A 57,671-nucleotide genomic window follows, 5' to 3' on the forward strand; every position below is an offset into this window, starting at 1 on the left:
CATAGGTTTCACCTTTGATCCCCCAGTTGGATAACACTTGGTTTTCGTCGGTCAGCAGATTGTTGAAAAATTTGATAATACGTACCGGGTCCTTGGCACTGACTGTAATTCCAATGCCTCGGTTATTAACAAATGACGACGGATCAAGATACTGATCCTTTATATTCCGGTCGTATACAACAGGCAGCCCTACATATTCCAGATCATCATTACCCGATCGCTTGGAAGCCTCCTGCAGGTTATTTAGAGCCTGCCCTGCTTGCCAGCGGTAATCGAAAAAGCCCAGCACCTTGCCCGAGGTCAGCTTCGCCAAATATTGATCGTAATTGTCCACAAAGGACGATTTATCGAACAGGCCCTCTGCGTTAAGCTGATTTAGCTCTTTCAGGTACCGTTTAGTGATGTCCTTATCTCCATAATCCGTCGCCTGGTGTGTTTTCATATCAATAATTGTGCCGCCATCGTTGGGATAGCCTGCCAGATGCATCGGCGCATTCGTAAGCGCATAAAACCTATCCTGCGTGGTTAGCGCCAAGTACCCGGTTAATCCCTCGTCTGCATGCTTTTTCGTATAGTTCCGAATCAGAGCCAAGTACTCATCTAACGTTTTTATTTTTGGATATCCCGCCTCCTTCAACACTCTGCGCTGTATCCAAAAAGCTCCCTGCTCTATGTTAGGAGCAGACAAATAATCGCCGACCACCGCGCTAAACGGCAGGAAATAGATATTCCCATCCTCCGCTTTCATCAGGTTGTAGTAGGGTCCGTATACACGCTTGATATTTGGTCCATATTTGTCGATCAAATCATTCAGGGGAATGAAAGCCCCGGCATCCAGCAGTTTATCAATCGTCCCATCCGGTACAATTACGTCCGGATAATCGTTGCTTGCAATAAACGTGCCAATCTTCGTATTCGAATCCCCTACCAAATGCTCCAGCTTCCAGTTCACGCCGGTCTGATCTTCCAAAACTTTTCCGATCCGCGTTTCATTGGTATTAATGTCTCTTCCCGCCGTGGCATTAAAATACGTGAACGTGACCTTCTCCTTGCTATCTCCCGACGCAGGCTCCTTATCCGAGCTCCCTGAGCAAGCAGTGATCATAGATGCCATCATAACCATTACCAGACTGATGATTCCGAACCTTTTGCTTGTCATGCCAGACCTTCCCCTTTCGGCCTCTTTTGTCAATTATGTGTGAATATCATGCGCACGCCCCTTGAACAACGAGAATCCCGCGCATCCTAAATTGTAAGCACTTTCATTTTATAAAATGCCGTTCATTTTGTTCACCTGTCAATCTAAAGGTGTTACTTAGGAAACTATAGGTGAAGGTCCTTCAAAGCAAATGGACGCCAATCCAGCATCGGCGTCCATGACAAAACAAATTAGTAATAACGTATTTTCCCTTCTTTGATATAAATCGTTTCATCACATGCATCTGCGACTTGCTGGTCATGTGTTACGACTACAATAGTTTTCCCCTGTATATTTAAATCCTTGAAAATACCCAAAATATTCTGTTCAGAGTGTTCGTCAAGGGAACCTGTCGGTTCGTCAGCCAGTATAATTTCTGGTTCTTGAACAAGAGCTCTTGCTATCGCCACCCGCTGCATTTCACCACCAGACAACATATCAACAGAATGAAAACCTAACTTTTCTAACTCTAATGCTTCTAAAACATCTTCCACCATATGACTTATCTTTGCTTTAGGGTATTTACTATATTTTAGGGGCAAAGCCACATTATCGAACACATTTTTGGTATCAATCAGAGCATAATTTTGTAAAATAAATCCTATTTTTTCTCTTCTGAAATCTGCTAATTGATTTAGAGTTTTAGTAGTCAGATCTTCTTGCTCATACATGTAAGTCCCACTGTCCGGTTTGTCTAATCCAGCAATTATATTTAGCAAAGTGGATTTTCCTGAACCGCTCCTACCCATAATTGCTGTCATAGAGCCCCTTTTAATACTCAAATCCACACCCTTTAATACTTCCAAAACCCTCTCCCCCACCTTAAAAGCTTTGTGAAGATTATTTATTGTAATCATTAAAACCAATCACTCCATTCGTTTTAAAAACATACTAACCTGCAACTTCCTCGTCTTGTAGTAAAGTAGAAGTGTAGACAACGCGAATATAATTAGCATACTCAGCAATATCGTGATGAAGTAACTACCCATTTTAAAGTTAATAAGATAAGTATACAGAAATAGACTAATTAAACCTGGAACTATCACCAAAAATGCTATCTCTGCAATAAAATAGAAAAGTATATTCATTATCGTTGCTCCAGAGATCAAGTGAATAGATAAGTTTTTCATATTTTTTTCTAATTTAGTTACCATTAAAATCGAAATGCTGAGAATACACACCACAAATATAGTTATAGTTATAACACTGAGTACCATGATATTCTCGTGTAGCGCTGAAAAAATAAAATTTAATGGTGGGCTGTTTGCTCCAAGAACTTGGGTATCATAAAAACCAGTCTTTTTTTGGGCTTCTTCTACCTTGCTCCTTACAAAGTACTCGGTTTCCGAACTCCAAATGTCCCCATTTATCATTTGGAGATAGTGTTTCTGTTGAAAGTTAAAGTCTTCCTTAGTATCTGGGACACTTGTAAACTGTTGTGCGGGCATAATAATATACCGATCAAGATATATTTCCGGGTTATTAGCATTAAAAACAAGTGAATCCTTTTTAACAAACCCTTTTACATAAAACTCAAAATCTTTTAACAAATATTTCCCTTTTAAAATATCTCCTACTTTATATAGTTGCTTATATTCTGCTCCTAGGAGTACAGGAATGCTTGTATGACCCACATGATTAAAATCATGTGCGGTCAAGTTCTCCCCCTCATCTGTTTCAATGGAAAACTGATCTAGTCCTTGTTTATTAATTTGTAAAGCTTTTATAGAAACATAAGGGCCTTTGTTATTGATAGTAAAGACATTCGGTTCAAATCCTTGTTCATAATCCTGTGAAAATTTTGCCTTGTCCGCTCCTTCAAAATGAATGAGGTCAACAGGCTGCGTAAAAATGTAGATATACTTCTCACCTATATGTTTCTCTACATAATTATAAAAATTTTTAATTTTGGTTAAGAACATCGGTTGATTCATAAGTTCTTTTAATTCATCACTATTCGTTAGAGTGTCTGATAACTGGAAACTGTCTTGTGCCCCTAAGGCTGCTGTTTTACTTGATTTCGTAACTAAATGATTAAAATTCAAAAATAAAACAGTAACTAAAAAAAACAAAATAGTAATTTGAAGGAGAATAAATATCGTTGTACTTTTGTTCTTTTGTACGCTTTCTAAAACTTCACTGTATACCATTCTCATTTAAACTTAAGTCCTTTCCTGATCTACCTATCCTTTTGACAGTAACGGATATGGAAAGATAAGAAGATAAGAGAATTAATACGTAGCCTATAAGCAGATATTGTACGTACAGTTCAATATTTTCTATTGAAGCCCCAGCGATCAAAAATAAGAAAAGGCTTATTGTACACATAAGCAAATAAGACAGGGAGACGGCTACATAATATCGTTTGGAAAATTTCACTATCGCTTTCTCTGACTTAATTCCCATAATCCATAACCAAGTTATTTCAGTTTTCTTTTTATCGTACCAATTCATAGTAAATATAACACTGGAGCAAACCAACAACAGAAATACAGTAATTATGATCGTATTACGATATATGTCTATGCCCACATATCTCTGTGCTCCAGCATCACCGCGGTCAAATACATTCACCTTAGCGCTTAAGTTTTCAAAAATTAAATATCCATTTTTGATAACAGAGGACACTGCGGGAGAATTTAGTACATAGATATTATTTAGGTGAGTTTGTTGACCAAGGGCATCCAAGTTTAGTAGCACCGTTGTATCCAGAGTTGATGGATAGGCCGCCCCCATAGAACCTATGACTTCAAATTTTTTTCCTTGGAACAGATAATACCGTCTCCCGTCAAGAGACGTAAGTGCTGATTCAGCAATATGTTGTCCAATTACAGCATACCTATGATCACTATAAAAATCGTCCTCATTAAAAAATCTCCCTGCAACAATTGGTGGCTTATATGTATCCTCTTTATAATAAAGAGCTCGCACATTCATTTCCCCAGTTTCAAGCTCCTTGAATATGGTAAATGGGTACGTAGTTCGGAGCTTACGCCAGTCCAATTCGTGAGCAGAATTTTGATCTACCATAAAGAATAAACTATTTTCTTGGTAAAGACCTCTGGACAAGGAGTCTAATTCTTTTTGTTGTACCATGTAATAACTCACAGAGATCATAATCATACTCAATAAAAAATACAGTACGAATATTGGTATTAGTCCATTTCCGGAAATTTCCTTCAGCTTACTTTTCATTTCAAATACCTCTCGTAATAAAAGGTGAAATTGTTAAGGAAATAACAATCTCACCTTCTTTAATTTTTAATTATTCTTGGCTACCGCCGTAAAAAGTTCTCGCTACAAGAATAGCTTCACCATAACCAGTGACAGCCCTGGTACGATCCCACCCCCATTGTCTGTCGCTATCAAGACGTACACTTCCTGCCCAAGTTAATTGTGCTCTGGAATAGTGGTATTCACCCTCCCACTTTGTTATAGCAACTGCTCTTTCTAAATCTGAATTTCCTGGCTTAGCTTCCGTATAACCTTGGTGATCTGGAACACTTTTCGCAGCACGTAAGGAAAGCTCTTGACGAGAATTATTATTAGAAAAATTACCCTTCCCTTCAATCCAACCTCCTTCAATGGTACTAGAAGCATAAGCAGAGGCGGAAATTGAACCAATAATAGCAACAACCGCTAAGGACTTAATTAACTTTTTAGTAAACTTCATACTCTTCCTCCAATAAAAAATTAGTTATATTTGAAAGCTGGCCAGCTATTCAAAACTTCGTTAGTGTTAAGATATCCTAGACTATTTCTTCTTATTATTGATTTTTAGTATATATTCATATTTACCATATAATAGAAGGGGAGTATATAGCGAAAAATGAAATTTTTTGTAGAAAAATGATTTATTTAGGTTTTTTACACTTTTGAAGGTTTTACACCCGATCCGCAGGAATCATTATACGAATCTCCGTACCTTCGCCGGGTGCACTGCGAATGGCGAGCTCAAAGCGTTTCCCGTAGTAAAGTTTTAGACGATAGATGACATTTTGCAGACCTATACGCTCACCCATTTCTTCCTGCCTTTGCATGTAACCATATAAGCGCTGCACCTGTTCCACAGACATGCCAACCCCATCATCCCGAACCGTTAGAATCAGTCGTCCTTCCTCATGCTCAAAAAGAATCTCAATGCGTCCCCCATGCTTTAGCGGCTCAATGCCGTGGATACTTGCATTTTCAACCAGCGTCAGTACGACCATTTTGGGTATCAGATTGTCCAAGTCTTCAGAGCGCGCCTGTACATCGTACTGTATTCGCTCACCAAAGCGATATTGTTGGATTTCCAGAAAACAACGGATCAACTCCAACTCGTCCCGCAAAGTAACTCGATCCTTGTTCCACACCAGCGAATTGCGGAAAATCCGTGCCATGTTATGAATAATGCGGGCTGTCTCATCCTCATGCTTCATCAGGCTTCGCATGCGAATCGTCTCCAGCGCATTGAACAGAAAATGGGGGTTGATCTGGCTGTGAAGTGCATTCAGCTGGGCATGTCTACGCTGAATCTCTAGATTTTTTCGCTGAATATCGGCCATATAAACATCGTTAATCAGTCGTTTGATTCTCAGCGTCATCCGATTAAATTCACCTGTTAGCTGTCCGATTTCATCACTCGACTCCATACCTGGAATGAGTTCAAAATGCTGATTTTTCACCTTTTTCACATGTTTCAAAATGCGATGAAGCCGCACGTTCAGCGAACGTGTAATCCAAATAATGATCAAGGTGGGCAGCAGCATATTCACACAGGTTAACAAGAGCGCAAAATTGCGAGGTTCCTGCATTTCATACAGCACTTCATCCCTTGATACTGCGGCCACAATGCTCCAGCCGTTCAGATTATTCGTAAGTACATAACTGGTCTTGAACTCCATGGTGTTCTCGGGCAGCTTGAGGGTACTATAGGCCACGCTTTTATGGTTTATATCCACCTTGGGATCATTTGTGTATTCAATTTCTCCCCGTTCGTTAAGCAGGAAGAGACTCCCCTGTAAATTCAGGTTATTGAAAATCTCCCGAATGGACGACATTCGCAGCTCTATTTTTAGTATTTTTTCACGACCACTTGGGGAATAAAAGTAGTTCATCCGTCGAATCAGGCTGAAGGGGTGTGTCTGCTCGTCGGTACTGTCGTCGGTACGGACAAATATAGGCTTGGACTGGCGTCCAGGCGGGATTTGGGTATACCAGGGGAAGCTTTTGACCCTCTCATCTATAAAGCTGATTCCCCCGGAATTCAGCAGCGTTGAATTATCAGTGTAGATCGTAATTCCACCTACGGATTGGTACACAGGGCTGTACGTATTGTTTAAGATACGACGTAAATAAGTGTCATAAACAGCAATATAGTCAGCAGGGTGGGGATATGTTTCTTCCAACACCTCATTGAGTCGATAATCGGTATAAAAGATAGACGAGATTTCCATCGCATCTTCAAATTCCCGGTGAAATTCAATTTTAATTTGTTCCAGTGCGCGCGTAATATCCTGAATACGCTGTTCCTTCACATTTTGCGAGGTAACATGGTAAAAGATCAGATTGGTCAGCACTATAGGTGTAAAAACACAGAGGAAATAAAGCAGCAGCATTTTATCTCGCAGCCGTATATGATCCAGGATAGTTCTCAGCCTCTTCATTCGCCGGACCTCTCTGGCTCGTACCCAACACTCAGGCTATTGCGGTATTCACTTGGCGTGACGTGCGCCAGCTTTTCAAACTGAGTCACAAAATAGTCTGAACTGCCGAAGCCCACGCGCTCCGCAATTTCATATATACGCAGATCCGTCTGCCGTAGCAGGCGTTTCGCCTCCTGAATGCGTAATTTCAGCAGGAATTCGTTAAAGTACACCCCGTATGTTTTTCTGAACAATTGACCGAGGTATACCGGATTCATGTAAAAGCGGGCCGCAATACTTTTCAGACTTATATTCTCGTCAGCATGCTGCTCAATGTAAGCACGGATATGCTGGATTCCTCCCTGCTGACATTCCTTGCGCAGCGTCCCAATATATTTTCCACTTTCCTCGGCAAAGGCTGTAAACAATCGCTGGAGTTCACCCAGCGACAGATTCATATCCTGCCAGTTGATCATCGGTTCCAGCGACTGAATTGAGCGCTCATTTCCCTGCATGTTTTGAATGACCCGCACGATACTAAGAACGCATTGATGCAGACTCATTTTCATAGCCTCAGGGGCATAATGCTCTTCCCGAAAGCTGCTAAATAAATAATCTACGGTCGCACGCAGCTCTTCCAATTGGAGTTCCTCGATCTGCTCTGTCAAGCTATCGAGTACGTCCTGACGAATGGTCCTATAGTGGAGGGGTGGCATTTCTCCCTGCAGATAGACAACAATACCACTATGGTCATGAATGTATTTATGGAGAACTGCCTCCTTTGCACTGGCATAGGACTGCTGGATATCCCGCAACTGATTCACAGGACTTCCCGCATAAACGAACACCCGACTTCCCAACCGGTCTTTTAGTGACTCCATCCCCTCTATCTCCTGTTGTAGCGCTTTCATAAAAACTTCCACCTTGGCTTCAAAACACTCTAAAAAGAAGTCCGGTACGATAAGACCAATCCGGTTACGATGCTCATGGACATAGAGAGGGTACTTGCTGCCCATTAAACGATGAAGCGCTTGCTCTATAAGTTCCCGGAACTGGAAAAGTGATAGCATGACGCCATCGTCACTGGAGTGCCAAGGATGCTGATCGTTCAGCTCGACGAGTACATAGTACATATACGTGGCTTCTCCAAGCCGCAACTGTTGCTCCCAATGTGTCACCACTGCATCATCCACTGGGTTCATCATCATCGTCTCTAGCAGCCCGCCTGTAAGGTGGTTCTGATATCGCTGCGCGTTCTGTTGTTCACGGTGCAATCTTTCACTCAGCTTGCGCAGTGTAGCCGAAAAGTCCTCATCATCAACCGGCTTAAGTATAAAATCATGAACTCCATAGCGGAGTGCCTGCTGCGCATAAGCAAAATCACTGTAGCCGCTCATGATAATAAAAGCAGGATGTTGGGTACTCCGTTCGAGTACAGATCGAATCAGCTCTAATCCATCCAGCACAGGCATACGAATATCGGTAATGATCAGGTCTGGGTGAAGACGACTGATTAGCTCCAGCGCATCCTCACCGTTATCAGCTTCACCCACGATTTCAAAGCCACAGATTTCCCAATCGACAAGTTGAATCAGCCCTTTGCGGGTGAAAATTTCATCATCCACTACAATGGCTCGATGCAGCTTCATAACCTGCTTCCTCCTTTCGATGAAACGTCATTTTATTGGGGTTAACTACTTTACGAGCCTTGCACGATATTCCAGCTGGAGAAAAATGGCCTTTAAAACGTATTGTGGCACTTCGGAAGCCATTTGTACAGACGGGATTTCATCATAAGGTCGCTCCAAAGCGTGAAAACTATTGCCCCCAGCTTCTTCCTCACTGAACACAACCGTGACCTACTGTGGCTTAGACATTCAGCGCTGTCACAGGTACAGTAATCCCGCTAGACAGCCGGTTTATAGCGTATTCCGGGGTGTGACTCTCCAATACAAAAGCCGCCTGGTCTAAATGACCAAGCGGCTTTTGTATGTTTGGACTGCAGTTCCTCTTCTTGCAATTTCTATACTTTATATATTTTGTGCATAGCTTTCACTTGGCGTTTTGGTCAACACCACATGCAGGCTGGAATTCGCTTCCGCACTACCACGATAGGAAAAGTGCTCATCTCCTGTAATATGGATCATATCCCCTTGGACAACTTCCGTTTCTTCACCATTTACAGTTACAGTACCGCTTCCTTCCAGAACAAGCAAATATACATTCGCTCCTGGATGATTATGTGTTGGTAGCTCAGCATTAGGGGTGAAGTTGAGAATAAAAATGACATTGTCGGCTTCCTTATGCACAATTCGTTTTGTAAATGCAGCTTCTTTATATTCCTGAAATTGAATGAGGTTTGATTTTTTCATGTAGATTCACTCTCCTGTTTGTAATTGGATTGGGCCTATATAGTCTTATTGTATTTGATTATTACGCTCGTCTTGTGATTGCGATCACAAACATAAATTTAAGTCATAAATACTTTGAAATATTCAAAAATTTGATTTCAATCATCTTTTTCATCATCACATCCAACTAAAATCGAATTGTGTCAGACAAACCAAAAAAGCAGGAGGTTATTCCTATGAAACCAGGATTTAAGCTGGCAAAGGATATTTATTGGGTAGGAAAAATTGATAATCGTGAGGTCCCCTTTCATCGTCTTCTACTATCAAAGGGTACAACATATAATGCATATCTGCTGAAAACAGGAAAACCAACTATTGTAGATACCGTAGATATGGCGTTCGGCAGAGAATTTGCAGAAGCTGTAGCGGAATTAATCGACCCGTTGGATATTCAATATATAATCGTCAATCACACGGAACCGGATCACTCCGGCGGGTTAGCGGCACTTGCTTCCAAGGCAGCAAACGCCACAATTGTCTGCACGGAGATTGCCGTTCCGGAAATTCAGCAGATGTACAAGCTCCAGCATCGGAATTTCCTCGTCATCAAGGATGGGGATCAACTCGATATTGGAGGCAAGACACTGCTGTTCAAGGAAACACCTTATCTCCATACAGAAGAAACTATGATTACGTATTGCATCGAAGACAAAATCTTGTTCCCTTGCGATATTTTCAGCACACACGTGGCTGTAGAACATCTATTTGCCGATGAGGCCGGCTTTGATATCACCGAGGATTTTATCGGATACTATCAGGCTATTATTCATCCTCATCGCAGATATGTGCGTACATTAATCGAAGCTGTATCTGACTTGGATATTGAGATGATTGCTCCTTCCCACGGCTTCGCGATCCGACATGATATTGCCAAATTTATTGATTTGTACGCATCGATGAGCACCGAAACCAAGGATGATAAAAAAGTAGCGATTGTTTATGCCACCTTAAAAAATAATACTAAAAAAATGGCAAACATCCTGAGAGATTGCTTTTTGGAGAACCAAATCAAGGTGGAGCTATGGGATGTAGATAAAGCGGATGAAACCGAGATATTAAATAGTATTACCTCAGCGGATGCTGTTTTCGTCGGCAGCTCTACCAAATATGCCGACATGACAGGCAAATTGGAAGATCTGCTGCAAAAAATGCAAAAAATGAATTTGGAAGGTAAGCTGGCTGCCGCCTTTGGTTCCTACGGCTGGAGCGGTGAAGCCATTGAAGTCGTACAGGATTACTTGAACGGTACTAATATGAAAGTCCAAAGCACTTCAGATGTAATCAAGTCAACGGGTATGACGCATGTGGAATTCCCAGTACGCATTCGCTTCTCTCCTACAGAAGTTGAAAAAGTGAAAAAAATTAAAAATGCCGCTGAATTTGTCTCAGATCTGCTGCTTAGTGTTATTTGAGCACAGGAAGCTTAGAGGGAATAGGAGAGATGCCGAATGGATAACCAACATTACGTTATCATCGGAGGGGGCGTGGCCGCTGTCAACGCGGCAAAAGCGATTAGAGATCATGATGAGCTAGCAGAAATTTCTATTTACGGGGAAGAGTCCTCCCTTCCATATAACAGAGTCAAGCTTTCGAAGGCACTATTCACTGACTTGCACAGCGACAAAATCCTGATTAAAAAGGAAAAGTGGTTTGCTAGTCAACGGATTCATGTGTATTCCGGCGTAAAGATCGCGGCGATACACGCAGAGGACTGCACCATCGAAACAGCCAACGGGCAAACCGTTGCTTATGACAAGCTGCTGCTGTGTACAGGAGCCCACAACCGTAAGCTTGTGCTGGACGGAGCTTCACTAAGGAACGTTCACAATATTCGGTTTCGACAAGATGCAGACAGACTTAAAACGGAATTGCGACAAGGTGACCGGATATGTATCATCGGCGGTGGTATTCAGGGTGTAGAAACCGCATGGTCCTTCCAGCAAGCCGGATATGCCGTTACCATTCTGGAAGCTTCGCAACGGCTCATGCCTCGCCAGCTAGATGAAAAGGCATCCGCTATTTTGACCCGCCGAGTTATCGAACAGGGTACCCAGGTGTGCCTTGGGCAAGGCGTAAAGCGTATTACAGGCACAGATCATGTAGAGGGCGTAGAACTGCAGGACGGCACTGTTATTCCCTGCGAACATGTCGTGTACTCTATCGGAATTGTACCTAATACGGAGCTTGCTCGCCAAATCGGCCTTGATATTGGACAAGGCATTCTGGTGAATGCGCAGATGGAGACCAGCTCCGCCCATATATATGCGGCAGGTGATGTAGCCGAGTTCCACAATAGAGTAGATGGATTATGGGAAAGTGCTATGGAGCAAGGGAAAATAGCAGGCACTAATATGGCGGGTACCTCCACAGCTTACCAGCGTCCTCTTCCTGTCACCCTGTCCAACAGCTATGAAAGCCCCTTGTTTTCCATCGGTCTGGTAGACGAACAAGTCTGTGACACCAGCCTGACCCGTGAAAATCAAGTTTCTTATACACGTATGTTCATACAAAACGGCTCTATCTGCGGTGTGATCGGCTTTGGGGATGCTCTCGCTTCACTTCCATATAAAACAGCCATTATCCAAGGACTCAGTCCGGATGCACCAGAGCTTACAAAAATTTTGGATGACAAGGAGAACTAAAGATGAAAAAATATGTATGTCAGCCCTGTGGATACGTTTATGATCCTGCTATGGGTGACCCTGATGAAGACGTCATGCCAGGTACAGCGTTCGAAGACCTTCCGGAAGACTGGGTTTGTCCAGTCTGCGGTGAGGATCAAAGCCATTTTGCCCCTATAGATGATGCAGAATAACAAGAACACGCTATACTTTCTAGTTTCCGGTTGATGAATGGAGTGAATGAATGTGAATGAGATGTCCTGCCCCTGCCAGTGTGAACAGGAGCCCTGTGCCCGCAAAGTGCCTATCTTTTCCTCTTTGTCCTGCGAAGATTTGTGTAAGGTTAGCTCTATGATCCGGCACCGAAAATATCAGAAAGGCGAGGCCTTGATTGTCGAGGAACAGGCTTCCGATACGCTGTACATTATTAAAAGCGGGCATGTTAAGCTGCTGAAGATGACACCTCAGGGCAAAGAACAAATTCTGCACATTCTGACAACTGGCGATTTTTTTGGTGAGTTAAATATATTTAATAACGACGAGTTGAGCAATTTTAGTGCGTACGCCTTAAAGGATACTGATATTTGTATGCTTACTAAAGATGATATGGATGAGTTGATCCGCAACAATCCCGATATCTCTTTGAGGCTGCTCAAAACGATTACCAAACGCTTGGCACATACCGAAAACCTGGCTCAAAGCCTGGCTACCAAAGACCCGGAAATCCGTATCGCCTACATGATTCTCGAACTCGGACATAAATACGGCAAGCCGGACGGCTCCTATATTAAAATAAATCTCCCCCTTTCACGCGAAGAGATGGCTAATTATGTGGGTGTCACTCGTGAAACGATCAGCCGAAAATTCGGAAAATTTGAACAGCTGGGGATTATTCATATCAAGGGTACACGTGAGATTACCATCCGCGATGTACAGAAACTGAACGAATATATGGATTGAGACACATGGATACCAGGTTGCTCTGGCATGAGGACAAGAAAACCGCTTCTTTAACTTATGGATTGTAGTTGATTTATCAACCACTTTCATGTTGTTAAAGGGCGGTTTCTTTTATTCTGTGCATTTGGCCATTAGCTATTCTGTAAAACAACAATAGAAACCGTAGGCCTGTTTTTGCGTAGTAATACAAAGTTTATAAGCCTGAAATCAAGCCAAGATTTCTGTGTCTTCATACTCTTTATAAAATAAGCAAAATGGGGAGGAATAGATATGGCGGATCATCAAACCAGCAAGGATATTTTTCGAGAATGTTGCTCTAGGATTGCTGCAGCCTGTGAGCCTTGCGGATTCAAATACTATAAATCCAGGCGAAGCATGGTCAAGCACGTGGACCCCTTTACGGCCGAGGTGCGTTTTTCGAGTAATGCTTTCAATGTGGCCGGCAGCCATTTGGAGTTTAATGTAAATTGCCAAATCATGAATACGCAAAGCGGAAAAGTATATTGGGCTATCAGCTTGAGCAGCTTCCGGAACAAAGGCAAGGTATGGAATCTGGCCAAGGAAACGTCTCGGGAGAAGGAATTGGCGGAAATTATCACATTGATTCGAGACAAGGTCGTTCCTTTGGTGGACAAGTATGGTGCTAATCTCGACGAGGTGCTTGAACAAGCCATCTTGACCGGATGGTTTTTGCCACAGTCGAATCCCATGGAATTCTATGTGCTGGACGTTTTGGATCTGGTGGTTGATTTCGGATCGCCGGTACAGGTAACCGAATGTGCGCACCGATACATCCGTCATTTATCGGAGGAAATGCAGAACACCTTCAGGAAAGATTATGAAGCCTATCAAAGGGATGAACAAGCTGCCAGCACGATAGCATTCCGCAAATTGATCCCTCTTATGGAGGAGAGAAGCATTTCCTTGCCGCAGTGAAATGAAAGGATATTAGCGCGCCGTATTGAGAACGTGCCTTCATCGCTGGAAGATGGGCGATCACCTGTGTGGTGACCGCCCATCACTCATTCTGCGGATAAAGGAGCTATATTGGTGGCCTTGGGAAGCGCAGCCTGAATTGTAGCCGGCCTGGAGCAATCCCACACTACTTTGACCAAATACCCAAACAACAACACATTGAGCAATGATGTCACGCACAAAATAATACCGTAATGATCCTGAGAATTAGAGCTATAGAAAATATCAAAGGTGTTCAGGAAAATCGTAAGACTGAATCCACCCGCAAGCCACAAAAATCTGCGATCTTTCAAATACAGGTACGCCAGTACAGCTAACGCCGCCGCAGGGAACAGATACCGTTCATGCATGCTGGAAGCGAAGGTAAATACACCTGCAATGAGCACCAGTGCAGCTGCTGCTGCAAATTGTGGTTTCCGACTGCGGATATACATCCACCATGTAAACAGAGTCACCAGCACAATGCAGATCATCCCCCATGTATGGTAACTGAACAGGAACAGCGTTGTAGTGTCCTGCGTATAATTGCCACCAATTAGTGCGAAGAAGTTATACGCGTTCACCGAAGCATATGGATATTCGCCAACTGTCCCCTTGTATAAATCAAGCAGCCATAACGGCTCCTGTCCCCATGAAAATGGCAATATAACCAGAATGGTTGTCACAACGGCACCACCAATTGACAACAGCCATGGCTGTATTTTGCGCTGTCTCAGCAGCTCAAAGAACAGAACCGGCCCATAAATAATCCCCTGTGGCTTCATCAATACCGCTATCGTAAACAGTACAGCGGACCAGCCGATCCGGTTTTCCACCAGCAGCACAATCATGCCCACAATCAGCATGGTAAAAAATGAATCTACCTGCCCCCAGAAGGTCGAATTGATAAATACAGCTGGGTTAAACACATAGAATATAGCCAATCCGAGGCTCACTCCATAGCCGACCCGTTTGCTTGCCAACCGGTACAGCATGTACGCTGTCACGATATCAGCTAAAATATTCGGAAGCCGCAGCAATACAGACATATAAGGACTGAAAGCATCCGTAGAGCCGATTTTACCGATTACATATAAAATATAAATATAGAACGGTGGATAATCACTGGAACCATTCGTGTAAAAGCCTGACAAGCTATCCGCTGCTGTCGTAGCCCAGTTTCGGAATAGCATTAAATCCATGTGGCCCGAGATCCATGGGGCGATCGCCATTCTTAAAGAGAATCCTACACCCAGCACAGTCCACAGCATCAGTCCCCGGTTACGTTCCCCGAGCTTCCATTCTTGAGCCCGAAAACGATACGCAATAAACACGAACGCACCGAAGAACAAAGCAGCGAAAATCGCCATCGGAGTAGCATAAGCAGATGAAGAATTTCCATTTCTTCCACCACCCATACCACCGCCAGGACCGCCCATGCCCATTCCAGATCCGTTACCAGACATGCCACCGGGGCCTCTGTGCTGTCCGTCTCTAGCAACACCACTGCCGTCCGAGGCAGACGTATCATTCCCGGCCGTTGTACCTTTGTCACCCGATGTCGACGAATTCTCACTAGAGGAGTTGGTCGTCTGGCCCGTCGTCCCCTGATTCTTGCTGTCAGAGCTGCTCGCCGCATCCGTAGATGTTGGGAGAGAATTCTGCTGATCTTGTCCTACACTTCCTGTTCCCAGGTTCCCTGCGGTCTGACCGTCAGAGGGACGTTGCGCCGGCCCTCCCATGCCTCCGCCTGCTCCCCCTCCGAACCCGCCGGATGGCCCCTGCCTAACAGCCGCAGACTGAGACGCGGAACTACCTGAATAACTCCATAACGAAACGATACTAACGGCAGCACACAATATGAGACTAAATAGAAGTATATATTTCAGACCGTTCGCTTTCCAAACGTTCAAATCCGATGCACCTCTCTCTGTTTCTATTTTCCTCATATTGTATCTGCCTTAGCTTAGGACTTTGTGAGTTCTGGCTGAATGTTGGCTGAATACGTAATCATCACACTGAACATTGCTGTTCCAACTCCATAATCGCTCTTTCTAGCTGAGATTGTGGATGCTTCAGCATGTTGCCATGACCGGCTGCTAATAGAGACGGATTGTAAGATGCCAGTTTTTTGGCGCTTTGCAGCGAAATTTCCTTGTTCCATGTAGCTAGTGCTGGAAAAGGAAACAGTGGCTTGAGCCTTCCCGCCACCGCAACACCACCCCGAGTCTGGAAGGCATCGCCTGCAATCAATGCATGGGTACGGGTATCCAAAAATCCCATCGAGCCCGGCGTATGTCCCGGTGCGCTGATCGCCAGCAGCGAACCCACGTTATCTCCATCCTCCAGTAAAACGTCAGGCTGGGTAAGGATATTCTTCGGCACGCTGCCCCGAATAGGAGTGTCTGGTTCGCCTGCCTCCAACGATACATCACCCTTCAGTAGCCGAGCATCCCGCCTTGAAATGAATACTTGCGCCTCAGGATACTTTGCCTTCAGCTTATCCAACGCACCCACATGATCTCCATGCGCATGGGTAAGTACAATTCGTATAATCGGCTGCCCAATCCGCGCCGCAGCCTGTTCAATACGCTGAGCACTGTATGGCAATCCGGCATCGATCAGGGTAAGCCCCTCTTTCTCCTCCACCAAATAACAGTTCACTGGGAACAGCCGGGGCATAAACGTTAATTGATACACATGCTGCACCTGAACGATACGCATTTTATCTCATCTCCTTGTCTTGATCATAAACTAATTATGTTAGTATTATAAATAATATAATTAGTTTTAAGCAAATTTTTTCGTAAATACCTGTCGGAACGTTATACAAAAAGCAAAAAGCAGACCCGGAATCCTGCCTCTGGGTCTGCCTTTATCCATATTTATGCATATGTCTTTCAATTCATCAGCTCTACCGGATGGCCTCAGCAATAGGCGTACTGCCGGACACCAAATCAATCGCTCGATGATACGTCTGCTTTTCCTCTAGTGCTGCTACCACCGTTGCCGCTACATCTTCACGTGAGATAGTATGGCTGGTGAGATCTTCACCGGTAGCAACCTTGCCAGTACCCGCATCATCTGTCAACCCGCCCGGACGAAGAATCGTGTAATCCAGATTGCTCGCTTCCAGCAAGCGATCTGCATAATGCTTTGCCACGTAATATGGCTTAATCGATTCAGGCCATTGCTCCCGGTTCTCCGCATATAGAGCGCTGACCATAATGAAGCGCCGGATACCCGCTTGCTCAGCGGCTTCCATCGCCTTGACTGCTCCATCAAGGTCGATGAGCAGCGTTTTATCCGCTCCTGTGTTGCCACCGGAGCCTGCCGTAAACACGACAGCGTCGCTGCCTTGTATAGCTGCGGCAATTTCACCTACCGTCCCTTCAAGGTCAGCTACTACCGTTTCTGCTCCCAAACGTTCAAGCGCTTCGGCCTGATCCGGTTTGCGGATCAGTGCCTTTACGCGATGCGACTCATGTTGCCCTAGTAGGCGAACGAGATGTCTGCCTACTTTTCCATTGGCACCAATCACCAGTACGTTCACTCATATCCCCTCCTGTATTCACGGTCTCTCGCTTACAGTATACTGAATATATTTTACCCTTTGAGTCCAGGACGCAATCATATGGGCTATATCAGATTGAACTCAGTTTTTATCTGAATGCTCTCCCTCTCGCTTTTGCTGTAACACGCGAAGACCTGCGCAAAAGGTGTCCATCATCACTTCAATACTCTGATCCACATCCACAGGTAAACCAAAGCCACCCTTTTGTTCAAGTGAGGCAAAACCATGAAGAAGACTGCGGAATCCCCTCGCTGCATGAATGCAATCTGCTTCGTTGAAGCCGTAGCCACTGGATAGCACGGTAATGACAAGTTCCGCTACTCGATCCGCTGCGTGTCTCAGCTCGGTATCATTTCGGTCGGTTGCATACAGCATCGCTTCATACAAACCAGGCCGCTCGCGCGCATACTGCATATACGCTCTCCCCATAGCAATCAGCGCCTCTTCGCCTGCTCGGCCTACGGCTGCGCTCATCAATGCTTCCTCTAGCTTTTCGAGGCTATGTAATGCCAGCGCTTGACGCAATCCGTTCAATCCGTCCACATGGTTGTACAAGGATGGGGGGCGAATATGTAGCTTTTGCGCCAATGTAGTGAGCGTGACCTCTCCCATCCCTCGTTCATTGGCAACATCCTCGGCAGCCTCCAGGATATCTTGTAGCTTTACTCCATTTCTAGGTGACATCATCCGGTCCCCTTTCGTTAAATTCCTATGTAAGGTTAATTTCGTATACATATACAGACTAAATTCTTATTTCATCTTAACTAATCCCATTAGTTTATACAAAGAAAGTACCGTTTGCAACAGCTCCATACACTAACTCTTTTTTAGAAGAAGAGCCGTTAGGATATTACTGCTATAATACAAAGAGATTATAGAGCAGATTCGATATCTTTTCCGATTCCCTGCAAAGGAGCTAGCTATATCTATGGAACCCAATCCACTTCCAGCTATTGAGTTTAATCGTGTCACTAAATATTTCACCGGGTCGGGACAACAACGTGCTGTCCTGAACGGAGTTACGGCAAAGGTCCCGCGCGGAAAAATCACGACACTGGTCGGTCCATCAGGATCTGGTAAAAGCACACTGCTTTCACTATGCAATCTTTTGCTAGCATCGGATGAAGGAGAAATCAACGTTCTCGGCAAGCCTATAACCGAGTGGGAAATCCCTGAACTGAGACGGAAAGTAGCATTGGTTTTTCAAGATGCCCCCATGCTTCAAGGGACGGTCCTCTACAATCTCCAAACTGTAGAGCGGCTGCATGGCACGGTACTGGAAGATCCGGTTGGCCTGTTAGAGCGCGTAGGACTTACCCGTGACCTGCTGGAGCAAAAGGCGCAGGAGCTGTCCGGCGGACAAAGACAGCGCTTGGCCCTGGCGCGGACGCTCGCGAACCGTCCGGATATTTTACTACTGGATGAGATTACTTCTGCACTGGACCCCACCTCAGTCAAAGAGGTCGAGGAACTGCTGCTTCAAATGAACAAAGAAGAGGGAACAACAATGATCTGGATTACGCATCATATGGAACAAGCCCGCAGGGTAGGCCACGAAACATGGCTGATGATCAACGGAAGTTTGGTAGAACAAACGGATACGCAAACGTTTTTTAACGCTCCACAGCATAGTGAAACTCGCAGGTTTGTAGCAGGAGAATGGGTATGACGATTGTTGCCTTGATTCTCTCTCTTGGTTTTGTATTTATCGCCATCGTCATGTCCAAGTCCTTCAAACTCGGTCTGGACCGAGATATTATTATTGCCACGATCAGAGCATCCGTTCAGCTACTGGTGATTGGATATGTACTGCATTTGATTTTTGGGATGCAAAGCTACGGATTTATCGTGTTATTCATTCTGCTCATGATCACTGTAGCTTCTCAAAATGTTGCGCGCAAAGGACGTTTTATTCCCCAGCTCATGTGGAAGTCATTCCTGACGTTGCTGTGTGTGGAAATCGTTACACAGGCATTTCTAATTGGCCTGCATATCATTCCGGCGACAGCCCGGTACATGATTCCGATTAGCGGCATGATCATTGGCAGCTCCATGATTTTGTCCAGTCTGCTGGTATCGCGGCTCAAGTCGGAAGTCCTCCTGCGCAAGCCTGAAATCATGCTTATTCTCGCGTTGGGAGGAACACCGAGACAAGCCATCTTCCCTATACTGAAGAATTGTATACATTCCAGTATGATTCCAACCATTGAGGGGCAGAAGACACTTGGGCTTGTCCAGCTTCCCGGCATGATGACCGGACAAATCATTGCAGGCGCCAATCCAATTGTCGCCGTGCGTTTGCAATTGCTCATCGTATTCACTACCATGACCTCTGCCATTTTGACCAGCGTGCTGCTCAGCCTGTTCATTTACCCGACATTATTTACCCGCCAGCAACAACTGCGTACAGAGTCCTGGGAAGTCTGATAGAGACGGGTATACCCAGTTATTTACCAACCATTTTCCATTTATCAAAATTAAATAGACATGTTTAATTCCTGACACGAGGGTTAATAGATACACGTAGACGCTTTACTAAAATTCGATGAGGAGTGATTGAACATGGCTAACAACAACCAAAATGGCAAAATGAGTCGCGAAGAGGCAGGACGTTTAGGTGGAGAAGCTACTGCTAAAAATCACGACAAAGAATTTTACCAAGAGATCGGCGAAAAAGGTGGCGAGGCCACTTCCAAAAGTCATGGCAAGGACTTCTATCAGGAGATTGGTGAAAAAGGCGGCGAAGCCACTTCCAAAAACCATGGCAAGGAGTTCTATCAGGAAATCGGTCGCAAGGGCGGTGAAGCCCGTGGCAATTCAGACCAAAGTGATAGCGACGGGAAAATGAGCAGAGAAGAAGCAGGCCGCAAAGGCGGCGAGGCCCGCGCCCGTCAGCGTAAAAATAACTAACGATAGATCAGGATGCATTGTCGATGCATTTGCAATGTAAAGGCACCCACTGCATAGAATGCGAAGTAAGTGAATGTTTATGTTATAGAAGCCTATCTGCCGGTGTTCCGGTAGGTAGGCTTTTTGTGTGAAAGTTACTTTCATCAAAAGGCTACTTTCATCATCCGAACATACGTCATACAATATACATCATCATACATATTTTATTACAAATGAAAGAATGGAATAGTCAGATTCTTTTCTCATGTCATCTTACTTATTGCGAACAAGACAAATACCGCAGCCCTTGAATTGAGCACCATGCAACACACTAGAGGATGCAACTCAAATCAAATATTCCTGCATTCCGGCTGTTAAGATGGAGTCGAAAGGAGGGAACCCTCGTGTACGAATGGAACGAAATGGTCCAGCTTATGATTGATTGGATTGATAATAATCTGACCTCAGCGCCATCGTTGTTGAGAATGTCCGACCAGCTAGGCTATTCCCCTTATTACTGTACAAAGCAATTTCATTCTCTGACAGGAATGACATTAAGGGATTATGTGTGGATGCGCAGGATTAGCCGGGCAGCTCTTGAACTCCGGGATAGCAATGTCCGCATCCTCGATGTGGCCATAAAGTATGGGTTTTCTTCACAGGAAGCTTTTACACGAGCATTTGTAAAAGCATTTGAGGTAACACCGGCTGTATACCAGAAGGAGCCCAGACCTATTCCATTAGCCATTCGCGTTGAGGTGTTCTCTCCTTATCATTACCATTTGAAGGAGCGGGATAAGATGGTTAAAGAGCATTTGCAAGAAGCCGAAGTCAAAATTGAGCATATACCAGCACACAAATTTATTGGTCTCTGGGATATTTCTTCTCGAAATTACGGCGATTTCTGGAGAAATGGTCATAATTGTGATGAAATTTGCGGAACCCTGGAAAGCATGTCTCACCTCAAGCTTCCCGGACAATTGGGCCAAACGGCAGGCTGGTTCTATCAGAATGGTCAGAAGGGCTATCTCTACGGAATACCGGTTGCCGCTGACTACGCCGGAGAGATTCCCGCAGGAATGAAGTGCCGGGACATCCCCGAATCAGATTACCTGGTTTTTTTCCACCCACCCTTCAATTATTTAAAAAACAACGGAGACGTTATGAGAACGGTGGAGGAGAAAGCTTGGAACTTTGATCCTAGCAGCCTGGGGTATGAATGGGATGAGGAAACGAAGCAGGATTATCAACGCCATTTCCCTGAGGGATACGGCTACGCGGTGTTGCGCCCTGTGAAAAAAGTGTAGAGCAGAAGAATCCCAAGAAGCCGCTGCGATCAGAATGCTATTAATCGTCTCGCGGCTTCTCTTTTGAAAATGGAATGGAGGTATAGGCAAAGAAGTCCTTTCGCTTTTGGTTGGTCCTAGTCTCATGTATAGTTATTGCTGTAAATCTTACGGGATATGACGACTATAATATACTTTTGGCTATGATTAGCCCGTTGGTTTGGGTGTATGAATCTTTTCAATTTGTGCGCAAAGCACATATCCCCATATCCCTTGTTTACTTCACTACAATAGGTTTCTGGTATCTCATAGGGTATGTTATCGATCGTTTGATTAGAAAATCAAAAGAATAATTACTTGAAATGATTTTCTAAATCATTATCTACCTTCTCAGGCTCGTACTCGACTGTTTTATAGTCAGGTGAAGAAGGAATCATATTGACCACAACATTCCTCATTTGTAGCTTGTACTTTCCTTCTTCAAAAGCAAGAATATGCTTGATAGGAGGTAAAACTCCATATCCTCATACTTCGTTATCGAAGAAACAACAATCTTGGAAGGGTCAGAATCATCCACAGACATGATACGATAATCAATCGGTGTCCCTTAGGCTTTTAGAAAATTAAGTCGTGTCCGCTCTGTTTTAAAACGATAATCATCAGACAGCGAAAGCATCTTATCGTAGTCACGACTCATAGAGGCGTTCATATATTCTGAAAATGTCGAGACAGCAGCCTCTTTGGGCTTATCGGGAAGTTTATAAGGTTCCTTATCCCCTCCAAGAACAATCAAACAAGCCAACTTCTTACGTAATGCCATCTTCAATTAATAAAACCTCCCTCGCTAAAATTCATCCCTATATTCCCATGCCTATACAGAGTTGTCGCCTTTCAGAATAAGTCAATGTTACTTAGATGTGGCTTGATAATGTTTACATGTATAGTCTCATTTATTAGGGCACTATTTACAGTCGCCCCCATAATCTCTGAAACCCATCTTAGAGGCACCATCACGCGATTGGGTGATTCTGGCATAACAGGCGCACTAGGCATTATTTTTTCTTTATCATTTACATAAGCTACTTTACTCCCGACAGTCAGACGTACGATTTCACCATGCTCAGAAAAGATTGTAATCTCCTGCTTCTCTCTATAGTCTTGGAGATATGCGGTACCGCATGCTTGGCAGCAAAATACTGCGGCCAAAATTTACCCTCGAATGGAGTCTTGGCCTTTTCCGTATCTATTGTGATCGGACCACGTGTATAGCTCGCACCCGGAGTAAACAAATGATCGAAGACGTCGACCTGTTCAAAAAACGCCTGTACTTCCTCTTCCTTTTAATTGTTCAATTGAAAGGTCTTTACCACTTCTGCAGGGATGACCTTCTTCGCTTGCGCCAGCCTGTCTGCAGAACGGCCAGCGATTACGATACTTGCTCCTTACATTTGCTGCTTCTACGGCTGTTGCCAGCCCTATTCCTGCACTGCCACTAATCACGACAACACGTTGATTATGTAAACTCATATTATTATTATTGTCATCTCCTTTATAAGGATATTATCATAACTATTTTATAATCATATATATTTTTATTCAGATGAGCTTTCAGGGGCTACGCTCTTACGGTAGGATGTCGGCGACTGGCCAGACCAGCGCTTAAATTGCCTACTAAAATGTGCAATATCCCCATAGCCTAGCAGATCGGCTATTTGCTGCACCGACCATTGCGGATCAGCCAGCAGCAGCTTGGCCTCATGCAAGACAAGCTCGGATAGATACACACGCGGAGATACGCCAAAAACACTACGGAATACGCGATTACAATGGGACACGCTAATACCCAGCTCGGATGAAATCCCCTCGATCCCATCCTGTTTTTCCAACGAGCCGGCCTGTCTATAAGACAGATTGACTCTGCCCTGAAGACGACTAGCAATCTGATGAGCAAGCTCTGCCTGCACATATCCACGTCCCGGCAGATGAGCAGCTTCACTGGATACAGCCTCCCACAACGTTGCGAACAGTTCAAATACAGCAGATTGAATCCGCATACGTTTTGCCACCGAGTCACCATTTATCCCCATGTCATCCAGGGCAGAAAGATCAAGCAGCTTGCCCAGCGCTGGCTCCATCTGCCTTGCCACCGTACCATCCGCAGGAAAAAGCACTTGCTCCAAACGGCTCAGTAGCGAAAGAAACAATTTATCATCAATGTCGAAATGCATGCAAAAATACGTAAATCCCTCCCCGTTACTACAGCTGGAGTGCACAATTCCCGGGCGCAAAAGCATCAGATCACCCTGTCGCTGAATATAGCTGCGACCATCCACAACCATGATCTGTTCTCCCGCAAGCACGATGTTAATTTCATATTGCGGATGTTCATGTGGTGGATAACTCCAGTCTCTTCCGACACTTCGTGTATGAATGGCAAATAGATTGACCGTAGTTCGCACATCGGGAAAAAAGAATTCCTCTCCGGCGACCGTAAGGTCTGGATCATGGGGACTCTTCGGTAAACGTGGTGACGACATATTCTCCCTCCTGGCTCATTTACATCGATATCCTCCAGTATATCGTTTTCAGCGCGATTTGGATAAATAGTGGAGCGATTTGACAATGGTTCCTCGGCACATGTCATGCTAGGCTCTAATTGAAGTTAGTCAACGTTACATTTTATCATGAAAGGGGTTTCAATATATGTCGAAAAATATATTTTATAACACGCAGCATGCACCTATCGGTTCATTTTCCAGCTTTACACTTGGGTTTAAGGGTAACCGCGGCGGACTCGGCCTGGAGCTGGGCAAGCCTGCCGATGAAAATGTATACATCGGACTGCAATCCAGGGATGGCGGATCCTATGAGGCGCTTCCCTTTTTCGCATCCACACAGGACGAAAGTACCCGCTACGATGTGGAGAAAAAGGATAAAAAAACGGAGCCTCTGCTCGTTGCCTTTGCCGATCAGGACATCACCCGTGAGTTAAAAGCAGGAACAGATACATGGCAGGCAGGCGATTTGACGTTCCGGCTATACTCTCCCGTTCGCCCGGTGCCCGAGCCGGGAATTGCGGGCATAGATGAGCTGCGGGCAGCGTTAGTTCCGGCAGTATTTGCCGAGCTGACGATCGATAATACAGAGGGTGCTGCTGCACGAAGAGCCTTTTTCGGCTATCAGGGCAGTGATCCCTATAGCGGCATACGCATTATAGGAGAAGATCCTCGCAGGGACGCTACGGAATCTACCCAATTGGAGGAAAGACTCACAGGCATCGGTCAAGGACGAAGCACGGCTATTGTGACCAACAGCAGTGAAGCCATACCTGCCAGCGGATTTGCAATGGAGAAGCTGCTTGGGGAGACCATGGCCGAGAACTTATCCTTTGGCCTGGGCACAACGGGTGCGCTCCTGATGGACGTTCCCGCAGGAGAGAAGCGCACGTATTCCTTCGCCATATGCTTTTATCGCGGCGGCATTGTGACAACAGGCATCGAAGCATCGTATTACTATACCCGGCTGTTCAAGGATATTGAAGACGTGGGAACCTATGCGTTGAAGCATTTTACCGACCTGACTGCAGCTTGTATTCAGGGGAATGACTGGATCGAATCGGCGAACTTGAGTCCGGATCAGGAATTTATGCTCGCTCAGGCGATTCACAGCTATTACGGCAGCACCCAATTGCTCAGTCAGCAAGAGGATGGCGAACCGATCTGGATTGTGAACGAAGGCGAGTACCGAATGATGAATACACTCGATCTGACGGCGGATCAGCTTTATTATGAATTGATTTTGAATCCATGGACGGTACGCAACGAACTAGAATGGTTTGTCCAAAGATACAGCTATCGGGATGAGGTGCGCTTCCCGGGAGAGGAACAATCCTATCCGGGGGGGATCACGTTTACGCATGATATGGGCGTGGCCAATGTGTTCTCCCGGCAGGGGTACTCCTGTTATGAACTGGCAGGGATTGACGACTGCTTCTCTTACATGAGCCACGAGGAACTGGTGAACTGGCTTTGCTGCGCCACGGTATATATCGAGCAGACACAGGATCAGTCATTTACGACACGTATGCTGCCTGTCTTGTGCGACTGCTTCGAAAGCATGCTGCGGCGGGATCATCCAGATCCGGCACAACGAAACGGCTTAATGGGCCTGGATAGCTCAAGAACCCAAGGAGGCGCCGAAATTACGACTTACGATAGTCTAGATGTATCCTTGGGTCAGTCCCGCAATAACATTTATTTAGGCAGCAAATGCTGGGCGGTATATGTTGCGCTGGAAAAGATATTTGCCTCAAAGGGGCTTAACTCCCTTTCACAGGAAGCTGGCTCACAGGCAGACAAATGCGCAGCATCGATCACCGCTCACATGACAGACAAGGGCTATATCCCTGCAGTCATTAAGGAAGGCAACGACTCACAGATTATTCCTGCCATTGAAGGGCTGATCTTCCCCTATTTTACAGGATGCGAGGATGCGCTTGAGCCTGATGGGCGGTTCGGTGAATATATCCAAGCACTTCGACGCCATTTGCAAACCGTACTGGTACCAGGAGTTTGTCTATTTGAAGACGGAGGCTGGAAGCTATCCTCGACCAGTAACAACTCCTGGTTGAGCAAAATCTATCTGTCTCAGTTTATTGCCCGTGAGCTGCTGGAACTGCCTTGGCAGGAAACTGGGCAGGCGGCTGACGCAGCCCATGTTTCATGGCTCCTCCATCCTGAAGAATCCTATTGGTGCTGGAGCGACCAAATGCTCTCCGGCATTGCCCACGGCAGTAAATATTACCCACGCGGGGTTACCGCTATTTTGTGGCTGTATGAAGGCAAAGGGAATCGGCTGACCCTCCCTCAGCATATGAGCCAAGATGAGAAGCAGCATGTCTAAGACGAACGAACCCTCACTCGCCCAAAGGAGGTTCAAATAATATGAGCAAGCGTATGGATATGCCCAAAGGGAGCGGCTATGACGCTTGGCTACACTACCACCGCGCTCGTCTTATAGAAAAAATGCCTGCTTGGTGCAGGGTCATCGTGGTTCATGACACAGATGATGAAGTGCTTCAGACAGCTGCGAGTGAGCTTCAGCAAGGATTGGCCTCTATGTTTGGACAGCAGCCAAAGATGAGTACCGTTCCTGTCCATGTACCATTCGTTGCGCTGGGTACGTTCCAAGACCATCCATGTATCGCAGAACGGTTTAGTGCAGAGGAACAGGCAGAAGTGAGCGCAGAAGGCTATCGAATCCGCGGGGTAGAGGCTAAGCAACTGGCTGATTCAACTGGTCAAGATCACGATGATATCAAAGGACAGTGCGTTACAGTCGCGGGTCAGAACTCCAAAGGGGTATTATATGGGGTCTTTCATTTGCTGCGCTACCTGCAAGGAGGACTAGACGGCAAGCTGAAGCCCACTGCCAAAGAATCATTGCATGCTCCCAGTTTAGACCTATTGTCCAATCCAGCTAATCCGATACGCATGATCAATCACTGGGATAACATGGATGGTAGTGTTGAACGTGGATATGCCGGCCCATCTATTTTCTACAACAACAATGCCTTTACTACAAATATGGAGCGCCTTCGAGACTATGCCCGTCTACTTGCTTCTGTAGGCATTCAGGCGTTATCCATTAACAATGTGAATGTCCATCAGGTAGAAACCGAGCTGATAACAGATCGTTTTTTACCGGATGTAGCCAAAGTAGCTGCCATCTTTCGCGCCTATGGTATCCAAATCTACTTGAGCATTAACTATGCCAGCCCGATTCAGCTCGGTGGATTAACTACAGCCGATCCTCTAGACCCTGGTGTAGCTGAATGGTGGCAGACCAAGGCCCGGGAGATTTACGCAGCCGTTCCCGATCTGGGTGGTTTTGTGGTCAAGGCCGACTCTGAAAATCGGCCCGGACCCTTCAGCTATGGACGCCATCACGCCGATGGAGCCAATATGCTGGCGGATGCACTACGGCCCTATGGCGGACGTGTGATTTGGCGCTGCTTTGTCTACGACTGCAAACAGGACTGGCGTGACCGCAAGACGGATCGGGCTCGCGCGGCCTTTGACCATTTTAAACCGCTGGATGGACTGTTCCGGGATAATGTCATTTTACAGATTAAAAATGGCCCTATGGATTTTCAGGTGCGAGAGCCTGTCTCCCCTCTGTTCGGCGCGCTGGAAGCCACTCAGGTACTGCTGGAATTCCAAATTGCACAGGAGTATACCGGACAACAAAAGCATCTATGTTACCTGGTTCCGCAATGGAAGGAAGTGCTTGATTTTGACACCTATGCACAGGGGAAAGGCTCCACCATCAAACGTATCGTGAGTGGCGCTTTGCATAGCAACAGCGAATCTGGTTCTCATCACAGGAAGGCTACTGTCCATGCAGGCAGCGGCAGTTTCCAGGAGGAGCCAACGAATCATGTTCCCAAGGGCACGAACTTTGGAATAGCCGCTGTTTCCAATATTGGTGCAGACACCAATTGGACCGGACATTTGCTCGCCCAGTCCAATCTCTACGGCTACGGCCGGTTGTCATGGGACCCGGATCTATCCGCAGATGAAATCGCGGATGAATGGGTTCGGCTGACATTTAGCAATCAAGGCAAGGACTGCGGCGATCCTGAGTTGATTCCTACTATTAAGCAAATGCTGCTCGATTCTTGGAATATCTATGAGTCCTATACCGCCCCTCTGGGGGTCGGCTGGATGGTCAGTCCCAATCACCACTATGGGCCGGATGTTGATGGATATGAATATTCGATGTGGGGCACCTACCATTTTGCCGATTGCTGGGGGATCGGGGTAGATCGGACGACTGCAACTGGAACGGGCTATGCAGGACAATATTTTCCTCCTGTTGCCGAAATCTACGAATCTACAGACACCTGTCCGGATGAGCTGCTCTTATTCTTTCACCATGTTCCTTATACGCACGTGCTCCACTCCGGCCAGACGGTCATACAGCATATTTATGATACTCATTTTGAAGGTGCCGAACGTGCGGCCCATCTCCAAGCAACATGGATTAGTCTGCGGGAGCATCTAAATGAATTGATCTATGAACAGGTGCTGACGCGGCTGGAGCATCAGACAGAGCACGCCAAGGAATGGCGGGATCGGATCAATACGTATTTTTATCGCAAAAGTGGTATTCCCGACGAAAAAAATCGCCCTATCTATTAAGCAGATAGCCTCATGCGTTGCTTGCATACACACTGGGTTTTGCCTCCCCTTTCACGGGAATAACGATAAAAGACACATGTCTTACTCAGATCTGTGTCTTTTTTTGCATGGTCTAATTTATGCATACGGTTGCTAACGGAAAATGTCATATTTGTCCACCCTGAGTGTGCAATAAATTCTTCTTTTTTATGCAACCGCTTGCTTTATACTATTTTTGTAGACGTTTACAAAATGTTGTCGAATTAGACTATGCTTTGGGGAGGATGATCGGTTTGACCTTGTATCGAAGTCTATGGAAAAAAGGGTGTATGCTTCTATTAAGCCTTGTGCTGTCTCTGACCGCCTTCATTGGCTCACCCTCTAATACGGCGAGCGCTGCGGTTGCAGATGATTTTCAAGCTTCCGTTATGGGACCGCTGGCGAAAATCAATGACTGGGGTTCCTTTAAAAAGCAGCTACAAACGTTGAAAAACAATGGCGTATATGCCATCACTACCGACGTCTGGTGGGGCTATGTGGAGAGCGCAGGAGATAACCAGTTCGATTGGAGTTACTACAAAACCTATGCAAATGCCGTGAAAGAAGCGGGACTGAAGTGGGTTCCTATCATCTCAACGCATAAGTGTGGAGGAAATGTAGGAGATGACTGCAACATCCCACTGCCAAGCTGGCTGTCGAGCAAAGGCAGTGCAGATGAAATGCAGTTCAAGGACGAAAGCGGCTATGCCAATAGTGAAGCCCTTTCCCCATTGTGGAGCGGAACCGGTAAACAATATGACGAGCTGTATGCCTCATTCGCTGAAAACTTTGCCGGGTATAAAAGTATCATTCCCAAAATTTATTTGAGCGGCGGTCCTTCCGGGGAATTGCGCTATCCGTCCTACTATCCAGCAGCAGGGTGGAGCTACCCGGGACGAGGCAAGTTCCAAGCTTATACTGAAACAGCCAAAAATGCATTCCGCACAGCTATGAATGACAAGTACGGATCATTGGACAAGCTTAATGCTGCTTGGGGCACCAAGCTTACCAGCCTTAGCCAAATCAATCCACCGACCGACGGGGATGGATTTTACACGAATGGCGGGTATAATTCCGCGTATGGAAAGGATTTTCTGTCGTGGTACCAAAGTGTGCTTGAGAAGCATCTAGGTGTCATCGGAGCAGCTGCCCACAAAAACTTCGATTCTGTGTTTGGTGTCCGGATCGGGGCCAAAATTTCCGGTCTGCACTGGCAAATGAACAATCCTGCCATGCCGCACGGCACAGAACAAGCGGGTGGATATTATGATTACAACCGTCTCATTCAGAAATTCAAGGATGCCGATCTAGACTTGACATTTACTTGCCTAGAGATGAGTGACAGTGGCACAGCACCGAATTATTCGCTGCCGTCCACCCTGGTTGATACCGTCTCCTCCATCGCGAATGCCAAGGGTGTTCGCCTGAATGGTGAAAATGCACTTCCGACAGGCGGTAGCGGCTTCCAAAAAATCGAGGAGAAAATCACGAAGTTCGGTTATCACGGGTTTACGTTATTGCGCATCAACAATCTCGTCAACAATGATGGCTCACCAACCGGTGAGTTGAGTGGATTCAAACAATATATCATCAGCAAAGCCAAGCCTGACAATAATGGCGGTACAGGCAACAAAGTAACGATATACTATAAAAAAGGCTTCAACTCGCCTTACATTCACTACCGTCCGGCTGGTGGTAGCTGGACTGCTGCACCTGGTGTGAAAATGCAGGATGCCGAAATTAGCGGCTATGCTAAAATTACCGTCGATATCGGTTCTGCCTCCCAATTGGAAGCCGCTTTTAACGACGGCAATAACAACTGGGACAGCAACAACACCAAAAACTACTCCTTCAGCACGGGCACTTCTACGTACACGCCCGGTAATAGTGGCAATGCAGGAACGATCACTTCAGGCGCTCCATCGGGTGCGAATCCCGGGGATGGCGGCGGTACAACTAACAAAGTAACGGTATACTACAAAAAAGGCTTTAACTCACCTTACATTCACTACCGTCCGGCTGGTGGTAGCTGGACTGCTGCACCTGGTGTGAAAATGCAGGATGCCGAAATTAGCGGCTATGCTAAAATTACCGTCGATATCGGTTCTGCCTCCCAATTGGAAGCCGCTTTTAATGATGGCAATAACAACTGGGACAGTAACAATACCAAAAACTACCTTTTCAGCACTGGAACTTCTACCTACACGCCCGGCTCTAACGGAGCCGCAGGAACTATCCGAACAGGGGCACCTTCCGGGAGCGTCCTCAGCGTAGTGACTTCCACCTACGCAACCGACCTCAACGAAGTTACAGGACCTATCCAAGCAGAAAAACTTTCAGGTGTATCCTTAAACGTAAGCACTTCTACCTACGCACCCAACTCTAACGGAGTTGAAGTAACTGCTCAAACGGAGGCGCCTTCAGGCGCCTTTACCCCTATGGATTTGGGTACCCTTTCCAACCCCACTTCTCTCAACACAGACTGGAGCAAACAGAGCATTTATTTTATCATGACAGATCGTTTCAGCAACGGAGATCCATCCAACGATAACTACGGTGGCTTCAATTCCAACAACAACGATCAACGCAAGTGGCATGGTGGCGATTTTCAAGGTATTATTGACAAACTCGACTACATTAAAAATATGGGCTTTACCGCGATCTGGATTACCCCGGTAACGATGCAAAAGAGTGAATACGCTTACCACGGCTATCATACGTATGATTTTTATGCGGTTGACGGGCATCTCGGAACAATGGACAAGTTCCAAGAGCTGGTTCGCAAGGCACATGACAAAAATATTGCTGTGATGCTAGACGTAGTAGTGAATCACACAGGTGATTTTCAGCCGGGGAACGGGTTCGCCAAGGCTCCTTTTGACAAAGCAGATTGGTACCATCACAACGGTGACATTACAGGGGGGGACTACGACTCCAACAACCAATGGAAAATCGAAAACGGTGATGTAGCTGGACTGGATGACTTAAATCATGAAAACCCTGCTACCGCCAACGAGCTTAAAAACTGGATCAAATGGCTGCTTAATGAGACAGGCATCGATGGACTGCGGTTGGATACTGTCAAGCATGTACCGAAGGGTTTTCTAAAGGATTTTGACCAAGCCGCCAATACCTTCACCATGGGTGAAATTTTCCATGGCGACCCTGCTTATGTGGGGGATTACACCCGATATCTCGATGCAGCACTAGATTTTCCGATGTATTATACAATCAAGGACGTGTTCGGACACGATCAATCCATGAGAAAAATCAAGGACCGCTACTCCGATGATCGTTACTATCGTGATGCTCAGACTAACGGTGTATTTATCGACAATCATGATGTAAAACGTTTCCTGAATGACGCCTCTGGCAAGCCGGGTGCTAACTATGACAAATGGCCACAGCTCAAAGCTGCATTGGGCTTTACTCTGACGTCGCGTGGGATTCCAATTATCTATCAAGGCACAGAGCAAGGCTATAGTGGTGGAGATGATCCCGCCAATCGGGAAAATATGAATTTCAACGCCAACCATGACCTGTATCAGTACATCGCTAAGCTAAACAATGTGCGCAATAACCACCCTGCTCTGCAAAACGGCAGCCAAAAGGAAAAATGGGTGGACGACTCCTTTTACAGTTTTCAGCGCTCTAAAAATGGCGACGAGGCCATCGTATTTATCAACAACTCCTGGAATAGTCAAACCCGCACGATTGGCAACTTCGATAATCTGTCCAACGGAACCCGCCTGACTAACCAGCTGAGCAACGACTCCGTTCAGATTAACAACGGTTCGATCACTGTGACTCTTGCTCCAAAGGAAGTTAAAATCTTCACCAAGTAAACAGCGTTATTCAGTTACATTGGTTATTCAGATGTGCTAAAATAAATGATAGAAGGATATACTAAAAAAAGAGCAAGGATGCTGGTAACATCCCTACTCTTGGCAACAGCCGCTTTGAAGAGCGGTCGGCTGTTCAAAGGCGATCTACAGAAATAGACCGTTTTCCCCTTGAGCAGGGCGGTCTATTTCTTTTTGTTTTGGTTCAGCGCAATAACAATGGTAACGATTAATCCGATCAACGCTACTAGTAGCGTGCCGAACATCATCATTAATGTCAGAGCATCCTTAACCTCCACAGGCATCACCTCCCTTCCGGGAGACTTAGCCGACCGCCCACCTAAGCCATTCTGTTGTTACTGGAATTATAGCACGTAAATCCGTCCTTAAGCGACAACATTTTACATACTTATCCAGCCAATCTTATATGGACACTCATCGTCTTTTTCTGCTTACACACTCTACTTTGTCTCTATACGGGTATAGCTTCGCAACGCCAAAAAAAGTCCCAGCACAAAAATGAAACAAATACTGATGAGCCCTCCAGAGACATTCGTGTATGTTCTCCCAAGCGTGCCATGCGGAGAAAACAATACGGGTACTGTCCATGGATAAAAGGTATTCCCCGGTGCATTAACCAAAACAAAATTTAAACACATAACCGTACACATCCCCATAATAGCGGGCACAAATTTTTTCCATCGTATAGCGAAGAACGTAATGATCGGGATGAGCATAGCGTGCATAAGAATCATTTTAGTGAAGATTCCAAGCTGATGCCTAACGATTTCAAAGGTTAGCGGTCTGGTCGTAATTAACATACCCAATAGAGCAGATAGTACAAATGCCAACAACAGGCTAACAGCGATATACATGTAAATAACAAGCAGCTTGCTGAAGTAAAGACGACTCCGACGAACCGGGTTTGTAAACAGGGCAATATGCGTCTTCTCTTGATACTCTCTCGCATAGATATAGCAGGTCAAAATGTAGTAGCTCATATACCCAGTCAGAAAATTAATAAGAGTAACAATACTCATAAAATAGTCATTCCAACCATCACGATCTATCGAATACTTGGGACTACCCGCGTAACTATATAATTGCAAAATAATGGTTAATGCTAAAATTATCACACTCAACCAAAGAATTTTAGTTCTTTTCAGTTTCAAGCACTCTGCTTTAAACAGGTCAAACATAGTAGCCCTCCTTCAAAAACTCTTCATTTAGGCTCTTCTCTGATATGTCCATACGGATAAAAACAATCCAAGAAGAAAGATCACGAATAAGCTGAACCACGCTATAAGAATATTGACATGTCTGACCGCGCTTCCTTCATTGGGAGATAAAAGAACGGGAACAATCCAAGGGTACCATTCACTTTTGTATATAAAATTCAAAAATATAGCAGTACAAACTACGAGCACAACCACCATGATGCTCTTCCAACGTATAGCAAAAAAAGAGGCGATCGGGATTAACATCACATGCATCACACACATTTTAGCAAATACTTGGATTTGGTATACCCAGATAGCCATCGTTAAAGGTCGATCTGTAATGCACATGCCTAATAAGGCGGATAAAAACAGAACGAAAAATAAGGATACAATAATAAATCCATAAACAACGGTCAATTTACTAAAATAAAATTTAACCCTAGTGACAGGCGTGGTAAACATAAACAGATGCGTATTTTCCTGATACTCTCTTGCAAAAATATAACCAGTTAAAATGTAATAGCTGATAAATCCAGCTGCGACATTGACGAAGAGAACTATGCCCTCGAAATAGTAGGTCCAACCCCTTTTATCAATTGAATATCTATAAAAAACAGCGCTTAAAGCGAATTCCAACAGGACAACAGCCAACAATATTATAAAACTTAACAACAAAACTTTAGAGCCTTTAAGCTTAATAAGTTCAGCTCTAATCACGTCGCCCACCCTCTCCTGAAATGAGAGCCAAAAAATATTCCTCTAGCGTCTGCTTTGTGGTGTGTATCTCATAGACTGAAAACTGATGATCTATTAACTGCTTATTTAACGCAGCTGTATTCTCAATCTGACTATGAATTCTTAGTTGTTGTGGGGATATCACATTAGATTGAAGCTGCTTTATGTGCTCTTGTAGAAACGCTTGTACTGCTTTTGCATCCTCTACCTTTAGATCTGTATATTGCTCAAAACCTTCCTCCAACTGACTCAGTCGATCTTCCGCTAACAGTTTTCCATTATGTATAATCCCGATGTGTGTAGCTAACTGCTGAATTTCGCTCAAGATGTGGCTGGAGATAAGAATCGTTTTTCCATCTTCCTCGCACAACTTCTTTAATAGCTGACGAATTTCCTTAATTCCTGACGGGTCTAGTCCGTTCGTCGGTTCATCTAATATAAGCAACTCAGGATCATGAACAAGTGCCCTGGCAATTCCTAATCGTTGCTTCATTCCTAGGGAAAAATCCTTAAACTTCTTCTTCCCCGTATGCTCTAACCCCACCGTAGTTAAGGTTCGTTCAATTCTCCCATCATCCTTCACCCCCATGTACGTACAGCAGATTCTCAGATTATCTCGTGCACTCAGATTTTCGTATAAACCTGGTGTTTCGATAATGGTACCTATTTTTGAGAAAATAGAAGGATAGCTTTTCTCCAACCGCTCGCCAAATAAAAAAACCTCCCCATTTGTAGGCTCAACCAGCCTCATCAGCATGCGGATGGTTGTCGTCTTTCCAGCTCCATTTTCACCTAGAAAACCGTAGATACTGCCCTGTTCTACATGTAAGGAAATATCGTCTACAGCTATCGACATCCCAAACTGTTTGCGAAGCTTTTTTGTTTCTATAACATACTGCATTTTTTTCTTCCTCCTACTCCTATACACACCAAATATAATTATTATACAGACTGTACTATCCACAAAATGTAAAAACAATCACATTTATTCATTTGCCAATCATTATCCCGATAAAACAAAACAGGCACCCGACGAAGCGTACACTTCGTTGCAGGTGCCTGTTTATATATAAACAACGTGGGATTACTTAGGCCTCAGTAGCCACGTTGATATTGTTCAGGTACGGAAGGCTTTTCGCCACGCAGCGCCACCGCTGCATGAATCGCCCAATAAGGATCTCGCAGCAATCCGCGTCCCACAGCGACCAGATCGGCATCCTCATTGCCGATTACAGACTGCGCCAAGGCTGGGTCATCCAGTATACCGACGGCGATTACTGGGATGTTTAGCGCCTCGCGGATTTGGCGAGCAAACGGCACTTGGTAGCCCGGATAGTTGCCTGGCTTTCTGGCTCCAGCCGGGCCTTCTCCGCCCGAGCTGACATGGATCATATCTACGCCTGCAGCCTGATATGCTCGGCTCAGCTCAATGGCATGATCCACATCGTATCCACCATCTACGTATTCCACCGCACTGATGCGTAAGATTAACGGCATACCCGCAGGCATTTCCTTGCGCACAGCCTGAATGACTTCTACGCCGAAACGGGATAGATCCTTTCCATACTCGTCATCTCGCTTGTTCGTAACTGGCGAATGGAATTGGTGAATCAGGTAACCGTGTGCACCGTGAAGCTCAATCGTATCCACGCCTGCTTGAACTGCCCGACGGGCGGCGTCTGCGAATTTTTGCACCATGCCACGCACTTCCTCCGTGGTCAATGCACGCGGCTGTTTATAATTCACATCCGGATATGCAATGGCCGAAGGAGCCACCGGCTCTGCTGCATCCTCAGCTTTACGGCCTGCATGGGCAAGCTGTATGCCAACCTTGGCCCCGTGCGCATGAATACCGTCAACCAGCTTTTTATACGCCGGAATATGTTCATCTGACCAAAGCCCCAGATCGTAATCCGTAATCCGTCCATCCGGTTCCACGTCCGTCATTTCTATAATAATCAGGCCCGTGCCTCCAATAGCCCGGCTCAGGTAGTGGACATGATGCCAATCATTCGGAATTCCGTCCTTGTCTGTCACCGAGTATTGACACATCGGCGCCATAACCACCCGGTTTTTCAATTCCAAATCCTTCAGAGTGTACGGTGTAAACAACGAATTCGTCAAAGCGTTCATCTCCTTTTTATCTCTACCACATAAATGAAAATACGTTCCAAATTACACGGTCTATTATAAGCATAATCGGCACAGTCCAAACGAAACAAAGAGATTCCCCAACTGGAGTATCCCTCATATTTGCACCGTGCAGTCATTATGTATATCGTATGTTGTAGATATATTGCACACAATCTATTATCCACAACTTAATAACTTTTTGCAAGTAAATATTTAAATATTATTAAATATTTTTTTGTCTGCATTTTTCCCGACTCTTGGCCATAACACAAAAAGGCGCCCTTACGGGCACCTCTGCGAAAACTAGTCTTATTGCGCTGAGCCTAATTGAACCCATGCCTTCTCAATCTCTGCAACCGCCTGATCCTTGTTCATGTTGCCGCTAATATAAGCTTGCATCAGCTCGCCAAACTTTTGGTGGAATGTATCCAGCGAGTAGTTGACAGACAGATCACCAGACTTGGATGTTTTCAAAATGCTCTCCATTTCCTTAGGCATTTCCAGATCAGGAAGCGGCGCATCCTTGATTGGAGGGATTACCTTCGCTACTTGGGAGAACCAGTTCTTACCGTATTCCGAAGTGTACAGCCAGTTGAAGAATTCAATCGTTTCCTTGGATACTTCGGAATCCTTGTTGATACGCAGCGCCTGATCCGCACCAGTAATGATGACTGATTGATCCGCTTTGTCACTCACCGGATATCCCATGATGCCTATCTTGAGATCAGGATTAATTTTCTTGATTGCTTCCTCGTCCCATGCACCTTTGCCCGTCATAAACGCAGCTTTACCAGAGGCAAAATCGCTCACTTCTGCATTGCTGTCCCGTTCCAGCGGCTTATCTGTACCATGCTTCACCGTCAGATCGATGAAGCTAAAGAAGTTGTTGTACAGCACGGGGTAGTCCTTGATTTTCGCTTTACCTGCAATAAAATCATTAACAAGTTGCTTCGGCTCTACGCCAGCATCCTGCGCAGCAGCATCTACATAGTGTTGGAAGATATGCTTCCATACCCACCACTCTTTATACGCATTAGCAAATGGAGTAATACCTTTCGCCTCTAGCTTAGTAACAGCATCCTGCATCTCCGCAATTGTCTTCGGTGGGGAGGTTATCCCAGCCTTGGTAAGCAAATCTTTGTTGTAAATCAACGCAAACAGGTTCCCCTTCACCGGGAGTCCGAGCACCTTGCCGTCACTGGAACTCATATTCGCCCGGACAGCATCCGTCATGGCTGCTGCCAGCGGTTCATTGGTCAGATCGGCACTATAATCAGCATAGGTGTCGATGTCGCCTCCTGCCGTGGTCTGGAACACATCCGGTGTACTACCCGAAGCTATTTTTGACTTGAGAATGGTGTTGTAGTCTGCCTGCATGATCTCCAGATTGATCTTCACGTTAGGTTTGACCTTCTTATACTCCTCGATATACGCGTTAAAAGCATCGGTATACTCCGGTGAGGCTGTAAACATATTTATTGTAACCGTTTTCAAATCTTCTTTGCCGCCAGTGCTTTCTTTAGCCGCATCTGTGCCGCCGCTGCCTCCACATCCGCTCAACAAACCGACCGTCAAAAGCAAACTGCCGGATAACGCCATCATCTTCTTTAACATGGATACTCCCCCATTTGTTTGTGATCAACGTCCATGCGCTCATTCTAAAAAATATAGTCCAATTTAAAAAGGCAGATTAGTGAAGCGTTAAGGGTAAAAAAGTGGTTTATTGCAGGCTCACGCGATACTCCGACGGTGACACCTGATAATAATTGCGAAAAGCCTTACTGAAATAGTTTTTATCCTTGTAACCGAGCATATCGGAAATTTCCTGAATTTTCAGACTGGAATCACCCAGCAGTTCCTTTGCCTTGTCCATTCTGACCTTCTGTACATATTCGTGAATGCCGTAACCAAACTGCTGTTTGAACAATTTCATCAGATATTCCCGGCTCAAAAAATAGGTTTCGGCAAAAAATGAGATTTTGATATCTTCAAAATAGTAACGGTCGATATACCTTTTGATCTCTGTAATATCAAAGGGCTGGTTTCCCGCTTGTGCATGTTGGACCCCGGCAATGTAAAGCTCCAGCATGCGGTGTAATCTCTGACTATAGTCGGCAAAGCTCGTAAAATCAGCAGACAGATTGCCTTCAACCACGCGCCCCAGTTCTCCTAAGGTTTCCTCCTGATTAGGCGCAGACACAGGCGTACCCAGCTCAATCGTTGCTTCTCTCAATAAAAAATGGAACTCCCGCAGCAATCGGTCCGCATCCTGCAAACGGAAAACAGAGCCTGCTGCCAATTGCTTCAACAGATCGCTCAGTAGTACCTTTGCCCGGTTTGCTTGACCGGTCTGAGCATCCTTTTGGATCGACAACAGTCGATCCGTCCATGGCACTTCCTCTGACGCACCCACTTGCCGGGGCACCGTATGGAGAATAGATTCTCCTTCCAACTTCAACACATCCGTGCTGCGAATGAGCGTCTTGGCATCCCTATAAGCAGAAGCCAACTCCACCACGTCTGTACAGAGCTTGCCCACGCCGGCTGCTACCACCATATTGAACAGCCCATGCAGGTTCGCAACCGCCTTCTGTGCCACCTGTGCCAGTAGGAGGGACATATGTTCTTGTTGTCCTGAGGCCAGGGTACAGATCGAAACGACCTCACGCTCTCTTCGCGGATGGGGGAAGCTAAAACAACGCAACCGTTCATCTGATGTCTGCGCTAATACATTCGTTACAGCAAAATCCATCAGATCGGCATCGCCATGAAAACGTGTCCTGCGAATCTCATCCCTGTTCAGCAGCCGCAGCACGATCACGCCAAAGCGGTTCTCCTGCTGATCTGCTCCAATCAATGGCAGCAACGCGGTATTGGCCTGCTTTTTAAAGCTACCGTCCAAAATGGACATATAGAGCTTTTCTTTCAGCTTCGGTAGTGACATATTTAGCGTAATGCTCTGATTAATGAACTCGTCTTGGCTTTGCTTACGGCTTTCCAGAATGTCCACCGCCTTGCGCAGTGCCTGATTCAGATCCTGGCGGTTGATAGGTTTGAGCAGATAATCTACCACCCGCGATTGAATCGCTTGTCGTGTAAATTCAAAGTCGTTGTAGCCACTAATGACAATCGTCAGCAGATGGGGATATGCCTTCTCGATAACACGAAGAAATTCAATGCCATTCATCTCCGGCATTTTCATATCGACCATCACCACATCGATAGGGTGCTGACCCAGCAGCTCCATTCCCAACTTTCCATTCGTCGCCTCATAAATATGTTCGATACCCAGACGATCCCAGTCTCCAACAATACGAATGGCTTCGCGTAACGGTTCTTCATCGTCAATAATCAATACGTTATACATGGCTGACTCCTCCCCGGGGAATTTGCATTCTCATTTCTGTTCCTGTTTCATCCGTAAGTATGAATAACCCTGCCTGATCTCCATACAAAAGCTTCAACCGTGTGTTCAGATTTTTCAGGCCAATATGCTCGCTCTCCCGGTCTTCCCATTTTTCATCGAACGAATCCAGCACTACTTTCAGCTTGTCCTCTGAAATTCCAGGTCCGTTGTCCCTGACTGCAATTGTAGCGTCTGTAGCACCTGATTCGGCCGAAATGACGATCAGAATGTCACTTGATACTTTTTCCAGCGCATGCTTGATAGAGTTTTCTACCAACGTCTGCACGGATAATCTCGGAATCGGCAGCTCCATCAGCGTGTCCTCCCATACCACTTCGACTCGAAGTCTCGCCCCGAATCTTGCCTTTTGCAGACCTATATACCGTTCAATATGCCTGAGCTCCTCGCAGGCAGCTACAATATCCTTGCCGTTGATGGAATAGCGCAGAGTTTGGGCCAATGCATCGACCATATCCGCCATGTCGAACATCTCCCGCTTTAATGCCTGTGTGGATATGGCTTGTAAGGCATTATACAGAAAATGGGGATTAATCTCAGCCTCCAGCGCCTTGAGTATGGCATTCTTTTCGACCAGCTTCATACGATAGCGCTCATTAATAAGTTCTTCGGTTCTTTGGACCATTTCGTTAAAATGCAGCGACAAATAGGCAATCTCATCGTGCCCCTTCACAGGAGCCCTTGCCTCAAAATCTCCGGTGCTGAACCGTTTCATCTGGGTAGATAGCTTATGTAAAGGTCGGGTAATCGCGTTCGAGGTCAATGTCACCAAAATAATAGACACACCTAAAAATAAAGCCCCGATGACATAACTCCAATTCCGTGTGGTCGTAGCGGCTTCATAAATTTGGCGGTATGGAATCGGCTTGATGAGCTGCCACCCGTCCTTTTGGCCTGCATCATAAACGACCAAATACTCCTGGTTGCTGTTGCTGTCTGACCACGTTACTTGTCCGCTTCCTCCCTCTCCGATCTGAGCCAATACTCCAGAATCACGCATTCGTTCATACAGCGGAAGACTGTTCACATAAAAGGGAACCCGTTCGGGGCTGATCAGCATCAGTTGGTCCCCTTTACCCAGTGGAATATTCCGCATGATTTCATCTACGGCGCTCGTGTTGTAATAAAAGGACAACACTGCCTGCGGGTGACGGGATGCAATCGATCTCAGCACTCGATGGTAAGCCATAAAGCTGGCTTGCGGCGCCACATAGCCCATATCAGAGCGGGATTCCACAAAGGATTGAAATGATTCGTTTGCAGTGCTGGCCATCGCCTCTTTATACCAGGGAAGCTTGGGAAGATCCGTGTTTATTCCTTTGCGTACCGTTATGTTATACGTCTCCCTAGTCACTACGTAGTATTGATGGCGGTCCGCCACATATAGATAGATCGCTTCCAGATCATTGCGGGAATAAAACATGTTGCGCAAGTAATTTTCAATGACCATTCGTGCAGCATAGTCCCGATTCTCATTAGCAATCGCGTTCATGATATCGTTATAGCGAAGCTGTGGCAGAGCCAGCTGCTGCATCCCCTCCAAGTAATCCTCCAAATTCTGATTGACCAGCAGCAGATTATTCGTCGTGCTGGCGATGCTATGGTTGACCGACTCCTTTTCAATCATCTGATAGGAAATAATCGTGAGTGAGCCCACCACCAGAATAATCACCGACGTAAAAAGCAGAATGAGCTTGTTCACTAATTTTTGCGTAATCCGCTTCCACATGGATCGAAGAATTGTCCCTACACGCCCTGACATCATGATAACCGCTCCTTTTGAAAGCGTACACATTTTTACCCTCAACTGTTTTCTTAAATCCATTGGTCCGGCCCTAGGGGCTATCCTATACTTTCATTATATCTTAAACAGCTTGGAGCGAAAGACCGGAAAATGCTGAGAAAAAGAGGTGCGTTATGCTGAAAAAAAGGGGAACATGGGGCGACAAGGGCAGCAAGCTGGAATTTGGTTTATTCACATTGCCCGTAATCTTGTGCATTACAATTGCATTTTATATTCCGTTTTTGATGACGATACGCTATTCCCTGACCAAGTGGAACGGTATATCCAAACATCCGAAATTCGTGGGTCTAGATAACTTCAAGCAAATCCTGCTCGGAGACGCTAACTTTGCACATGCAGCCTGGTTTACAATCAAATACGCCATTTTGTACATTGTGCTGGTAAACGTGCTGGCCATTTTGCTGGCACTCGTCCTCGACATGAAGCTCAAAAGCTCGGCCTGGCTACGCGCGGCTTTCTTTATACCTTATATCCTCAGCCTCGTTATTGTCGGCTTTATATGGAAATTCATCTTTATGCAAGGCTTTGAGTCACTGGACCACAGTACAGGCTGGGGCATCTTCCAGCTCAGTTGGCTAGGCGAGGAAGGGCTCGCGTTTATTTCCATTTTGGCGGTATCCATCTGGCAATCCATTGGCTTTTACATGGTCATTTATATTGCAGGTTTGCAATCTGTACCTGAGGATCTAAAAGAGGCTGCCATCGTTGACGGAGCAGGGCCGATCCGGAGATTTTTCAGTATTATTTTGCCAATGCTCGCACCCTCGATTACGATCTCGGTCTTCATGGCACTGACCAACTCGATCAAGGTGTTTGACGTCATTTTATCTCTGACTGGCGGTGGACCAGGAGGTACGACATACAGCATTGCGTATGATATTTACCGAGATACGTTCCAGAACAATCTGTATGGCTACGGAACAGCCAAAGCCTTGATTTTATTCGTTGCAGTACTGATCATTACGATTATTCAATTGTCTATTTTCAAACGCAGGGAGGTTGAAGCCTGATGCAACGCAGCCGTACAGGACGTATTTTGCTGGAAGCGGGCATGATTGTATTATCGCTGTTATTCTTGTACCCGCTGTTTCTCGCCATTAACAATTCGTTCAAAAGCTTCGCTGAGGTCATGACCGACGTCATTGCGCTGCCCAAGCAGCTTTCGCTGGATAACTACGTATACGTATGGAAGTTCATTGACTATCCTCGTTTATTTCTGAATAACACGATTATTACTGTGCTCGGGCTGGCAGGCATTGTGCTGATATCCTCCATCGCTGCTTATAAGCTGGCACGGACGAAAAGCAAGTGGAGCTCCGCCATTTACATGCTGTGCATTATGCCGATGTTGATTCCATTTCAGTCCATCATGCTCACTGTCTTGCGACTGGCGAAAGACTTGAATTTGGCAGACAGCACTTGGGGACTCGGCCTGCTGTACTGGGGTTTCGGAGCCCCGCTGGCAGTGTTTATCTATCACGGCTTTGTGAAAGGCATCCCGGTCGAAATTGACGAAAGCGCCAAAATCGACGGAGCCTCAGGCTTTCGGCTCTTCTTTTCCGTCATCTTCCCGTTGCTGAAATCGGTCACCGCCACTATTGTTATTATCGACGTGATGTGGATATGGAACGATTTTCTGCTTCCACTTCTCATGGTTAACGGCTCACCCAGCACCAAAACACTTACGCTGGCTGCCTATACCTTCGTTGGGCAATATACATCAGACTGGCAATATGCCATGACCGCGATGGTAATGGCTGTGCTGCCCTCCATTATCGTATTTATCTTTCTACAAAAATACATTGTTAAGGGCGTAGTGGCCGGGGCCGTCAAAGGTTGAGGCAATTACATCATTACAGATGACCCAAAGAGGACTTGCGTCAAGTTTACGCAAGTCCTCTTGTCTTCGTGATGTCCATGCCCGTACTCTGACATTATTTATGCTTAACCCATTGCGCGCTATCCATCGGCCAAAAAATCACATCCGCACGTCCAACAATGTCCTTGATGGAAACAAAACCAATAGCACGACTATCTCTACTATTATTGCGGTGGTCACCCATCACAAAAATATACCCCTCAGGAACCTTGGAATCGGTTATAGTTCCGTTTGGAAAGTCCACATTATTATATAATTCTCCCTTGGCGTGAGCATCTTGGATAGCTCCTTGAATGTATGGCTCCTCTACTTTCTTACCGTTCACATAAAGATGATCACCTTGATACTGAATTGTATCTCCAGCCACTCCAATAACACGCTTAATAAAGTCCTTTTGTTCCTTTTTTACATGGAATACAACAACCTCGCTTGCCTTGGGGTCACGAAAATCGTAAATCACCTTATTCACGACCACTCGTTCATCTGTTTTGAAATTCGGTTCCATGGATGCTCCCTCAACAATAAATGGCGCAAATAACAGCCAACGTATAATGAACACGAGCACAATGGCTGCAATAATTGCCTTAAGCCAATCGATCATCTCATTATTCATTCGCGGTCGCTTTTCCTGCAATGGTTCGGAAGTTGAACTCGTCAAATGCTTCCCGCTCTCCATGCGCTAAACCCACCTTTTCTCCCAATTTTCATTTCTATTATATGTATAATGTTTAAGTATAATCAAATTTTCCCAGCCTGGCAAAACCATATTTTTAGTTGGAACAAAAGTGTGAACTTTTTTTCACAATATCAAAAAAAACAATAAAAAACTGTTGATGCAAACGTTAACATATATTACACTGTGCATATACTTCTTAGAGCGTTTTGGACTTATGATAGATCAATCTGTCCCCCCAGGAGGTGTCCTATTTTTTAATGGAAAGACAGCATGATCCACTTTTATATGTGCTATCTTCTTTTAAAATATGAGCTCAGATAAGGAGGAATTTACATGTTTAAACGGAATGATCGTTCAAAAAACGGCTTTAACGCTCTAAGACTCGGTGTTTCTTTTGTTCTTGCTTCTTCTTGCCTTATTGGAACCGCTTACGCAGATGTTCCATCCAACAACCTCCCCTCTACCACACTCACAGAGGAAGCCGTCAGTGCAACCGATTCAGCAGCTGCTTCCACCACGTTAGCGGCAGGTGATTTGTATGTAGCTCCTAATGGTAACGTGTCCAATCCAGGCACGATATCTAGTCCTACCACCCTCGAAGCAGCACTGACACAAATTGCTCCTGGTAAAACCATCTACCTGCGCGGTGGTAACTACGCCTACTCTTCAACGATTACAATTCAGCGTGGAAATAACGGCAGTAACGGCTCACTCAAGGGGTTAGTCGCTTACGGTAGCGAAAAGCCTGTACTTGATTTTTCTGCTCAGGCCTTTGGTTCAGCCAATCGGGGACTTCAGCTTAACGGAGACTTCTGGCTGGTCAAAGGTCTTGAAGTCAAAGGTGCCGGAGATAACGGTATCTATATCGGCGGCAGTAATAACCGAATTGAAAATGTGGAAACCCACCACAATCGGGACACCGGACTCCAGCTCGGGCGTTATTCCCCTAACGCTTCGACCAGTGAGTGGCCTGCGAACAATTTGATCTTGAATTCCTACTCTCATGATAATGCCGATCCCGATAATGGTGAGGATGCCGATGGCTTCGCAGCCAAACTGACTGTAGGATCAGGCAATGTGTTCGATAACTGCTTGGCAGCGTACAACGTAGACGATGGCTGGGATCTGTACAGCAAAACGGAAACAGGCCCTATCGGTGCCGTAACCATTTTGAACAGTGTGGCCCATCACAACGGGCAAACCTCTGATGGAACGTCTACTGCGAACAGTGACGGCAACGGCTTTAAGCTGGGTGGAGACAAAATCAAAGTCAACCATATTGTAAAAAACAGTATTGCTTTCCAGAACAAAAAACACGGATTCACCTACAATAGCAACCCTGGCACAATTACTTTGACCAACAATACTTCATGGGACAATGGACAAAGCAATTTCGCCTTTGATAAGGGTGAACACGTGTTCATTAACAATCTCTCTTTTGAAGGAACAGCAAGTGATAAAACAAGTGGCACAGATCAAGATAACTCAAACGTTTGGTGGAAAAACAAAAAAACGACGAATGCCAAAGGTCTCGCAGCCAGTGCAGACGACTTTGTCAGTCTCGTGCCTTCCATCACTCGAGGCGCAGACGGTTCCATCCAGCTGGGTGATTTCCTTAAGCTGGCCAAAGGAAGCGATCTGATTGGCTCGGGTACTCCGAGCGGAAATATAGGGGCACGGTAAAAGCTCTACCTAATCAGGACGCCTGGCCCATCTACCAACCTAGACAATTCTGCATAATATAGCGACCGGTGATTGTCCTCATAACCAGACAAAATATGAGGTGAACAGATCATGGAACGAAAAATCACACTGAAACATACACTTGCCTATGGAAGCGGTAACATGCTGGGAAGTGGCGCACTTGCTATTAGCGGTGCATGGTTAATGTACTTTTATACAACCTTTTGCGGACTGTCTCCTGTTCAGGCCGCAGCCATTTTCTCTGTTGCCAGCATCATAGATGCGGTCAGCAATCCGATCATGGGCTTTATCAGCGATAACTTTCACCGAACCCGCTTAGGCCGTAAATTCGGCAGACGCCGTTTTTTCATCATGATGGGTATCCCGCTGATGCTCGTGTATCCGATGCTTTGGATAGATGGGCTGGGCTTCTGGTATTACCTGAGTACGTACGTGCTGTTTGAACTGGTGTACACCTCTGTCATGGTGCCGTATGAAGCACTAGCGTCTGAGATGACCCGAGACTTCGGCGCACGCTCCAGATTGACTGGATGGAAGGCCATGTTTGGTAAAATCGCCAATTTTGCTGCCGCTTTTATCCCTGGTCGCTTTATTGCTGCTTACGGCAAAGACTCTCCATTGCCTTTCTTGTATACCGGTCTCGTTTTTGCAGCAATTCTGCTGATTGCCATGGCTTTCTTGTACAAAAACTCCTGGGAACGTCCAAGTGAAGAACTGCAAAAGGAACTGGAAGGTGAAGCTCCGCTTTCCTTTATAGATTCCATGAAAAAGTTGTTTATCGACATTTCCTCCACTTTTCGGGTCAAGACGTTCCGTCATCATCTCGGGATGTACCTGGGCGGATTTTCAGCCGAGTGGCTGTTTACTTCAGCTTTTACGTACTTTATTGTTTTCTCCTTGTTCCAAAGCTCGGAGATGGTATCCAATCTGAACAGCTTTAACTCTGTCATTCAACTAATTTCTACCTATTTCTTCATCCAATTCTGTGTGCGTAAAGGGTTTCGTATGCCTTTCATCGCCGCACTCGTCGTCGTTTGCTTTAGCGTAGCAGGTTATGGCCTGCTCTATATGACGGGAGCCTCTAATACAATGATGTGGCTATATGTCATCACACTGTTCATGGGACTTGGTACGGGTGGCGTCTACTACATCCCTTGGAATCAATACACGTTCCTTGCCGATGTGGATGAAGCGTTAACTGGTCGTCGCCGTGAAGGTATTTATGCGGGTATGATGACTTTTGCCGGAAAAATGGTGCGGGCCGTTGTCGTTTTCATTCTCGGCTGGGTGTTACAGAACTTTGGCTTTGTATCCGGAGCTGAAAGTCAGCCAGTCTCTGCTCAGCACGCTATCTTTTATGTACTCGTGGTGGGTACGATCGTTCTCGCGATCATCGGGATGATTGCTTCTGTCGTAATGAAGCTGGATATTGACAGCCACAAGAAGCTAATCGCCGAGATTGACCGCCTCAAAAACGGCGGCTCGATGAAATCAGCCAAGCCAGAGGCTCGCAAAGTGTTCGAACAGCTGACAGGCTTCAGCTACGAGCGGTGCTGGGGCAACAACAATGTGGGCTTCAAGAGCAGACCCGTTGACCCTAAGACACACACTCCGTCTATGTAATCAGCAATAACAATTACAGATTAAACTTTACTGAAGAGGTGACTGTATCATGGCAAATTCAACTTCGCAACCAACAACCAATCCTACAAAAACAGAATCCTGGGCTGTACGTATGAGCGAATCCGTGCTTAAACGGAGTCCAGAACGTTATGAGAAATGGGAATATGACCATGGCGTGATTTACAGAGGTCTGGAATGGGTTGGCGAACTGACAGGTGATCCCAAGTATATGGAATATATAAAAAAACATATGGATCACTTTGTTGACGAAAATGGCGTGATTCAGCGCTATAAAGTAGATGAGTACAATATTGACCACGTAAATAACGGTAAGCTGCTCTTCACTCTGTATCGTGCCACAGGAGATGAACGCTATAAAAAGGCAGCCTTCCAATTACGCAGTCAGTTGGAAAAACATCCACGCACAAGCGAGGGCGCATTCTGGCATAAGCAAATTTATCCGTATCAAATTTGGCTTGACGGCTTGTACATGGGTGCCCCGTTCTATGCTGAATTTATTCGCGAATTCGGAGATCCATCAGAGTTTGACGATGTGACCCTGCAATTCAAGCTATGCTACAAGCATACGCGTGATCCTGAAACGGGTCTGCTCTATCACGCTTGGGATGAGAAGCTGGAGCAGCCTTGGTGCAACCCGGAAACAGGCTGTTCCAAAAATTTCTGGGGCCGCTCAATGGGCTGGTTTGTCATGGCACTCGTCGACGTGCTGGACTACATCCCAGAAGATCATGCAGATCGTCCCGTCTTGATCGATATGCTGAACGAAACACTGGAGGCCTTGCTGAAAGTGCGTGATAAGGAAAGCGGCGTCTTTTATCAGGTGCTCAATCTGGGCCATGTGAAAGGCAACTATCTGGAAGCATCTGCTTCCTGCATGATTCTATATGCTATTGCCAAAGGTGTTCGCAAAGGCTATCTGCCAGAGCATTATCGTCAAGAGGCGGAAATCATCCGTAAAGGTATTATTGATGAGTTTATCACGATTACTGAAGAAGGACTTGTGAATCTGAACAAAACAGTACAAGTAAGCGGTCTGGGAGGTAAGGATCGCCGGGATGGTACCTTCGCTTACTATATCAGTGAGCCGATTATAACTAACGATCCCAAAGGTATTGGCGCTTTCATTCAGGCGATGGGAGAAGCGGAGCGCATCTAAACGATGCGGACTATATACTCTTAGATAGCACAAAGGACGGTGGCGATCAGCCCCGTCCTTTCCTCATTTATGCCTATCTTACTTACTTCATAACCTTAAATTCATATCCCTGTTTCTTCAGATATTCTATGATTTGCGGCAATGCTTTGGCCGTTTCTTCTTTACCATAGGTGTCATGCATGAGTATGATTGCTTTTTCTCGACCTTTGACTGACCTTATAAACTGGTTGATTAGTGCCGGTGCTTTCTTGGATCTTCCCTCTGCATCCTTCGTTAATACATTCCAGTCCACCTGATGGTAATCCTTTTGACGCAAAACCTTATCCAGAGCAGCCATTCCCTGTGGATCTCTTCTGTTCCATGTCATGTGGCCCCCAGGGAAGCGGATCATTCTGGTGGAGAATTCTGGCCCCAGAATGCTTTTTAGAACCTGATTGTTCTTCTCGATCTCCTGCATAACATGATCCGTATTTACTCGTCTGTTCGGATATAAATATTTATAATTATGTGAGTACGTATGGTTTCCTATCGCGTGACCCTCTTTGACAATTCTTTTGATAAGGTTCCTGGTGTGCTCATTTTCATTGGCTTCTTTACCTACAATAAAAAAGGTTGCCTTGACCTTCTGCTTTTTCAGAATATCTAATATCTGAGGTGTGACCGTCACGGATGGTCCGTCATCAAAGGATAAGTAGGCCACTTTTTTACCATCAGCTCCATCGGGCATTTGCCCTAGCATTTGCTGATTTAAATATTTTTCGACAAAGGCACCGTCTTCTACATCGGGATCATTTTTTGGAGAGGCCGCTTTACCCTTTGCCCCTGCGCTGTCTTTAACATTTGATGAGCTGGAATCCGTTTTTTTAGCAAGCTCCTGGGTCGGCGCGTGTGGCTTGCTATCCGAAACCTTTATCGCAATAAAAGTAATACAGCCTGCCACAAATAATATAATAGCAATCAGTATCAGCCTTCTTCTGTTCCTCTTCAAGCGGTGCTCACTTGTTCTACTATGTGAATAACCCTTTTCCATTAGATTATGTACCTCCACACCAAAATAAGAAAAACCACCGGAGCAGGGTGAATGGGCACCTTACAACGAACATTGCAAAACTCTGAGGTTTAGCCAATGAAAGTTTAAGGGTGCACTTCAACCAGGGGACGCACAACCTACTCCCGGTGGTTTCTTATCTTGCATTTGCATAATTTATGAATATCATTGCGGCTCTGCTCATTAAGATTGCTTCGTTAGGGCCTCAGCCAGCAAAGATGCATAGGCTTTAGCGCCTTTAGGTTTTAAATGTACTCCATCATGCTCAAAATATGAGTTTTTACCAGAACTTGCTGCATACCAGTCAATCATTGTAATTCGCGGATCTTGGGATGCAGCTTCGGCTAGATGCTTGTTCACAATGCTCTCCCAGGGCCGTGGTACACGGGTATTCACAAGTATAATACGCTTCGTATCCTTCAGGCTGGCGAGCAGATCAGATAACTGGTCCTTGGTAAAAGCGCCGTTCGTACCCAGTTCAATAATCACCGTCTTACCCAGCTGTCCGTTTTGTCTCAGTTGCTCCAGTACAGCAGGCGCTTCCGTCATTTGACGGCCGATCCGTCCATCCACAACGGCCCCCGGGAAGTATTCCTCAATGTACGACTGTACATCGAGCATGACAGAGTCTCCAATGGCGGTCACGCTCGAACCATCGCCTGTCATAGACTTAGCCTGTTTGGATGTAGTCGAAGGTTCCGTCTTCGTCGTAACGCCATCCGCAGTACCAGCCTTGACTGTCGTGTTTTTAGGCGTCTGGGCTTGAGACGGAGCTTTACTGTCCTGGACTCCTTGTGGCTTGATGGCTGTAGGCTCCTTGGAAGCTACGGACACCGTTCCGTGAAGCGGCGGCATCGCCTTTGCCTTTGCAATTGGCTGCTCATCACTAGATGCTGCCTGCAACGTTGCGTCAGGAGATACCACGTACAGGTGAACTGTACCCACACCAATACCTATACAAAACATTGCTGTTGCGGTTGTAGAGATCCATCTCCACCGCACCTGTCGACGAACCGCTGAACGAATTCCTGCAATCCAGTGCCGGAATCCATCGTGCCGAATCGGTTCCTCGACATATTTAAACGAGAGAGACGCCAGCAGTATGGTAGCTAGCAATTGTATAACGATACGCATCACATGCACACCATCGGTGTCCACCTGAGGTGTAGTTAGCGTGATAACTGGAAAATGCCATAGATACAGTCCGTAGGAACGGGCGCCTATCCAGCGTAGCGGCTTGCGTCCAAGCAGGCGACCGAGATGGCTCACTGGGTGTGCCAACGCTGCGACCACAATAGCAGTGACCACAGCAATCCCCAGCAAGCCGCCGCGGTACAGAGATGGATCATATTCATTCGAGGCCCACGCCCAGTGGCATAGCAGCAGCAAGCTGATTGCACCGATGCCATCGAGAAGCAGGCGCGCCTTCGCAGAAGCATGCTCTTTCAGCTTGCCGCTTGGCCATACCAAGGCCAGCGCCGCACCAATCAGTAGAGCAAAGCCACGTGTATCCGTTCCATAATATACCCGGCTCGGATCGCTTCCCGGTACGTAAATCACGGCCATGAGGAGCGCGGATATTAACGCCAGACAAATCACCCATCCGGCCAGTACAATACGCTTGGGCATGTACTTTAGCCCAAGCGCCAGCAGTAAAGGCCACAGGATATAAAACTGCTCCTCCACCGCAAGCGACCACAGATGCCCAAGCGGAGAAGGAGGGCCGAAACTTTCAAAATACGAAACCTGATGGAAAATAAACCACCAATTGCTCATATACACCAATGCGGCAGGTACATCTCCGCGCAAGGCCGTAAGCCGTGACGGATCGAAAAGCAACGAGCACAGGACAATGACAGCCACAACCGTCAGCATGGCAGGCAGCAACCTTCTGGCACGACGCACCCAGAAATCTTTCATTTTAAAACTATGATATGTATCCCACTGACTGACTAGAATATCTGTAATCAGATACCCCGACAAAGTAAAAAAGACGCCTACACCCAACAAACCACCCGGCAACCAATCCGGATTCAGATGATACACAATGACTGCGATGACCGCCAGTGCTCTTAGTCCATCCAAACCTGGCATATAACGACGTTGTGACGACAACCGATTAGACTTCATTTCAGCAGCCGTCCTTCTTGCAAATTCGAACTCTCTGTCTGTTTCAATGCTCTTCTGCCCTTTCCCTCTCCTGCACATCGTCTGTGCGATGCCCTGTAGCCTTTTCATTCATTATATAAAACTTCATAATCGTAATGATTTCATTGAAGTTAAAATTAATGACAATGTTTTTATTATATCATTCCTTTCCACAGTTAGGTAACTGCTGATAGATATACAAAAAAAGGCATCTCTTCCCTTAGGAAGAAAATACCTTTTTTTAAAATTCGTATCTATTAAAATTTGATGATCCCTGAAGTATGAAGGAATACCAACAACATCAGGATCGGTGAAACATAGCGAAGGCCGAACAACCATACACGGAACCAAATAGGCTTGAGATTGGCATGCTCGCCAGCAGTTTTCCAGTAGTACCCTGTGAATATAACAATCAGTAAGCCACCGAGTGGCAAGAAGATGTTGGACGCTGTGAAGTCAACAAAGTCAAAGAAGGATTTGTCGCCCACCTTTAACTCTGGAACCAACCCCATAGATAATGCAGAAGGGACACCCAGCAACAGACACAGGATCGATACGATGACAACCGAGCGAACCCGGCCCCAACGGAACCGCTCCATAACATAAGCTACGGGTACCTCCAGCAGGGATACCATAGAGCCTAATGCCGCAACTGCCAGCAATACGAAGAACAAACCACCGAAGAAAGCTCCGAAAGGCATGGCAGAGAATGCAGCCGGTAAAGCAATAAAGACCAATGACGGTCCTTGGGCAGGGTTAATACCAAAGGAGAAGGTTGTAGGGAAAATGATCATACCTGCGATAAACGCATAAATTAAATCCCCGCCACCAACTGCCAGCATGGCTCCACCCAGCGATTGTCGACGATCCACATAAGCACCATATGTGACCATAATCCCCATCCCCAGTGAGAGGGAGAAGAAGGCATGTCCCAAAGCAACCAATGCAGACTCAATACTCAGCTTAGAAAAGTCGGGATTCAAAAAGAAGGATACACCCGCACCAGAACCTGGCAACATGAGAGCGTTAATCATCAACACGAGCAACAGGATAACCTTAGCAGGAATCAGAATTTTATTGAACTTTTCAATTCCGTTCGATACCCCTAGGGTAACCACGACTGCTGTAAATGCAAAAACAATTAACAACCACACCAACGGTGCATAGCCGGAAGAAAATGAAGCGAACTGGCCAGCAAAATCATTATTAGAAAACAGACTTCCGCTAAATGCCTCTACAGCATAATGCAGTGTCCATCCTCCTACAATGGCATAGAACGACAAAATAACAAACGGCACGATAACAAACATAATGCTCATCTTGCCCCAAATTGGATGTCCGCCTACTTTCACCATTGCAGAGGCAGCACTTCCTCGACCTGCACGGCCAAGCGCAAGCTCTGCTAAAAGCACAGGCAAACCAACAAGCAACAAGCAGACAATAAACAACAAGAAAAATGCAGCTCCGCCATATTGTCCGGTAATATACGGAAATTTCCAGATGTTACCTAGTCCTGCCGCACTCCCGATCGCTGCCAAAATGAATCCAGCCGACGAGAAGCGTTCATTCTTATCAGACAGGTTATTCTTCCCCTTGCCCAAATTCATGGTATCCCCCTCATTCTCTCTACTTACGCATAAACTTGAGCATGCGTACATAAATAATTTTTTCTCATTATAGCGTAAGTAGGATGTAAGGTCATGCATAATTTTTCACTATTACCGGATTTATTTTCATAATGTTCGGTATCTACACAATACAACAAAAAACTACATTTTTTCTTCAGTATCCTTCTTAATAATGGTCTCTCCCATACGATTGGATACTTTTTGGTAAATATACGAAATGGCCAGCAATACAACCCCAAAAGAGAAATAGGCTACAATAGTACTTCCTGACGTTAACAAATGTAGATCGTACCAAAGCAGCTTACCTGTCGATAGCAGGGTCAAACCCAATCCAAATCGGCGGATGTAGACCACTCGTTTGAGGAAGCCGTATACAATATACAAAATAGCCAGCAGCAGATACACCAGACTGAACACAAGACCTGCGTCTCCCAGACGGAACTGAACTCCGAGAAAAGCGGTAATGATACCCAACAAATATACTCCCATAATGACCGGATACAGCTCATTACTTCTATACTGTCGAGTCATCAGTGCGTTTAAGAAGTCCCTGCTGCTGAAGAATACCAGTACATTAAAGGCTGCCAGTACAATTAACGCCACGTAATCAGCAGCCGTATTCTGCGCGTAATCCTCATGCAAGGTTGGAATCGCTACGGTAACCACCAATGCCAGCGCGTAGCCTATGATGTACAATGCCAAGCTATAGTATTTAATCACCCGATCGTACAACAGCCTCACTTTAGGCAGGAAATAAGCTAACACCAGGGATACGCAGGTAAACAACAATACCTTGTACAAGGTGTAATGTGCAAACTCATCGGATACGACGATGTTATACCAATGACCAGCTTCATACAAAAGATAGAGGTACACGTTCACCAAAGCTACATATTTAAATCCTTGCATGATATGCATTTCGTACAAGCGATTGTTTTTGAAAGCATTCGGACGGCTAAATTCAATCGCATAAAAGACAGTAACGATCAACATTCCCAATGTAATGAGCGTATATTTGAGCCCAAAATAATCCGTCTCAAAGCCTGATAACAGATATATAGGAAAATCGATGAAAAAGAATGCGCCCAGACACAGTCCTAGAATGCCCCAGCCTGCACGCTCTAATTCCTTCAAGCGATAGCGATGTCCATATAATGTGAGGAGCACTGCCTCGATTAACCAGCCCATGGACAACCATCTGACTCCAAACTGGAACGGAATCATGAGAATGGCAAAGGTCAATGATGTCGCATAAAATAGTATTTTGGTTTGTTTCTCCTTTGGAATATATCGACGAACCCATTGGCCCAAGCCCCCATACACCAAGCAAAAGACGAGTGCCAGCAATCCTTTGTAATCATCCAGGCCTGCATCACCGAACAGAGAATACAGAACGGAACAGCTCACGACTGTATTCAGAGCCAACAGGGAGAAATCCAGCCATGATAGTTTTGTTTTGAATCGGAACGGCACCCACAGTGTCATCCCGAGATACATTGCAAATGTAATGATTGCATACAGCATGCTGGCTATGGTGCTGTCTGATAACCACGTGAGTACAACCATTAATGGGGTATTGAGTAGAAAGCTGATATATTGCACGATGACCCACCGTTTGCGGAAGGATACGAGCAGGATCAACAGGTTCAGCAGGAATAGATAACCCATCGCAATATACACGGCGTTTCCTTCCAACCCGTTTGCAGCCATATAGGAAAACAACGGGAGATATCCTCCTACTAAACCGAAGGAACATATCGTTCGAGACTCATATCTTAATGACAACAGCACAGCGGTCACCGTAACTAGAACGGACAAGCCTATGCCTGTATACATTCCTATGATTTCTAGCAAAAAGTAGCTATAAAATATGGACCCGTACAGTACAGAAATACCGCCGCCCAAAATACCGAGAGCAAAGGTCTGCTTCTGCTTGCGATACAACCACTCGCCGCCGCCCAGCATTAGCGCTCCTAGCAAAAAGAAGGCAACGCCCTTCATATTTCCTGTAAACCAGTTTGAGTATGAGTATTTAAAAGCGGCTCCCACACCCAAGATAATGAGCAAAATCCCTAGCTTGTTAATCCAGTTCAATCCCAGCATCATTTCAAACTGATTCTGCTTCATACGCTTCTGCATCGTTTCTTCGCTGATCTCTTCTTCCCCGAGTTGATGGAGCTCGTGTGCCGTCTGATGAAGCAATTTGCGCTCTGCCTCCTGAAACCGCCTGCGTTGCTCCATGATCCGTTCACGAATCTCCTCTGAGAATAGTCTCAGTCTAGCGACGATCTCGTCCTGATCCTCTTTAAGCTCATGAGTGGTTTGCTGAATAAGCTGGTCCACCCGGTTTTTAGCCCCATACTCAATGGATGTCAGCCGATTTTCCCCTTCTGCGGTTCTGGAAGCAAAATAGGTCTCCAGCTTTTCCCGCGAAATGCGAATCATATTCGCCTTTTCGCTCAGCATTTGCTCTGTCAGCGCAGTACGCAGCTTTCCATTTTCCTGCTCAATATGTCGTACCCGCTCTTCCAAATGAATGCAGCGAGCCTGATAATCCTCGAACTTTTTTTGTAGCACCTCATTCTCCAGAATGATATCTGAAGCTTCGTAATCTGCAATTAATGTTTGATACTCCTTGAGCAGCTTATTCTGTTCTTGGCGGATCGTATGTAAACGATCTTTAAAATCCTCCATGTTCTCCTCCATCGCTGTTCGTTTTGGTAATCAATACATTTTACATGAAATTAAAATAGCATTATAGAGACTATAGCCCATTTTGGACGCTGAATTGAGGCTATTACTTAAATATTCTTCCAGTTTCATCATCGCAGATGAAGCAGAATAGATATACATAAGAAATAAAGCCTACCTTTCCTCTTCGCAAACATGAAATCCGAATTATTTACACTGTGTATTTATTTTTATTGGAAAGATCATGTTGAAAAACGGAAGTAATCCAATGTACAGACTCACGCCCTTGATTAACTTGCCAAAAATCCGTATACTAACAAAAAAGCAAACGACATTATGCCTATGAAGAGCATCCAACTCGGAGGCGTTTACGCCAAGGATTATACGTTAGTGTACGATATGGCGATATGTTCCTAAGTAAACCGGACCCGCCCGTTAAAGCGGAGCAAAGTGGATTGGAGAGTCATGACATCAGTCATGCTGTCCGGTCAATTTGGGTGGCACCGCGAGATCAAAGCGCTCCTCGTCCCATGTGGATGAGGGCGCTTTTTGTATTTTTATCCGAAGAAGGAGTGCGGTGTCATGTTGGATATCAAATGGATCAGAGAGCATCAAGAGCAAGTTCAGAGAGCAGCAGACGACAAAGGAATACAGGTATCGGTCGCAGAACTGTTAACCCTGGATGATCGGAGAAAGCAGTTGCTTCAGGAAGTAGAACAGCTTCGTCAGACACGCAATCAGTGCAGTCAGGATATCGGGGCACTGATTCATACCGGAAAGAATGAACAGGCGGAACGGGCTAAGCGGCAGGTTAAAGAAATTAACGGACGACTAGATCTTATGGAAGTTCCGCAACAGGAAGTAGAGGAACAGTTTCAACAGCTTTTGCTTCTGATGCCTAATATCGTATCGCCAGATACGCCATGGGGAAGAACGGATGAAGATAATGTAGAATTGGAGCGGGTCGGGACGATACCCGAATTCGGATTTGAACCCAAGGATCACATGACGCTCGGCCAGCTTCACAACCTGATCGACGTGCATCGCGGTGTCAAAACGGCCGGTACCCGTAACTACTATCTGACGGGGGCTGGGGTGGCGTTGCACCGGGCTGTGCAGCAGCTTGCTGTTGATCTGCTAAGCGAACGAGGATTTCAGCTGCTGGACGTTCCATTAATGGTACGCTCCGAGGCAATGCG

48 protein-coding genes (2 of these 48 only partly in view) are annotated in these 57,671 nt (G+C 45.7%); 18 read left to right on the forward strand and 30 right to left on the reverse strand.

What is annotated here, in order from left to right; genetic code table 11:
* The 9 genes from PPM_RS25200 to PPM_RS25235 all read right to left on the reverse strand — a co-directional run.
* A protein-coding gene (locus PPM_RS25200; RefSeq protein WP_013373663.1) for an ABC transporter substrate-binding protein crosses the window boundary here: on the reverse strand, positions 1–1,159 show its 5' portion. 509 nt of this gene lie to the left of the window's left edge; only the first 1,159 of its 1,668 coding nucleotides appear in the window; the start codon lies at positions 1,157–1,159; its stop codon lies off the left edge, out of view.
* A 230-nt stretch (positions 1,160–1,389) separates the two neighbouring features.
* Entirely contained in the window at positions 1,390–2,055 is a 666-nt protein-coding gene (locus PPM_RS25205; protein ID WP_013373664.1) for an ABC transporter ATP-binding protein, read from the reverse strand.
* Between the two features lie 9 nt (positions 2,056–2,064).
* Positions 2,065–3,354: an ABC transporter permease gene (locus PPM_RS25210; RefSeq protein WP_013373665.1), complete on the reverse strand. Its 1,290-nt coding sequence runs from the start codon at positions 3,352–3,354 to the stop codon at positions 2,065–2,067.
* Positions 3,335–4,393 (reverse strand): ABC transporter permease, encoded by a 1,059-nt coding sequence (locus tag PPM_RS25215; protein WP_013373666.1) that lies wholly within the window; start codon positions 4,391–4,393, stop codon positions 3,335–3,337. Before PPM_RS25215 ends, PPM_RS25210 begins: the two co-directional genes overlap by 20 nt.
* A 70-nt stretch (positions 4,394–4,463) precedes the next feature.
* Positions 4,464–4,871, reverse strand: a complete 408-nt coding sequence (locus PPM_RS25220; RefSeq protein WP_013373667.1) for a hypothetical protein — start codon at positions 4,869–4,871, stop codon at positions 4,464–4,466.
* Positions 4,872–5,082: 211 nt separating this feature from the next.
* Positions 5,083–6,846, reverse strand: a complete 1,764-nt coding sequence (locus PPM_RS25225) for a sensor histidine kinase (protein WP_013373668.1) — start codon at positions 6,844–6,846, stop codon at positions 5,083–5,085.
* The gene (locus PPM_RS25230) at positions 6,843–8,474 is read right to left on the reverse strand and encodes a response regulator (RefSeq protein WP_013373669.1); all 1,632 of its coding nucleotides are present in this window, start codon (positions 8,472–8,474) and stop codon (positions 6,843–6,845) included. Before PPM_RS25230 ends, PPM_RS25225 begins: the two co-directional genes overlap by 4 nt.
* 45 nt (positions 8,475–8,519) lie before the next feature.
* Entirely contained in the window at positions 8,520–8,675 is a 156-nt protein-coding gene (locus tag PPM_RS29730) for a hypothetical protein (RefSeq protein ID WP_013373670.1), read from the reverse strand.
* Positions 8,676–8,855: 180 nt separating this feature from the next.
* On the reverse strand, positions 8,856–9,197 hold the full coding sequence (locus PPM_RS25235; RefSeq protein WP_013373671.1) for a cupin domain-containing protein: 342 nt from the start codon (positions 9,195–9,197) through the stop codon (positions 8,856–8,858).
* A gap of 215 nt (positions 9,198–9,412) precedes the next feature.
* On the opposite strand from PPM_RS25235, the gene PPM_RS25240 reads away from it, so the two are divergent.
* The 5 genes from PPM_RS25240 (at position 9,413) to PPM_RS25260 (ending at position 13,753) form a co-directional block, all read left to right on the forward strand.
* Complete coding sequence (locus tag PPM_RS25240) at positions 9,413–10,648, forward strand: FprA family A-type flavoprotein (protein ID WP_013373672.1); 1,236 nt, start codon at positions 9,413–9,415, stop codon at positions 10,646–10,648.
* A 36-nt stretch (positions 10,649–10,684) separates the two neighbouring features.
* On the forward strand, positions 10,685–11,878 hold the full coding sequence (locus tag PPM_RS25245; protein ID WP_013373673.1) for an NAD(P)/FAD-dependent oxidoreductase: 1,194 nt from the start codon (positions 10,685–10,687) through the stop codon (positions 11,876–11,878).
* A 2-nt stretch (positions 11,879–11,880) separates the two neighbouring features.
* Positions 11,881–12,051: a rubredoxin gene (gene rd, locus PPM_RS25250; RefSeq protein WP_013373674.1), complete on the forward strand. Its 171-nt coding sequence runs from the start codon at positions 11,881–11,883 to the stop codon at positions 12,049–12,051.
* Positions 12,052–12,112: 61 nt separating this feature from the next.
* A complete protein-coding gene (locus PPM_RS25255; protein ID WP_016324884.1) occupies positions 12,113–12,817 on the forward strand; it encodes a Crp/Fnr family transcriptional regulator in 705 nt (234 codons plus the stop codon).
* 270 nt (positions 12,818–13,087) lie between these two features.
* Positions 13,088–13,753, forward strand: coding sequence for a hypothetical protein (locus PPM_RS25260; protein WP_013373676.1), 666 nt, complete (start codon positions 13,088–13,090; stop codon positions 13,751–13,753).
* Positions 13,754–13,839: 86 nt separating this feature from the next.
* On the opposite strand, the gene PPM_RS25265 is transcribed toward PPM_RS25260, so the two are convergent.
* From PPM_RS25265 to PPM_RS25280, 4 genes are all read right to left on the reverse strand, one after another.
* Positions 13,840–15,513 (reverse strand): glycosyltransferase 87 family protein, encoded by a 1,674-nt coding sequence (locus PPM_RS25265; RefSeq protein WP_043886070.1) that lies wholly within the window; start codon positions 15,511–15,513, stop codon positions 13,840–13,842.
* Positions 15,514–15,784: 271 nt separating this feature from the next.
* Positions 15,785–16,495 (reverse strand): MBL fold metallo-hydrolase, encoded by a 711-nt coding sequence (locus PPM_RS25270; RefSeq protein WP_013373678.1) that lies wholly within the window; start codon positions 16,493–16,495, stop codon positions 15,785–15,787.
* Positions 16,496–16,685: 190 nt separating this feature from the next.
* Entirely contained in the window at positions 16,686–17,324 is a 639-nt protein-coding gene (locus PPM_RS25275) for an SDR family oxidoreductase (RefSeq protein ID WP_013373679.1), read from the reverse strand.
* Positions 17,325–17,426: 102 nt separating this feature from the next.
* The gene (locus PPM_RS25280) at positions 17,427–18,029 is read right to left on the reverse strand and encodes a TetR/AcrR family transcriptional regulator (protein ID WP_040102585.1); all 603 of its coding nucleotides are present in this window, start codon (positions 18,027–18,029) and stop codon (positions 17,427–17,429) included.
* Positions 18,030–18,273: 244 nt separating this feature from the next.
* Here PPM_RS25280 and PPM_RS25285 point away from each other — a divergent pair, with 244 nt between their 5' ends.
* From PPM_RS25285 to PPM_RS25300, 4 genes are all read left to right on the forward strand, one after another.
* Positions 18,274–19,014 (forward strand): phosphate ABC transporter ATP-binding protein, encoded by a 741-nt coding sequence (locus PPM_RS25285; protein WP_013373681.1) that lies wholly within the window; start codon positions 18,274–18,276, stop codon positions 19,012–19,014.
* On the forward strand, positions 19,011–19,772 hold the full coding sequence (locus PPM_RS25290) for an ABC transporter permease (RefSeq protein ID WP_013373682.1): 762 nt from the start codon (positions 19,011–19,013) through the stop codon (positions 19,770–19,772). Before PPM_RS25285 ends, PPM_RS25290 begins: the two co-directional genes overlap by 4 nt.
* A gap of 135 nt (positions 19,773–19,907) precedes the next feature.
* Complete coding sequence (locus PPM_RS25295; RefSeq protein ID WP_013373683.1) at positions 19,908–20,255, forward strand: KGG domain-containing protein; 348 nt, start codon at positions 19,908–19,910, stop codon at positions 20,253–20,255.
* 383 nt (positions 20,256–20,638) lie between these two features.
* On the forward strand, positions 20,639–21,541 hold the full coding sequence (locus PPM_RS25300) for an AraC family transcriptional regulator (RefSeq protein WP_013373684.1): 903 nt from the start codon (positions 20,639–20,641) through the stop codon (positions 21,539–21,541).
* Between the two features lie 586 nt (positions 21,542–22,127).
* Here PPM_RS25300 and PPM_RS25305 read toward each other — a convergent pair.
* From PPM_RS25305 to PPM_RS25320, 4 genes are all read right to left on the reverse strand, one after another.
* Positions 22,128–22,340 carry a hypothetical protein gene (locus PPM_RS25305; protein WP_228392940.1) on the reverse strand — a complete coding sequence of 71 codons (213 nt, stop codon included), beginning with the start codon at positions 22,338–22,340 and terminating at the stop codon, positions 22,128–22,130.
* A gap of 71 nt (positions 22,341–22,411) precedes the next feature.
* A complete protein-coding gene (locus PPM_RS25310) occupies positions 22,412–22,726 on the reverse strand; it encodes a copper amine oxidase N-terminal domain-containing protein (protein ID WP_048481112.1) in 315 nt (104 codons plus the stop codon).
* Between the two features lie 105 nt (positions 22,727–22,831).
* Complete coding sequence (locus PPM_RS29070) at positions 22,832–23,047, reverse strand: hypothetical protein (RefSeq protein WP_013373688.1); 216 nt, start codon at positions 23,045–23,047, stop codon at positions 22,832–22,834.
* 65 nt (positions 23,048–23,112) lie between these two features.
* A complete protein-coding gene (locus PPM_RS25320; RefSeq protein WP_013373689.1) occupies positions 23,113–24,057 on the reverse strand; it encodes a helix-turn-helix domain-containing protein in 945 nt (314 codons plus the stop codon).
* Between the two features lie 166 nt (positions 24,058–24,223).
* Here PPM_RS25320 and PPM_RS25325 point away from each other — a divergent pair, with 166 nt between their 5' ends.
* The 3 genes from PPM_RS25325 (at position 24,224) to PPM_RS25335 (ending at position 32,585) form a co-directional block, all read left to right on the forward strand.
* Positions 24,224–26,422: a glycoside hydrolase family 52 protein gene (locus tag PPM_RS25325; protein ID WP_013373690.1), complete on the forward strand. Its 2,199-nt coding sequence runs from the start codon at positions 24,224–24,226 to the stop codon at positions 26,420–26,422.
* A 41-nt stretch (positions 26,423–26,463) separates the two neighbouring features.
* Positions 26,464–28,722 (forward strand): alpha-glucuronidase family glycosyl hydrolase, encoded by a 2,259-nt coding sequence (locus PPM_RS25330; protein ID WP_013373691.1) that lies wholly within the window; start codon positions 26,464–26,466, stop codon positions 28,720–28,722.
* 272 nt (positions 28,723–28,994) lie between these two features.
* Positions 28,995–32,585, forward strand: a complete 3,591-nt coding sequence (locus PPM_RS25335; protein WP_013373692.1) for a family 14 glycosylhydrolase — start codon at positions 28,995–28,997, stop codon at positions 32,583–32,585.
* Between the two features lie 182 nt (positions 32,586–32,767).
* Here the strand turns inward: PPM_RS25335 and PPM_RS30310 are convergent, their stop codons facing one another.
* The 8 genes from PPM_RS30310 to PPM_RS25370 all read right to left on the reverse strand — a co-directional run bounded on the left by PPM_RS30310 (position 32,768) and on the right by PPM_RS25370 (position 41,889).
* Positions 32,768–32,881, reverse strand: a complete 114-nt coding sequence (locus tag PPM_RS30310) for a putative holin-like toxin (protein ID WP_010347020.1) — start codon at positions 32,879–32,881, stop codon at positions 32,768–32,770.
* Between the two features lie 162 nt (positions 32,882–33,043).
* On the reverse strand, positions 33,044–33,781 hold the full coding sequence (locus tag PPM_RS25340; protein WP_013373693.1) for an ABC transporter permease: 738 nt from the start codon (positions 33,779–33,781) through the stop codon (positions 33,044–33,046).
* 27 nt (positions 33,782–33,808) lie between these two features.
* Positions 33,809–34,519 carry an ABC transporter permease gene (locus PPM_RS25345; protein WP_043921434.1) on the reverse strand — a complete coding sequence of 237 codons (711 nt, stop codon included), beginning with the start codon at positions 34,517–34,519 and terminating at the stop codon, positions 33,809–33,811.
* Positions 34,512–35,438, reverse strand: a complete 927-nt coding sequence (locus PPM_RS25350; protein WP_016324887.1) for an ABC transporter ATP-binding protein — start codon at positions 35,436–35,438, stop codon at positions 34,512–34,514. The genes PPM_RS25345 and PPM_RS25350 overlap by 8 nt, the downstream gene beginning before the upstream one ends.
* 194 nt (positions 35,439–35,632) lie before the next feature.
* Positions 35,633–36,661, reverse strand: coding sequence for an NADH:flavin oxidoreductase/NADH oxidase (locus PPM_RS25355; protein WP_016324888.1), 1,029 nt, complete (start codon positions 36,659–36,661; stop codon positions 35,633–35,635).
* A 318-nt stretch (positions 36,662–36,979) separates the two neighbouring features.
* Positions 36,980–38,284 carry an extracellular solute-binding protein gene (locus PPM_RS25360; protein WP_013373697.1) on the reverse strand — a complete coding sequence of 435 codons (1,305 nt, stop codon included), beginning with the start codon at positions 38,282–38,284 and terminating at the stop codon, positions 36,980–36,982.
* Between the two features lie 106 nt (positions 38,285–38,390).
* Entirely contained in the window at positions 38,391–40,037 is a 1,647-nt protein-coding gene (locus tag PPM_RS25365; protein WP_013373698.1) for a response regulator transcription factor, read from the reverse strand.
* On the reverse strand, positions 40,030–41,889 hold the full coding sequence (locus tag PPM_RS25370) for a sensor histidine kinase (protein ID WP_013373699.1): 1,860 nt from the start codon (positions 41,887–41,889) through the stop codon (positions 40,030–40,032). The genes PPM_RS25365 and PPM_RS25370 overlap by 8 nt, the downstream gene beginning before the upstream one ends.
* Positions 41,890–42,011: 122 nt before the next feature.
* Between PPM_RS25370 and PPM_RS25375 the strand changes: the two genes are divergently transcribed.
* Together PPM_RS25375 and PPM_RS25380 are read left to right on the forward strand one after the other, a co-directional pair.
* Entirely contained in the window at positions 42,012–42,908 is an 897-nt protein-coding gene (locus PPM_RS25375; RefSeq protein WP_013373700.1) for a carbohydrate ABC transporter permease, read from the forward strand.
* Positions 42,908–43,738: a carbohydrate ABC transporter permease gene (locus PPM_RS25380; protein WP_013373701.1), complete on the forward strand. Its 831-nt coding sequence runs from the start codon at positions 42,908–42,910 to the stop codon at positions 43,736–43,738. Before PPM_RS25375 ends, PPM_RS25380 begins: the two co-directional genes overlap by 1 nt.
* Before the next feature lie 94 nt (positions 43,739–43,832).
* On the opposite strand, the gene lepB is transcribed toward PPM_RS25380, so the two are convergent.
* Complete coding sequence (lepB, locus tag PPM_RS25385) at positions 43,833–44,453, reverse strand: signal peptidase I (RefSeq protein WP_013373702.1); 621 nt, start codon at positions 44,451–44,453, stop codon at positions 43,833–43,835.
* Positions 44,454–44,786: 333 nt separating this feature from the next.
* Between lepB and PPM_RS25390 the strand changes: the two genes are divergently transcribed.
* The 3 genes from PPM_RS25390 (at position 44,787) to PPM_RS25400 (ending at position 48,957) form a co-directional block, all read left to right on the forward strand.
* Positions 44,787–46,136 (forward strand): right-handed parallel beta-helix repeat-containing protein, encoded by a 1,350-nt coding sequence (locus PPM_RS25390; protein WP_013373703.1) that lies wholly within the window; start codon positions 44,787–44,789, stop codon positions 46,134–46,136.
* Positions 46,137–46,247: 111 nt separating this feature from the next.
* A complete protein-coding gene (locus PPM_RS25395) occupies positions 46,248–47,780 on the forward strand; it encodes an MFS transporter (RefSeq protein ID WP_013373704.1) in 1,533 nt (510 codons plus the stop codon).
* A gap of 49 nt (positions 47,781–47,829) precedes the next feature.
* A complete protein-coding gene (locus PPM_RS25400; protein ID WP_013373705.1) occupies positions 47,830–48,957 on the forward strand; it encodes a glycoside hydrolase family 88/105 protein in 1,128 nt (375 codons plus the stop codon).
* An 82-nt stretch (positions 48,958–49,039) separates the two neighbouring features.
* On the opposite strand, the gene PPM_RS25405 is transcribed toward PPM_RS25400, so the two are convergent.
* From PPM_RS25405 to PPM_RS25420, 4 genes are all read right to left on the reverse strand, one after another.
* Positions 49,040–49,987: a polysaccharide deacetylase family protein gene (locus PPM_RS25405; protein WP_013373706.1), complete on the reverse strand. Its 948-nt coding sequence runs from the start codon at positions 49,985–49,987 to the stop codon at positions 49,040–49,042.
* 201 nt (positions 49,988–50,188) lie between these two features.
* Positions 50,189–52,243, reverse strand: coding sequence for an acyltransferase family protein (locus PPM_RS25410; RefSeq protein ID WP_013373707.1), 2,055 nt, complete (start codon positions 52,241–52,243; stop codon positions 50,189–50,191).
* Positions 52,244–52,410: 167 nt separating this feature from the next.
* Positions 52,411–53,760: a sodium-dependent transporter gene (locus PPM_RS25415; protein WP_013373708.1), complete on the reverse strand. Its 1,350-nt coding sequence runs from the start codon at positions 53,758–53,760 to the stop codon at positions 52,411–52,413.
* Positions 53,761–53,922: 162 nt separating this feature from the next.
* Entirely contained in the window at positions 53,923–56,475 is a 2,553-nt protein-coding gene (locus PPM_RS25420) for a DUF2339 domain-containing protein (protein ID WP_016324891.1), read from the reverse strand.
* 579 nt (positions 56,476–57,054) lie between these two features.
* Here PPM_RS25420 and serS point away from each other — a divergent pair.
* On the forward strand, positions 57,055–57,671 hold the beginning of the coding sequence (gene serS / locus PPM_RS25425) for a serine--tRNA ligase (protein ID WP_013373711.1). The gene runs 673 nt beyond the window's last position; only the first 617 of its 1,290 coding nucleotides appear in the window; it begins with the start codon at positions 57,055–57,057; the stop codon falls past the right edge of the window.

Origin of the sequence: Paenibacillus polymyxa M1, from assembly GCF_000237325.1 — a bacterium.
GTDB classification, from domain to species: Bacteria; Bacillota; Bacilli; order Paenibacillales; family Paenibacillaceae; genus Paenibacillus; species Paenibacillus polymyxa_C.

Excerpts from the sequence above, each read along its gene's own strand:
- PPM_RS25230 (WP_013373669.1), bottom strand. The coding sequence starts at position 8,474 with ATGAAGCTGCATCGAGCCATTGTAGTGGATGATGAAATTTTCACCCGC.
- PPM_RS25420 (WP_016324891.1), bottom strand. The coding sequence starts at position 56,475 with ATGGAGGATTTTAAAGATCGTTTACATACGATCCGCCAAGAACAGAAT.
- PPM_RS25395 (WP_013373704.1), top strand. The coding sequence starts at position 46,248 with ATGGAACGAAAAATCACACTGAAACATACACTTGCCTATGGAAGCGGT.
- PPM_RS25210 (WP_013373665.1), bottom strand. The coding sequence starts at position 3,354 with ATGAGAATGGTATACAGTGAAGTTTTAGAAAGCGTACAAAAGAACAAA.
- PPM_RS25225 (WP_013373668.1), bottom strand. The coding sequence starts at position 6,846 with ATGAAGAGGCTGAGAACTATCCTGGATCATATACGGCTGCGAGATAAA.
- PPM_RS25305 (WP_228392940.1), bottom strand. The coding sequence starts at position 22,340 with ATGGCATTACGTAAGAAGTTGGCTTGTTTGATTGTTCTTGGAGGGGAT.
- PPM_RS25340 (WP_013373693.1), bottom strand. The coding sequence starts at position 33,781 with ATGTTTGACCTGTTTAAAGCAGAGTGCTTGAAACTGAAAAGAACTAAA.
- PPM_RS25370 (WP_013373699.1), bottom strand. The coding sequence starts at position 41,889 with ATGTGTACGCTTTCAAAAGGAGCGGTTATCATGATGTCAGGGCGTGTA.
- PPM_RS25215 (WP_013373666.1), bottom strand. The coding sequence starts at position 4,393 with ATGAAAAGTAAGCTGAAGGAAATTTCCGGAAATGGACTAATACCAATA.
- PPM_RS25240 (WP_013373672.1), top strand. The coding sequence starts at position 9,413 with ATGAAACCAGGATTTAAGCTGGCAAAGGATATTTATTGGGTAGGAAAA.
- PPM_RS25380 (WP_013373701.1), top strand. The coding sequence starts at position 42,908 with ATGCAACGCAGCCGTACAGGACGTATTTTGCTGGAAGCGGGCATGATT.
- lepB (WP_013373702.1), bottom strand. The coding sequence starts at position 44,453 with ATGGAGAGCGGGAAGCATTTGACGAGTTCAACTTCCGAACCATTGCAG.
- PPM_RS25415 (WP_013373708.1), bottom strand. The coding sequence starts at position 53,760 with ATGAATTTGGGCAAGGGGAAGAATAACCTGTCTGATAAGAATGAACGC.
- PPM_RS25270 (WP_013373678.1), bottom strand. The coding sequence starts at position 16,495 with ATGCGTATCGTTCAGGTGCAGCATGTGTATCAATTAACGTTTATGCCC.
- PPM_RS29070 (WP_013373688.1), bottom strand. The coding sequence starts at position 23,047 with ATGAGTTTACATAATCAACGTGTTGTCGTGATTAGTGGCAGTGCAGGA.
- PPM_RS25360 (WP_013373697.1), bottom strand. The coding sequence starts at position 38,284 with ATGTTAAAGAAGATGATGGCGTTATCCGGCAGTTTGCTTTTGACGGTC.
- PPM_RS25320 (WP_013373689.1), bottom strand. The coding sequence starts at position 24,057 with ATGTCGTCACCACGTTTACCGAAGAGTCCCCATGATCCAGACCTTACG.
- PPM_RS25330 (WP_013373691.1), top strand. The coding sequence starts at position 26,464 with ATGAGCAAGCGTATGGATATGCCCAAAGGGAGCGGCTATGACGCTTGG.
- PPM_RS25255 (WP_016324884.1), top strand. The coding sequence starts at position 12,113 with ATGTCCTGCCCCTGCCAGTGTGAACAGGAGCCCTGTGCCCGCAAAGTG.
- PPM_RS25290 (WP_013373682.1), top strand. The coding sequence starts at position 19,011 with ATGACGATTGTTGCCTTGATTCTCTCTCTTGGTTTTGTATTTATCGCC.
- PPM_RS25260 (WP_013373676.1), top strand. The coding sequence starts at position 13,088 with ATGGCGGATCATCAAACCAGCAAGGATATTTTTCGAGAATGTTGCTCT.
- PPM_RS25295 (WP_013373683.1), top strand. The coding sequence starts at position 19,908 with ATGGCTAACAACAACCAAAATGGCAAAATGAGTCGCGAAGAGGCAGGA.
- PPM_RS25325 (WP_013373690.1), top strand. The coding sequence starts at position 24,224 with ATGTCGAAAAATATATTTTATAACACGCAGCATGCACCTATCGGTTCA.
- rd (WP_013373674.1), top strand. The coding sequence starts at position 11,881 with ATGAAAAAATATGTATGTCAGCCCTGTGGATACGTTTATGATCCTGCT.
- PPM_RS25350 (WP_016324887.1), bottom strand. The coding sequence starts at position 35,438 with ATGCAGTATGTTATAGAAACAAAAAAGCTTCGCAAACAGTTTGGGATG.
- PPM_RS25405 (WP_013373706.1), bottom strand. The coding sequence starts at position 49,987 with ATGGAAAAGGGTTATTCACATAGTAGAACAAGTGAGCACCGCTTGAAG.
- PPM_RS25390 (WP_013373703.1), top strand. The coding sequence starts at position 44,787 with ATGTTTAAACGGAATGATCGTTCAAAAAACGGCTTTAACGCTCTAAGA.
- PPM_RS25410 (WP_013373707.1), bottom strand. The coding sequence starts at position 52,243 with ATGAAAAGGCTACAGGGCATCGCACAGACGATGTGCAGGAGAGGGAAA.
- PPM_RS25375 (WP_013373700.1), top strand. The coding sequence starts at position 42,012 with ATGCTGAAAAAAAGGGGAACATGGGGCGACAAGGGCAGCAAGCTGGAA.
- PPM_RS25220 (WP_013373667.1), bottom strand. The coding sequence starts at position 4,871 with ATGAAGTTTACTAAAAAGTTAATTAAGTCCTTAGCGGTTGTTGCTATT.
- PPM_RS25280 (WP_040102585.1), bottom strand. The coding sequence starts at position 18,029 with ATGTCACCTAGAAATGGAGTAAAGCTACAAGATATCCTGGAGGCTGCC.
- PPM_RS25400 (WP_013373705.1), top strand. The coding sequence starts at position 47,830 with ATGGCAAATTCAACTTCGCAACCAACAACCAATCCTACAAAAACAGAA.
- PPM_RS25235 (WP_013373671.1), bottom strand. The coding sequence starts at position 9,197 with ATGAAAAAATCAAACCTCATTCAATTTCAGGAATATAAAGAAGCTGCA.
- PPM_RS25265 (WP_043886070.1), bottom strand. The coding sequence starts at position 15,513 with ATGGGAGGGCCGGCGCAACGTCCCTCTGACGGTCAGACCGCAGGGAAC.
- PPM_RS25285 (WP_013373681.1), top strand. The coding sequence starts at position 18,274 with ATGGAACCCAATCCACTTCCAGCTATTGAGTTTAATCGTGTCACTAAA.
- PPM_RS25205 (WP_013373664.1), bottom strand. The coding sequence starts at position 2,055 with ATGATTACAATAAATAATCTTCACAAAGCTTTTAAGGTGGGGGAGAGG.
- PPM_RS25245 (WP_013373673.1), top strand. The coding sequence starts at position 10,685 with ATGGATAACCAACATTACGTTATCATCGGAGGGGGCGTGGCCGCTGTC.
- PPM_RS25365 (WP_013373698.1), bottom strand. The coding sequence starts at position 40,037 with ATGTATAACGTATTGATTATTGACGATGAAGAACCGTTACGCGAAGCC.